This window comes from Streptomyces sp. IBSBF 2435, assembly GCF_036815005.1.
In the GTDB taxonomy this organism is placed as follows: Bacteria; Actinomycetota; Actinomycetes; order Streptomycetales; family Streptomycetaceae; genus Actinacidiphila.
The window spans coordinates 1-46,228 of record NZ_JAJSYW010000084.1 but is presented as its reverse complement, the minus strand read 5'-3'; the positions used below and the strand labels follow the sequence as shown (position 1 = coordinate 46,228).

At 72.6% G+C, this 46,228-nt stretch carries 37 protein-coding genes and 4 pseudogenes; 19 read left to right on the top strand and 22 right to left on the bottom strand.

From position 1 onward, the window contains the following. A partial coding sequence (locus tag V7E46_RS18165) for a patatin-like phospholipase family protein (protein WP_333769379.1) occupies positions 1–828 on the top strand: 828 nt, incomplete at its 5' end. Positions 829–852: 24 nt separating this feature from the next. Here the strand turns inward: V7E46_RS18165 and V7E46_RS18160 are convergent. The 3 genes from V7E46_RS18160 to V7E46_RS18150 form a co-directional block, all read right to left on the bottom strand. Further along, positions 853–1,806: a hypothetical protein gene (locus tag V7E46_RS18160; protein ID WP_333769378.1), complete on the bottom strand. Its 954-nt coding sequence runs from the start codon at positions 1,804–1,806 to the stop codon at positions 853–855. Positions 1,807–1,968: 162 nt separating this feature from the next. Continuing rightward, the gene (locus V7E46_RS18155; RefSeq protein ID WP_333769377.1) at positions 1,969–4,746 is read right to left on the bottom strand and encodes an alpha-L-rhamnosidase-related protein; all 2,778 of its coding nucleotides are present in this window, start codon (positions 4,744–4,746) and stop codon (positions 1,969–1,971) included. 289 nt (positions 4,747–5,035) lie between these two features. After that, a complete protein-coding gene (locus V7E46_RS18150; RefSeq protein ID WP_333769376.1) occupies positions 5,036–5,854 on the bottom strand; it encodes a TMEM175 family protein in 819 nt (272 codons plus the stop codon). 76 nt (positions 5,855–5,930) lie between these two features. On the opposite strand from V7E46_RS18150, the gene V7E46_RS18145 reads away from it, so the two are divergent. Continuing rightward, positions 5,931–6,293 (top strand): DUF1304 domain-containing protein, encoded by a 363-nt coding sequence (locus V7E46_RS18145; RefSeq protein ID WP_329176530.1) that lies wholly within the window; start codon positions 5,931–5,933, stop codon positions 6,291–6,293. Then, positions 6,290–6,856, top strand: a complete 567-nt coding sequence (locus tag V7E46_RS18140) for a TetR/AcrR family transcriptional regulator (RefSeq protein ID WP_333769375.1) — start codon at positions 6,290–6,292, stop codon at positions 6,854–6,856. The genes V7E46_RS18145 and V7E46_RS18140 overlap by 4 nt, the downstream gene beginning before the upstream one ends. A 369-nt stretch (positions 6,857–7,225) precedes the next feature. On the opposite strand, the gene V7E46_RS18135 is transcribed toward V7E46_RS18140, so the two are convergent. Further along, entirely contained in the window at positions 7,226–8,989 is a 1,764-nt protein-coding gene (locus V7E46_RS18135; RefSeq protein WP_333769374.1) for a thiamine pyrophosphate-dependent enzyme, read from the bottom strand. A 169-nt stretch (positions 8,990–9,158) separates the two neighbouring features. After that, entirely contained in the window at positions 9,159–10,742 is a 1,584-nt protein-coding gene (locus tag V7E46_RS18130; RefSeq protein ID WP_333769373.1) for an FMN-binding glutamate synthase family protein, read from the bottom strand. Between the two features lie 130 nt (positions 10,743–10,872). Between V7E46_RS18130 and V7E46_RS18125 the strand changes: the two genes are divergently transcribed. From V7E46_RS18125 to V7E46_RS18115, 3 genes are all read left to right on the top strand, one after another. Then, a complete protein-coding gene (locus V7E46_RS18125; protein WP_333769372.1) occupies positions 10,873–12,405 on the top strand; it encodes an MFS transporter in 1,533 nt (510 codons plus the stop codon). A gap of 211 nt (positions 12,406–12,616) precedes the next feature. Beyond that, the gene (locus V7E46_RS18120; protein ID WP_333769371.1) at positions 12,617–13,252 is read left to right on the top strand and encodes a hemerythrin domain-containing protein; all 636 of its coding nucleotides are present in this window, start codon (positions 12,617–12,619) and stop codon (positions 13,250–13,252) included. Between the two features lie 152 nt (positions 13,253–13,404). Then, positions 13,405–14,541, top strand: coding sequence for a ScyD/ScyE family protein (locus V7E46_RS18115; protein WP_333769370.1), 1,137 nt, complete (start codon positions 13,405–13,407; stop codon positions 14,539–14,541). 62 nt (positions 14,542–14,603) lie between these two features. On the opposite strand, the gene V7E46_RS18110 is transcribed toward V7E46_RS18115, so the two are convergent. Beyond that, complete coding sequence (locus V7E46_RS18110; protein WP_333769369.1) at positions 14,604–15,626, bottom strand: DUF4331 family protein; 1,023 nt, start codon at positions 15,624–15,626, stop codon at positions 14,604–14,606. 223 nt (positions 15,627–15,849) lie between these two features. Between V7E46_RS18110 and V7E46_RS18105 the strand changes: the two are divergent. The 3 genes and pseudogenes from V7E46_RS18105 to V7E46_RS18095 all read left to right on the top strand — a co-directional run. Further along, a pseudogene (locus tag V7E46_RS18105) lies at positions 15,850–16,296 on the top strand (sugar ABC transporter substrate-binding protein); the annotation flags it as partial. Between the two features lie 56 nt (positions 16,297–16,352). Then, positions 16,353–16,921 (top strand): annotated as a pseudogene (locus V7E46_RS18100) (carbohydrate ABC transporter permease). Position 16,922: 1 nt separating this feature from the next. Beyond that, complete coding sequence (locus V7E46_RS18095) at positions 16,923–17,759, top strand: carbohydrate ABC transporter permease (RefSeq protein WP_333769368.1); 837 nt, start codon at positions 16,923–16,925, stop codon at positions 17,757–17,759. Positions 17,760–17,830: 71 nt separating this feature from the next. Here V7E46_RS18095 and V7E46_RS18090 read toward each other — a convergent pair whose 3' ends face one another. The 7 genes and pseudogenes from V7E46_RS18090 to V7E46_RS18060 all read right to left on the bottom strand — a co-directional run bounded on the left by V7E46_RS18090 (position 17,831) and on the right by V7E46_RS18060 (position 25,014). After that, positions 17,831–18,985: a glycoside hydrolase family 3 N-terminal domain-containing protein gene (locus V7E46_RS18090; RefSeq protein WP_333769367.1), complete on the bottom strand. Its 1,155-nt coding sequence runs from the start codon at positions 18,983–18,985 to the stop codon at positions 17,831–17,833. A gap of 122 nt (positions 18,986–19,107) precedes the next feature. Then, on the bottom strand, positions 19,108–19,947 hold the full coding sequence (locus tag V7E46_RS18085) for a lysozyme (protein ID WP_333769366.1): 840 nt from the start codon (positions 19,945–19,947) through the stop codon (positions 19,108–19,110). 103 nt (positions 19,948–20,050) lie between these two features. Beyond that, entirely contained in the window at positions 20,051–20,173 is a 123-nt protein-coding gene (locus tag V7E46_RS18080; RefSeq protein ID WP_333769382.1) for a hypothetical protein, read from the bottom strand. A gap of 136 nt (positions 20,174–20,309) precedes the next feature. Next, positions 20,310–20,432, bottom strand: a pseudogene (locus V7E46_RS33920) (hypothetical protein); the annotation flags it as partial. Then, positions 20,429–22,273 (bottom strand): glycoside hydrolase family 76 protein, encoded by a 1,845-nt coding sequence (locus V7E46_RS18070; protein ID WP_333769365.1) that lies wholly within the window; start codon positions 22,271–22,273, stop codon positions 20,429–20,431. The pseudogene V7E46_RS33920 and the gene V7E46_RS18070, both read right to left, overlap by 4 nt. Before the next feature lie 292 nt (positions 22,274–22,565). After that, positions 22,566–23,813: an MFS transporter gene (locus V7E46_RS18065; RefSeq protein ID WP_333769364.1), complete on the bottom strand. Its 1,248-nt coding sequence runs from the start codon at positions 23,811–23,813 to the stop codon at positions 22,566–22,568. A 394-nt stretch (positions 23,814–24,207) separates the two neighbouring features. Next, complete coding sequence (locus V7E46_RS18060; RefSeq protein WP_333769381.1) at positions 24,208–25,014, bottom strand: SDR family oxidoreductase; 807 nt, start codon at positions 25,012–25,014, stop codon at positions 24,208–24,210. 634 nt (positions 25,015–25,648) lie between these two features. Here V7E46_RS18060 and V7E46_RS18055 point away from each other — a divergent pair. After that, positions 25,649–25,888 (top strand): hypothetical protein, encoded by a 240-nt coding sequence (locus tag V7E46_RS18055; protein WP_329176566.1) that lies wholly within the window; start codon positions 25,649–25,651, stop codon positions 25,886–25,888. 308 nt (positions 25,889–26,196) lie between these two features. Then, positions 26,197–27,723: an arabinofuranosidase catalytic domain-containing protein gene (locus V7E46_RS18050; protein ID WP_333769363.1), complete on the top strand. Its 1,527-nt coding sequence runs from the start codon at positions 26,197–26,199 to the stop codon at positions 27,721–27,723. 243 nt (positions 27,724–27,966) lie between these two features. Here the strand turns inward: V7E46_RS18050 and V7E46_RS18045 are convergent, their stop codons facing one another. Together V7E46_RS18045 and V7E46_RS18040 are read right to left on the bottom strand one after the other, a co-directional pair. After that, positions 27,967–28,878: an aromatic prenyltransferase gene (locus tag V7E46_RS18045; protein ID WP_333769362.1), complete on the bottom strand. Its 912-nt coding sequence runs from the start codon at positions 28,876–28,878 to the stop codon at positions 27,967–27,969. 178 nt (positions 28,879–29,056) lie between these two features. Next, complete coding sequence (locus V7E46_RS18040) at positions 29,057–29,386, bottom strand: hypothetical protein (RefSeq protein WP_333769361.1); 330 nt, start codon at positions 29,384–29,386, stop codon at positions 29,057–29,059. On the opposite strand from V7E46_RS18040, the pseudogene V7E46_RS18035 reads away from it, so the two are divergent. The 3 genes and pseudogenes from V7E46_RS18035 to gap all read left to right on the top strand — a co-directional run. Beyond that, positions 29,352–29,486, top strand: a pseudogene (locus V7E46_RS18035) (hypothetical protein); the annotation flags it as partial. The gene V7E46_RS18040 and the pseudogene V7E46_RS18035 sit on opposite strands and share 35 nt — an antisense overlap. A gap of 263 nt (positions 29,487–29,749) precedes the next feature. Next, positions 29,750–30,706 carry a GlxA family transcriptional regulator gene (locus V7E46_RS18030; protein WP_333769360.1) on the top strand — a complete coding sequence of 319 codons (957 nt, stop codon included), beginning with the start codon at positions 29,750–29,752 and terminating at the stop codon, positions 30,704–30,706. A gap of 104 nt (positions 30,707–30,810) precedes the next feature. After that, positions 30,811–31,806, top strand: coding sequence for a type I glyceraldehyde-3-phosphate dehydrogenase (gene gap / locus V7E46_RS18025; protein ID WP_333769359.1), 996 nt, complete (start codon positions 30,811–30,813; stop codon positions 31,804–31,806). Between the two features lie 52 nt (positions 31,807–31,858). Here the strand turns inward: gap and V7E46_RS18020 are convergent, their stop codons facing one another. From V7E46_RS18020 to V7E46_RS18010, 3 genes are all read right to left on the bottom strand, one after another. Continuing rightward, entirely contained in the window at positions 31,859–32,890 is a 1,032-nt protein-coding gene (locus V7E46_RS18020) for a polysaccharide deacetylase family protein (protein WP_333769358.1), read from the bottom strand. Positions 32,891–33,279: 389 nt separating this feature from the next. After that, positions 33,280–34,188 carry a DUF4232 domain-containing protein gene (locus tag V7E46_RS18015; RefSeq protein ID WP_333769357.1) on the bottom strand — a complete coding sequence of 303 codons (909 nt, stop codon included), beginning with the start codon at positions 34,186–34,188 and terminating at the stop codon, positions 33,280–33,282. Positions 34,189–34,271: 83 nt separating this feature from the next. Next, positions 34,272–37,418, bottom strand: coding sequence for a glycoside hydrolase family 2 TIM barrel-domain containing protein (locus V7E46_RS18010; protein WP_333769356.1), 3,147 nt, complete (start codon positions 37,416–37,418; stop codon positions 34,272–34,274). Between the two features lie 245 nt (positions 37,419–37,663). Here V7E46_RS18010 and V7E46_RS18005 point away from each other — a divergent pair, with 245 nt between their 5' ends. Together V7E46_RS18005 and V7E46_RS18000 are read left to right on the top strand one after the other, a co-directional pair. Next, positions 37,664–38,689 carry an alcohol dehydrogenase gene (locus V7E46_RS18005; protein ID WP_333769355.1) on the top strand — a complete coding sequence of 342 codons (1,026 nt, stop codon included), beginning with the start codon at positions 37,664–37,666 and terminating at the stop codon, positions 38,687–38,689. 188 nt (positions 38,690–38,877) lie between these two features. After that, positions 38,878–40,959 carry a restriction endonuclease gene (locus V7E46_RS18000; RefSeq protein ID WP_333769354.1) on the top strand — a complete coding sequence of 694 codons (2,082 nt, stop codon included), beginning with the start codon at positions 38,878–38,880 and terminating at the stop codon, positions 40,957–40,959. A gap of 27 nt (positions 40,960–40,986) precedes the next feature. On the opposite strand, the gene V7E46_RS17995 is transcribed toward V7E46_RS18000, so the two are convergent. Beyond that, positions 40,987–41,172: a hypothetical protein gene (locus tag V7E46_RS17995; protein WP_333769353.1), complete on the bottom strand. Its 186-nt coding sequence runs from the start codon at positions 41,170–41,172 to the stop codon at positions 40,987–40,989. 135 nt (positions 41,173–41,307) lie between these two features. Then, entirely contained in the window at positions 41,308–42,063 is a 756-nt protein-coding gene (locus tag V7E46_RS17990) for a helix-turn-helix domain-containing protein (protein WP_333769352.1), read from the bottom strand. A 160-nt stretch (positions 42,064–42,223) separates the two neighbouring features. Between V7E46_RS17990 and V7E46_RS17985 the strand changes: the two genes are divergently transcribed. Further along, positions 42,224–42,637 carry a hypothetical protein gene (locus tag V7E46_RS17985; protein ID WP_333769351.1) on the top strand — a complete coding sequence of 138 codons (414 nt, stop codon included), beginning with the start codon at positions 42,224–42,226 and terminating at the stop codon, positions 42,635–42,637. 131 nt (positions 42,638–42,768) lie between these two features. Next, positions 42,769–44,307: a phosphodiester glycosidase family protein gene (locus tag V7E46_RS17980; protein WP_333769380.1), complete on the top strand. Its 1,539-nt coding sequence runs from the start codon at positions 42,769–42,771 to the stop codon at positions 44,305–44,307. Between the two features lie 161 nt (positions 44,308–44,468). Here the strand turns inward: V7E46_RS17980 and V7E46_RS17975 are convergent, their stop codons facing one another. After that, positions 44,469–44,600 (bottom strand): zinc-binding dehydrogenase, encoded by a 132-nt coding sequence (locus tag V7E46_RS17975; protein WP_333769350.1) that lies wholly within the window; start codon positions 44,598–44,600, stop codon positions 44,469–44,471. A gap of 3 nt (positions 44,601–44,603) precedes the next feature. Here V7E46_RS17975 and V7E46_RS17970 point away from each other — a divergent pair, with 3 nt between their 5' ends. Continuing rightward, a complete protein-coding gene (locus V7E46_RS17970) occupies positions 44,604–44,870 on the top strand; it encodes an ArsR/SmtB family transcription factor (RefSeq protein WP_333769349.1) in 267 nt (88 codons plus the stop codon). A gap of 24 nt (positions 44,871–44,894) precedes the next feature. On the opposite strand, the gene V7E46_RS17965 is transcribed toward V7E46_RS17970, so the two are convergent. Beyond that, positions 44,895–45,971: an ATP-grasp domain-containing protein gene (locus V7E46_RS17965; RefSeq protein WP_333769348.1), complete on the bottom strand. Its 1,077-nt coding sequence runs from the start codon at positions 45,969–45,971 to the stop codon at positions 44,895–44,897. Positions 45,972–46,228 lie beyond the last annotated feature (257 nt).

The window sequence follows — 46,228 nt, the reverse complement described above, 5'->3', positions numbered from 1 at the left end:
GCACTGGTACTGGGCGGGGGCGGGGCGGTCGGCGGCGCCTGGACGGCCGGCGTGCTGGCCGGGCTCTCGGAGGCGGGGGTCGATGTCGCGCGGGCCGGCGTCGTCATCGGCACCTCCGCGGGCGCCGTGCTCGGATCCCGGCTGGCCTCCGGCGTCGGCCCGGCCGAGATGTACGAGCGCCAGCTCAGCGGGTCCGACGCGGTGGACATCACGGTGAGCCTGGGCCAGACGGCCCGCTTCCTGTGGGCGGCGCTCGGCTCCCGCAGGCCGCAGCGCTCGATCGAACGCCTCGGCCGGGCGGCGCTGGCGGCACGCACCGGCCCCGAGTCGGAGGTCTTCGACGCGGTCGGCATGCTGCTGGGCAAGGTGCGGGACTGGCCCGGCCGCGATCTGCGGATCGCGGCGGTCGACGCGCGGACCGGCGGGCTCACCGTCTTCGACGCGGACTCGGGACCGACGCTGCTCGAAGCCGTCGCGGCGAGCTGCGCCGTGCCGGTCATCTGGCCGCCGGTGACCGTCGCGGGCCGCCGCTGGATGGACGGCGGCAGCCGGGCGACCACGAACATCGCGCTGGCCGCCGGCCACCGCCGTGTGGTGGCGGTCTCGCCGATCCCCAAGGCGGTCGGTCCGCACCCGAGCGCCGGGCAGGAGGCCGCGGAGCTGGCGGCGGACGGCGTGCGCATCACCGTGCTGACCCCGGACAGCGCCGCCCGCCGCGCGATGGGCCGCAACATGGTGGACGACTCCCGCCGCCCCGCCGCCGCCCGCGCCGGGCACGACCAGGCCGTCGCCCTCGCGGAGTCGGTGGCCGAGGTGTGGCTCGGCTGACGTTCCCCCGGTACGCCGGCCGGATCAGCCGACGGCCTTCCAGTGGTCGTAGACGCTGATCATCTGGTAGCTGCGGGCCGGGCAGTAGAAGGCGCTGTTCGGCTGGTCGTAGTGCGTGTCCGAATTCGCCGGACTCGCACTGGACCAGACGCCGTTGTTGCGCACCGAGATGCTGCTGGACTCGAAGGTGACGCCGGCCATGTCGTCGCAGGAGTACGCCCGGCCCGAGGATCCGACCGTGGAGTACAGCTCCTCGATGTCCCAGCCGTCGGTGCGGCCGGACTTGTTGGTGCCCGACTGGGTGAACAGGGTGTCCCAGCGGGCGGTGGAGTAGTTGTAGAGCGCCGCGGTCCAGGTGTTGGCGGCCGCGGAGGTCCTGATGACGCGCCCGGTGTAGGCGCCGGAGCCGTTCGTGTAGGTGCTCAGGAAGGAGCTGTTGATGGTCACCGAGGCCGCGAAGTTGACGCTCTTGCACCAGTCCCAGGCGGAGACCGATCGGACGGACTTCGTGTAGACGGTGACCAGTTCGACGCAGGAGCCGCCGGGCGGGTACATCGTCGGGGTGTAGATGGTGGTGGCGGTGTCGGCGACCGTGAGCTGGGTGGAGACCGACTGCGTGGCGCAGGAGCCGTCCGCGCCGGACGCCGACTTGAACGAGGTGCCCTGCGCCGGGTGGATGTCCACCCGCGGCTGCCCCACGGCGTCGCCGGCGACGGTGCCGAGCGGGCCCTTGGCGGCGATCCCGTACTGCGCGCGGTGCTGGGCGGTGCGGGAGGCGAGCTGGCGCTGGACCTCCGCCGCGGGCAGGGCCCCGCTGACGGCGAGACCGGAGACGGCGGTCGAGCTGCACAGCGCGGCGGCGGCCCGGGGGCTCGCGGCGGTGTGCGCGGGGCTGGCGGCGGCGGTGCCCAGACCGCCGCCGAGCACCATGGCTGCGGTGGCGGCGAAGACGGCCGCCGTGGACTTCAGGCTTCTCACGCTGATGCGATCCTCTCGGAGGGGGCAGGGGGCCACGCGTCGAGCACTACTGAGCAATCATGGCCATGACAAGGCATCGCAGGCCAAAAGAGAAGCCCTAGGCCGGTTGTTGTCCGTCCTGGAGCCGGAAAAGGCCGGTTCCGCGGTCCCGGGACGAGGAGGTCAGGACGTCGTGTAGCACTTCTTGGCGATGCCCGGCAGCGGGTCGGAGCCGAAGGCGGCGGTGGTGCAGGGGGTGCCCCCGGTGAAGGACCTGTAGAGGTAGTCGCCGCCGGCGCCGAAGGCGACGGTGCGCTGGCCGGCGAAGGAGCAGGTGGCGTTCTCAGCCGCGCAGGTGGCGCCAAAGCCGGTGGGGGCGCCGGTGTAGAGGTAGCAGTTCTTGGCGACCTGGAAGATCGGGTCGACGCCGAGCGTGTCGTTGTCGCAGGTGGTCGAGCCGTTCGAACGGCCCTGCCAGAAGGCTCCGTCGGCGCCGAAGGCGATCGGCTGGACGCCGGTGGCCGCGCAGGCGGCGTGCTCCGCGGCGCACGCCGTCCAGTTGCCCGCGGGGGCGCCGGCCGGGGCGGCGTAGCAGCTCTTCGCCGCGTTGAAGAGCGGGTCGGTGCCGAAGGCGGCATTGGTGCAGGCGACGCTGCCGGTGACGGTCTGGAAGCGGAAGGCCCCGCCCGCGCCGTAGGCCACCTCGCGGGTGCCGCTGACGGCGCAGGTGCCCTTCTCCGCCGCGCAGGACGTGTAGCCCGCGGGGCCGCCGGACGGGGCGAGGTAGCAGGACTTCACGACGTTGTAGGCCGGGTCCGCGCCGCCGTAGGAGCTGCCGGCGCAGGCCGTCGCGCCGCTGACCGTACGGTAGGCGTACGCCCCGGCGCCGTAGGCCATCACCTGGGTCCCCGACGGGGTGCAGGTGCCGCCCTCGGCGGCGCACAGCGTGTAGCCGGCGGGCAGCGCGTTCCCGCTGACCGAGGTCGCGAAGGCGGCGGGCGCGCCGACGTTGACGGCCGAGACGGTACGGCTGCCGGCGGCCACACCGGTGAGGTAGACGTAACTGCCGTCCGTGGAGCCGCCGGTGATGCCCGGCACCGGGTGGAAGGCGCCGCCGCTCCAGACGGACGCGCCGTTGACGGTGATGGCGACGGCGCTGGACCCGTAGGTCGGGACGCCGATCGTCCCGGTGCTGCCGGCCGGGCTCGCCAGGGTCTCGGCGAGGGTGCCGGCCGCCGCGTCGTAGTCCCACGAGCCGGTCACGGTGCCCTGCGGCAGCCTGATGGTGCCCTCGACGTGGGTCAGGTCGCCCGGGTGCGGCGCGAAGGTGTACTGCGCGGTGCCGGTCGGGGCGAGGCCGAGCACGGAGAAGGTGAGGGCCGAGGTCGGGCCGGTGGCCCAGCCGTGCGCCAGGCTCATGTAGGTGCCGCCGTAGTCGAAGGTCCCGTCGCTGCGCAGGCCCTCCCAGAACGTGCTGCCCGTGCCCGTGGGGCTGCCCAGCATGCCGCCCCACTCGCGGCGGATCAGGGCCAGCGCGTTGACGTCGTCACCGGCGGTGAAGTGCGCCTGGACCTCCATCGAGCCGGGGAAGGTGCCGATCGCACCGCCGTCCTTCTCCGGGCTGGCCGCCCCGTGGTCGTTCCACCGGGTGGCCAGGCCGTGGGCGATGGCGGTGTTCTTGGCGGGGCTGTCGGTCAACCCGTACCAGACGGCAAGGGAGTTGCCGTCCTGCGGGTAGAGGGTGCTGGCCGGGTTGTCGCGGTAGAGGCCCACGGCGGCGTTCCACAGCCGCTGGTTGGCCGCCGCCTTGAGGGTGGCCGCCTGCCGCTGCCAGGCGGCGGCGTCCGCGCTGTCGCCCTCCGCGCCCGCCAGGACGGCGCCGCCGGTGAGCGCCTTGTAGAGCAGGGAGTTGGCCTCGATGTTCTCGCCGCCCTGGCCGCCGCGCGCCCAGTCACTGGTGCCGGTGACGTTCAGCAGGCCGTTGCCGTCGATCTTGGCGGTGATGAAACCCATGCCGAGCTTGAACTGGCTCCAGTACGTGTCCAGCCAGGCCTTGTCGTTGGAGTACGTGTAATACGACGCCGTGCCGATGAGCGCCCACGCGTGGTAGGTGTCGGAGCCGTAGAAGTTGAACTGCGGCCCGCCGTACTCCAGCTCACCGCTGCTGCTGTTCTGGTGCTGGTAGAGCGTGGTCAGCGCGTTGCGGCTGGAGGCGATGTCGTCGGTGGAGACGTACTCGGTGGGCAGCGAGACGCCCAGGTCGCCCGACCACACGGAGCGGTCGCGCTTCGCGCCGTCCACAAGCACACTCGACCCCGCGCCGACCAGCCCGTTGTTCTCCCACCCGGTGGACGGCGGCGGCCAGACGCGGCCCTGCGCCGGGTCGATGGTGTCCATCTGCACGGTGTAGGCGCCCGCGTACCAGATCTTGTTGAGCTGGGCGTCGTTTGAGAAGAAGTAGTTGGTGTATGCGCTCGGGTCGGCCATCCCGGCGGCGCCGGTGAAGGCGAGCGAGACGCCGTTGAGGTCCACCCAGCCGGAGGACGACAGGAAGACCGTCAGGTAGCGGAAGCCGCCGCGCAGCTTGTCGGCCGGCATCGTGTACGCGCCGGCGCCGTTGACGGTGGTGGCCAGGGCCCCGTCGGTGCCCGTGCCGGAGAAGGCGGCGCCGCTGCTCAGGTCGCTGGTGGGGCCGACGTAGAGCGACGACTCGGTGAAGGCCAGGCCGACCCGCTGCCCGGCCGCGCCGGCGCCGGCGAATGTCAGGGTGACCAGGCCGCCGACCTCCTTGCCGAAGTCGAGCACCAGGGCGGAGTTGGCGCCGGAGATCCGGGTGGAGGCGCCGGAGAGCACGTTCTGCGGCGACGACACCGAGCCGGCTGTGCTCTGGACCGCGACCGGCGCGAGGGTGCGGGTCGAGGGGGCGAGGATGTACGCGTCCCCGGCGGACCGCCCGGCCATCGCGGCAGGTGAGGCAGGCGCCGCCGGTCCTGCGGCACGGGCGGGGGCGGCGGCACGCGCGGGGCCGGCCGCGTCGGCGGCTCCGGCGGAGAAACCGAAGGCCGCGCACACCGCGGCGACCACAGAAACGATCCAAACGCGGCGCAGCTGGCGTGGGGACGACCGTCGGGGTAACGGGCGGGGAACGTTCATAGCGTCGACACTCCTTGGGGGCGGAGGGCACAGAGGACGTCTGAAACGATTCACTCGACTGGTACTGAGGTGAATGTAGGAGAGGGTGTGACGAGCGTCAAGGGAACGCGCAGCGAAGCCCGGTGGCGACCAGGGCGCCCAGGAGGTCGGGCCGCCACAAGGTCCGGGAGGCCAGGCGTCCCGGGACCCGCGCCGCCGCTCGCGCAGCGGCCGCTGGATCCGCTTGGCCAGCACCGGTCCTGCGATCCACAGTGCCCAGCCGTACATGGCGAAGAAGAAGACCGGGATGGGCAGCCCGAAGCCGAGGATGATGCCGTACGGCTCCTCCCCCTTGCCCGCGGAAAATCGGCCGGTCCCCGCCGACGAGCAGATGACGAGCCGCCAGACGGCGGGCGATCACCACCAGCGCGACGGCTGCCGGCGTCTGGAGAAGGGCGTAGAAGCCGTACCGCAGGGCATGCGGGCTGAGACTGTCGTGGTCCTCGGTGGTGAGCATCTTCGTCGCGAGCGGATTCAGGATGATCATCATCAGCCAGAACATATTGATCATCCGCAGCAGAGTGCCGATACGTTCGGCGGCCCGGAAAATACGGTGGCGGCCGCCTGGCGAAGCGGAGATCGCGACAAGACTGAGCAGCGACTTCCAGAATGCCGAGACGTCGCGGCCGGCGGGCACCGGGAGTTCCAGCGCGAGCAGGGTGATGGCGATCGCGACGACCGCGTCGGAAAAGTGGATCAGCCGGTCGGAGGCGCGTGCTTCGATGGCCGTTTCGTTCTCCAGGTGAATCTCCCTGACGGCGTGGGCGGCGGGGAGCCGCCCGTTCGGGTTTCCCGCCGACAGCGGCCCAGTAGACCACCGCGTACCCCGCCGGGTGCAGCCGAGTTCGCCCGGCGCGGCCCGGACGGCCGTCGGCACACCCTCTGGTTCATGGACAGGTGTCCATGTATGGTGGACACCTGTCCATGACCGCGCAACGAGTGGGGGTACCGCCATGGGGACGGCCGCGAACGTACTGGTGGGCCTGGTGGCCGCGCTGCACGCGTACTTCCTGGTCCTGGAGATGTTCCTGTGGGAGAGGCCGCCGGGCCGCGGACTCTCCGGCTTCGACGCGGACATGGCCCGCGCCACCGCCCCGCTCGCCGCCAACCAGGGCCTCTACAACGGCTTTCTGGCCGCCGGGCTGATATGGGGACTGGCCGCGGCGGACCCGACCGGCTTCCGCGCCCAGGTCTTCTTCCTCGTCTGCGTGCTCGTCGCCGGGCTGTACGGCGGGTTCACCGCCAACCGGCGGATCCTCGCCGCCCAGGCACTGCCCGGCGCCCTGGCGCTCGCCGCCGTGCTGGTGGCCGGATGACCGGCGCGCAGGCCGATCCCCGTACTGCAAGGACCCGGGCCAAGCTGAGCCGCGCGCTGCTGGAGGAGTGCGCCGACCGGCCACTGGCCGAGGTCAGCGTCGCCGCCCTGGTGCGCCGGGCGGGAGTCGGACGCGCCACCTTCTACCTGCACTACGCCGATCTGGAGGCGCTCGGCGTCGACGCGTGCGCCGACATCGTCCGGGAAGCCGTGGACGCCCTGCACGCGTGGCGCGGGACACCCGATCCGGCGGCTCCGCCGCCCGCCCTGCCGGCCTTCTTCGACCGGCTCGCTTCCCACGCCGGCCTCTACCGCGAGCTGTTGAGCCCGGGCGGCAGCGGCCCGCTCGGCCAGGTACTGCACCAGGATCTGCGCGCCCGCAGCCGTACGGAGCGCGCCCTGGCCGGTGCGCCGGAGCCGGACCTGGTCGCCTCGGCCGTGGCCGCGACCTTCGCCGGGGTGCTCGCCGACTGGCTGCACGGCCACATCGAGGCCACCCCCGCCCAGATCGCCCACCGGGTCTGGCGCCTGCTCATCAACCTGCACCGCACCCCCCTGCCCTGACGAGCCGCCCGCCCCGGTTGCCGGGTACGGCGGATCGGAGGGCACCGGGGGTGTCGGTTCGTGCGACATGCCGCTGCGGTGCTCCGGCAGCGGTAGTTCAGCTGCGGCGCAGAAGCATGACGACGGCCACGATCACCAGAATCAGCACGACGGTTCCAAGGCCTATGTACATGTGGGGATTCCTCTTCCATGTCATTGATTTGCGGTACGGCCACTCCGTACCGCGGAGATCCGCCGGGATTTTCCGGCGTTCCTTCCAAGGTCGCTCTTACCCGCCGTGGCGGGATCAAACTGTGAAAACAAAAGCGGGGTGGCATCCCGCATTCGGCGGTGCCCGGCAATTCCCCGGCAGGTGCCTCACCGGGTGGGTCAGTCCTGCGCGCTGTCGTCCCCGCGGCTGCGTACGAGTTCCTTCATCTTGGCCACCGCGAAGCCCCAGCCCTGCTCGACGGTGGGCTTGCCGGGCACGGCCACCTCGTCCGGGTTGGTGAGCACGTCGAGCAGCACGGGCCCCGGGGTCGCGAAGGCGGTCCGCACGGCGTCGTCCAGCTCCGCCGGGTCGGTCACACGGACACCGGTGATGCCCATGGCGGTGGCGATCGCGGCGAAGTCGGGGTTGTCCAGGACGGTGCCGAACTCCGGGAGCCCTGACTGCTCCTGTTCGAGCTTGACCATGCCCAGCCGGCGGTTGTCGAAGACGACGAGCTTGACGGGCAGCGCGTGCGTCTTCAGCGTCATCAGGTCGCCCAGCAGCATGCTCAGGCCGCCGTCGCCGCAGAAGGCCACCACCTGCCGCTCCCGGTCCAGGCACTGGGCGCCCAGCGCCTGGGGCATGGCGTTGGCCATCGAGCCGAGGTTGAACGAGCCCAGCAGCCGGCGCGAGCCGCGCATCTCGACGAAGCGGGACAGCCACACCGTGGCCATACCGGTGTCCGAGGTGAAGACCGCATCCTCGGCGGCGGCCCGGTCCACCGCGGCGGCCAGCGCCTCGGGGCGGATGTCGTGCTGCCGGTTGTCCACCGCGGAACGCAGCCGCCCGACCAGGCCCTTGTCGTGGTCCGGGGCGGCGAGTTTGGCCTGTCCCTCGCGCCAGGAGGCGAAGCGTTCACGGGCCTTGTCCAGGTGACCGCGGTCCCGGGCGCCGCCCGCCCCCGGCGGCTGCGCGGTCAGCCGGGCGAGCAGGTCGCGTACGGTGGCGCCCACGTCACCGACCAGGCCGATCTCCACCGGGATGCGGCGCCCGATGTGCGCGGCCTCGGTGTCCACCTGGATGACGGTGCGGCCCTGCGGATACCAGTCCCGGTAGGGGAAGTCGGTGCCCAGCATCAGCAGCGTGTCGGCGTCCTCCAGGGCCGAGGCCGCCGCGGGGTTGCCGATCAGCCCGGTCTGGCCGACCTGGAAGGGGTTGTCACCCTCCAGGCCCTCCTTGGCCTTCAAGGTGAGCACCATGGGCGCCGCCAGCCGGTCGGCCAGCGCCATGACGTCCTCGCGCGCGGCCCGGGAGCCCTTGCCGACCAGCAGGGTGACGCGGTCGGCCCGGTCCAGCAGCTCGGCGGCCCTGCGGACGGCGTCCTCCTCGGGCCGGGTGGTCGGGGCGGTGAGGGAGAAGCGGGCCGGGCGGTCGGCGCTCACCTCGCGGTCGCCGATGTCGCCGGGCACCGTGAGGACGGCGACGCCCTTGCGCCCCAGGGCGTTGCGCACCGCCGTCTCCAGCAGCAGCGGGAGCTGGTCGGGCGAGGTGATGGTCGCCCGGAAGACCGCGACGTCGTTGAAGAGGGCGTCGTTGTCGACCTCCTGGAAGTAGTCGCTGCCCAGCTCGGTCAGCGGCACCTGCCCCGCGATGGCCAGCACGGGCGTACGGCTCTTGGCCGCGTCGTAGAGCCCGTTGAGCAGGTGCACGGAGCCGGGGCCGACCGTGCCCATGCACACCCCGAGGCGGCCGGTCAGCTGGGACTGGGCGCCGGCGGCGAAGGCCGCGGCCTCCTCGTGCCGGCAGCCCACCCACTCCACGCCCTCGGTGGTACGGATGGCGTCGGTCAGCGGGTTGAGGGCGTCGCCGACGACGCCGAACACCTGGCTGACGCCGAGTTCGCTCAGTGCGTCCACGATGACGCGGGCTACGGTTCGGGCCACGGGGTCCTCCGGATCGGATGGGGGATCGTCGGATGGTGGATCGGATGGCGGGTGTCATGGACCAGGCGGCCGGGACAGCCCGCACCGTCCGGGCGCGCCGGGTCTTCCGGCCCGCCCGGACGGTCCGAGCCGCGCGCCCGCCCTGCCCGTAACGCCCCGCCCGTACCGCTCAGACGGCGAAGCGGTCGGGGTCGGCAGCCGCCCAGTCGGCCGCCCACGACTCGGGGGGCTCGGCCAGCAGCTGGCCGGGGGCCAGCCAGTCGTACAGCTCGTCGTAGGAGCGCACGGTCTGCGGGTCGGTACGCCGTCGCAGCATGTGCGGGCGCAGATCGGCGGGGTCGGTGACGCCCATGGCCGCCATGATCTGCAGGGCGCTGGCCACGGTCGCCTCCTGGAGGCGCCGGACCCGCTCGGTCTTGTCCCCGACGTCCAGGGCGCGGGCCCTGCGGGGGTCCTGGGTGGTGACGCCGGACGGGCAGGTGTTGGTGTGGCAGCGCTGGGCCTGGATACAGCCGACGGCGAACATCATGGCGCGGGCCGCATTGCCGTAGTCGGCGCCCTGGGCCAGCCGCTTGACCAGATCGCTGCCGGTGGCGATCTTGCCGCTGGCGCCGATCCTGACCCGGTCCCGCAGGCCGGCGCCGACCAGCGCGTTGTGCACGGTGATCAGGCCCTCGGTGAGCGGTGTCCCGATGTTGTCGGCGAATTCCAGCGGGGCCGCGCCCGTACCGCCCTCCGCGCCGTCCACGATGATGAAGTCGGGCGCCGTGCCTTCCTCGATCATCGCCTTGCAGACCGCGAGGAACTGGCCCCGCGAGCCCACGCAGAGCTTGAAGCCGGCCGGCTTGCCGCCGGACAGCTCCCGCATCCGGGCGATGAAGCGGACGAGTTCCCGGGGCGTGGAGAACACCCGGTGGTAGGGCGGCGAGACCACGGTCCGCCCCTCGGGAACGCCGCGGACCCCGGCGATCTCCGCGTTGACCTTCGCGCCCGGCAGCACTCCGCCGATACCGGGCTTGGCGCCCTGGGAGAGCTTGAGCGAGACGCACTTCACGTTCGGGTGGGCCGCCTTGTCGGCGAATTTCCCCGGGTCGAAGTCACCGTCCCCGGTACGGCAGCCGAAGTAGCCGGTGCCGACCTCCCAGACCAGGTCGCCGCCCGGCCGCAGGTGGTAGTCGGACATACCGCCCTCGCCGGTGTCGTGCGCGAAGCCGCCGGCCGCGGCGCCGCCGTTGAGGGCGAGGATCGCGTTCGAGGACAGCGAGCCGAAGCTCATCGCCGACACATTGAGCAGCGCCATGTCGTACGGCCGCGTGCAGTCCGGGCCGCCGATCCGCACCCGCGGCGGCTGGTCGGGGACCGGCCGCGGCGCCATCGAGGGCACCAGGAATTCGTGGCCGGCCAGATACACGTCCCGCTCGGTGCCGTACGGCTCCTCCGCGTCGGTGCCCTTGGCCCGCTCGTACACGATGCTGCGCACGTCCCGGTCGAACGGCCGCCCGTCGAAGTTCCGCTCGATGAAGTACTGCTGCAGTTCGGGGCGGATCTTCTCCAGCAGGAAGCGGGCGTGCCCGATGACCGGGTAGTTGCGCAGCACCGAATGCCGCCGCTGCGCCAGGTCCCACACCCCCAGCAGCCCCAGCGCGGCCAGCGGCACCGCCCCGGTCCACCACCACGGCGAGAGTTCCAGCGCGGCGCCCACCGCCGCCACGGCCGCCAGCACCGCCGCGGCGACCCAACCGATTCGTATCACCACCGGCGTCTGTCCCGGCCGGCCGCTTCCATGTCCGGACTGCCGGGTCCGGCCCCGATGTCACATTCGAACCACCGGCCCTGTCATACGAACGAGGCTCGCGTCCGTTCGACGTCACAAGGAGACGATCATGGCAGCACAGAGCGCAGACTCCCCGGCCCGGCCGGACCCGGGGGCCGCCGGGCCGGAGAAGAACCCGAAGCGGTGGTGGGTCCTCGCCGTCATCTGCGTCGCCCAGCTCATGGTGGTCCTCGACGCGACCGTGATGAACCTGGCGCTGCCGTCGGCCCAGGAGGCGCTGGACTTCTCGAACGCCGACCGGCAGTGGGTCGTGACCGCGTACGCGCTGTCCTTCGGCAGCCTGCTGCTCTTCTGCGGGCGGCTGGCCGACTTGATCGGCCACAAGATCACCTTCCTGGTCGGCGTGGTCGGCTTCGCGGGCGCCTCGGCGATCGGCGGCGCCTCGGTCAACTTCACGATGCTGGTGACGGCGCGTGCCGGCCAGGGCGTCTTCGCGGCCCTGCTGGCACCTGCCGCCCTGGCGCTGCTGGCCACGACCTTCACCGACCCCAAGGAGCGCGGCAGGGCCTTCGGCGCCTACGGCGGGGTCGCGGCCAGCGGCGCGGGCCTCGGACTCATCATCGGGGGCGCGCTGACCTCAGGACTGTCCTGGCGCTGGTGCATGTACGTCAACCTGGTCTTCGCCGCCTTCGCGGTGATCGGGGCCGCGCTGCCGATGGGCGGCAAGAAGGCCAGGACGCTGGGCGCCCGGCTGGACATACCCGGCGTGATCGCGGTGTCCAGCGGGATGTTCTGCCTGGTCTACGGCTTCTCCAACGCCGGCACGCACAGCTGGCACGCCACCTCCACCTGGGGCTTCCTGGCCGCCGCCGTCGTCCTGCTGGTCCTCTTCGCCATCTGGCAGACCCGCGCCGAGCGGCCGCTGCTGCCGCCCCGGATCGTGCTCGACCGCAACCGCGGCGGCGCCTACCTGACCATGCTGGTCCTCGGCAGCGGCATGTTCGGCCTGTTCCTCTTCCTCATCTACTACATGCAGACCACCCTGGGGTACTCGGCGATCAAATCGGGCACCGCCCTGCTGCCGATGGTGCTGGCCACCATCGTGGGCTCCGGCGTGGGCAACGTCGTGGTGATGCCCAAGTACGGCCCCCGGTGGCTGGCCTGCACCGGTTTGGCGCTCGGCGCCGGCGGCACGGCCTGGCTGACCCGGATCGGCACGGACTCCCCGTACGCCGGGGCGCTGCTCGGCCCGACGATGGTCATCGGCCTCGGCATAGGCCTCACCTTCGCCTCGACGCTCCAGACCGCCACCGCGCGCGTGGCACCGCAGGAGGCGGGCATCGCCTCCGCCGGCCTCCAGGTCGGCCAGCAGCTCGGCGGTGCGATCGGCACGGCCCTGCTCAACACGATCGCGGCCACCGCCGTCACCGACTACCTGGACGACCACGCGAAGGGCAAGCCGACACCGGCACTGCTCAAGCTCGCCGCGGTCCACGGCTATTCCACGGCCTTCTGGTGGTGCACCGGCATCTTCGTCTTCGGTGTCGTCTTCTGCACCGCGCTGCTGCGCTCCGGCCCGGTGTCCGCGCCCGAAGGCGGCGCCCCCACGCCGTCCCCGCGGGCCGAGGCGGCCCGGGCCTGACGGGCGGGACGCCCCGCGCCCCGTCCGGCGCGGGGTGGGTCCCTCCCCGGTGCGCGGACCGCCCGGCGGCCGGCCGGGGGACCGCCGCCGGTCACACTTTTCCGCCGAGACCTGTCATAAGGCCGGGACCGCAGGTCCGTTCCGCGTGACACGAGTCAGAGGCGAGTTACCACCCGGGTGTCCGGCATCCGGTCAGCGACACAGGAGAGCCATGAGCGGCAACGTCGACTTCACGCTGATGTACGCGATGCACAATGCCCTGCGCCGGGACGTGGCGCACATCGCGCGGATCACCGCCGGCACCGACGACGACCCGCGGCGGATCCTCGGCAACACCGCCGGGTGGGAGCTGTTCAAGCGCGCCCTGCACATCCACCACACCGCCGAGGACGAGGCGCTGTGGCCGCAGATGGCCGTCGCCCTGGCCGACCGGCCCGACGACCTGGCCGTGGTCGAGGCGATGGAGGCCGAGCACGCCGGGATCGACCCGCTGCTGGAGGCGATCGACCTGGCACTGGCCGACCGCGACTGCGGGCCGCAGCGCGTCGGCGACCTGACCGACGCGCTGGCCGGCACGCTGGGCAGGCACCTCACGCACGAGGAGACCGACACGCTGCCGCTGATCGAAACGAGCCTGACGGCGGAGCAGATCCAGAACTTCGGCACCGTCCACGCCGCCAAGGGCGGTCCGGACGGGCCGAGGATCACCCCCTGGATGCTGGACGGCCAGGACGACCGGATCGTCGCGGCCACGCTGGCGGTCCTGCCGCCGCCGCTGCGCACGGTGTACGAGAACCAGTGGCAGCCCGCGTACGCCTCCGTGGACTGGTGGAGCTCCCGGGTCTGACGCTCCGCCGGCGGGCGACGCCCGCCGACCGCCTCTTTTTGCCAGGGCTCAAGGGCCGGCCCCGCGATGGCGCCGCCGGCCCCGTGCGCGCCGGGCCGGAAACGGCCCCCGCGCGGCCGCCGATCGAAAAAGTGTGAGGAGACGAGGCGCAGATGCGACCTCTCAAAACGCGTCGGATAATCGTGGCCGCCGCTGCCGCGGCGGCGTTCGCCAGCCTGAGCGCCGGCCCTTCGGGACCGGTGGCCCAGGCGGCGGACCACCCGGGGGAGCTGGCCGGCGACGCGCCGGTCACCGTCGTGGCGAGCGGCCTGAACGGGCCGCGCGGCCTGGTAAGGGGACCGCACGGCCACCTGCTGGTCGGCGAGGCGGGATCCGTCCCCGCCGTGTGCGACAGCGCCGACCCGGTGACGAAGAACTGCTACGGCCTGACCGGCTCGATCGCGGACGTCTCGTCGGGCACGCCGGTCCGCATCCGCACCGGCCTGGCGTCGCTCCTCAACGGGGCGGAGATGATCGGCCCCGACAGCCTGGCGTACACCGGCGGCCGGCTGTACGCGCTGGAGCCGGCGTCACCGGAATTCGTCCCAGCCGGCCTGCCGGGCCTGACCCCGGCGGTCAGCGCGGTGCTGAAGAAGCAGTACGGAGCGCTGCTGGACGTCACCGGCCGGACCCCCGAGGTCGTCGGCAACCCCGGTGACTACGACTACCGGTGGGCGCCGACGCACGACGCCAACCCCTACGCGCTGGCGGTGAATCCGCGCGGCGGCTTCTACGTGGCGGACGGCGGCACGAACACGCTGGACTCGGTCGACCGGTCCGGCACCGTCCGCGTACTCGCCCCGATCCCCGCCACCCCGGCCGGCTCGAACGCTGTGCCCACCTGCGTCGACATCGGTCCCGACGGCGCTGTCTACGTCGGCGAACTCACCGGCGGCGGCAATTCGGGGACCGCGGCCAACGTGTACCGCTACGCGCCGCGTACCGGCGGGCTCACGGTCTGGCAGAGCGGCTTCAGCGCCATCAACGGCTGCGGCTTCGGCGCCAACGGCGACTTCTACGTGACCGAGTTCGACAAGACCGGCTTCCTGCCCACCGCGGACCCCGTCGGTGACGTCGTCCAGATCGGCAAGGACGGCCGGCGCACCGTTCTCGGCGGGGGCAGGCTGTACGCTCCCGCGGGCTTCCTGGCGGCGCCCGACGGGTCCGTCTACGTGAGCAACTACTCGTCGATGTGGCCGTTCGGCGACACGACGTACGCAGACGCCGGCGAGGTCGTCAGGATCGGCTGAGCCCCGCCGGGCCGTCCGGTGCGGGCCGCCCCCGCACTGGTCGGCCCGGTCAGGGCCGGCGGTCAGACCGGTACGACGAAGGGGAAGTGCTCGGTCCGCTGGTCCTTGGCGACGGCGGGGGTGAGCCCGGAGGGGATGGCCGTGTTGGTGACCAGGGCAAGCATCGCCTCGGGCGCGTTGTCGGCCTGGGTGCGGCCGTTGCGGGCGGCGAAGCCGTAGCTGGCGGGGGTGCCGACCACGTAGGGCAGCACGTCGGGGAACAGCTGGCGCGCCACGGTCCGGCCGTAGCCCACGGGGTCGGTCGACGTCCCGGTGCCCGCGACCACCGCGGCCACCTGGTCGGCGACGACCTGCCCCGCGGAGGCCAGGTCCTCGGAGGGGTGCCGGGTGTTGGCGGGGTTGGAGAAGTCGGTGTCGCCCGGCCAGAAGATCGGCCACATCATCGGGTGCCCCGCGCGGTTGATCTGCCGCCACCCGCCGGCGTCGGTGGCCAGCTTGGTCGCGCACCACACTCCGATACGCGCGCCGGGCCGCAGCGTGGCGTGCGCGTGCGAGACCTCCAGCACGATCGTCTCGACGGAGGTGCCGGCGAAGCTGTTCCGCGCCTCCTGCGGGCGCCAGGCCGACAGGTCCACCGCCGTGCCCTTGGCCACCGCCCCGTTGACGAGGGCCAGCAGGGACAGGTCGATGTAGAAGGGGTCCGCGACCCGCCCGGCCCAGACGCGGGTGCCGCCCCCGCCGGTCGGCTCGCCGGTACGTCCCTCCAGGACCAGGTCGCCCTCGGCGGAGTCCTCGCGCGCCTCGTCGCCGGCCAGGGTGTGCAGCCGCAGGTCCTGGCGCCCGTCCGCGTCGGCCTCGCCGAAGGAGAACCGGTAGGCCAGGGTCTCGAAGCCGGCGCCGTCGAAGTGGACCTTGAACTCGTAGCGCGCTTCCGGGTGGAAGCCCGGCTCGGCGTAGACGCCGGTGATGTTCGAATTGACGTCGATGACGAGGACCGTGCTGTCCTCACCGGAGAAGACGTACAGGTCGTCGATGTACAGCTGACCGTTCTGGGCCGCCAGAGGAGTATCGAGGTGGTGGGACATGGATGGTCCGTTCGTGTCTCGGACGGGGTGTTCCGGGCGGGTGGAGCGGGACGCGGTCCTCCGTGCCGTCCCGCTCCGGCCCCCTGGCGGGCGGCGGGACGGGACACCACGACACTCACTGTGCCCCAGCCGTCACCACATCGCGACATCTCGGACATAACCGGCGGAGAAACCCGTCGGCCGGCGGCGCGCCCGCGGCGGTCCCGGCACCTTCCCCGCCGGCCGGGCGCTGGGCGACGACTTCGGGGTGCTGCCCTTCCCCGCGGACGGCGCCGCGGGCAGGCCCACCGTGCCGGTCGGCGCGTACGGGGCGGCCGTCAACTCCCGCAGCAGGCACCAGGCGGAGGCCAAGGCGTACATCAAGTGGCTGTGGGTCGACAAGACCGACTACCAGGAGGACTTCGCGCTCTCCTACGGCTTCCACATCCCGGCCCGGATCTCGCTGGCGAAGAAGGCGGCCAAGCTGCGGGAGGGCGCGGCGGCCGACGCCGTCTCCTACGCCACCGACCACGGCTACGCCCAGCCGCTGCTGTGGACGCCGGCCGGCCAGACCGCCTACCAGGACGCGCTGAGCCGCATCATCAAGGACGGCGCCAATCCCGACACCGAGCTGAAGGCGGTGGTCCGCACGACCGCTTCCGAGCTGCAGCGGGTGCGGAAGAAGCCGTGAGACACCGCACGCTGTGGTTCTGGGTCTTCGTCGGCCCGTTCGCCGCCGGGCTCGTGATGTTCACGTACGTACCGCTGCTGTGGAGCGTGTACCTGAGCTTCTTCGACGCGCACAACACGGTGTCCCCGCACCGGTTCGTCGGCCTGGACAACTACACGTCGATGCTGCGCGACCGGGCGTTCACCGACAGCCTGGGCACCTTCGGGTGATCGTGACCGTACGGCTGTGGCTGCAGGCCGGCTTCTACATGGTGCTCTTCCTCGCCGGCCTCCAGCGCATCCCGGCCCAGCTGTACGAGGCGGCGGCCGTGGACGGCGCGCGGCCGGGCTGGCAGGTCTTCCGGTACATCACCTTCCCGCAGCTGCGGGCCGCATCGGTGGCGGTGGCGCTGCTGCTGGTCATCAACGCCTTCCGGGCGTTCGACGAGTTCTACAACCTGCTCAGCGACTCGCGCGGCTATCCGCCGTACGCCCGGCCGCCGCTGGTCTACCTCTACAACATCGCGCTGGGCCGCGGGCAGAACCTGGGCGAGGGCAGTGCGGGAGCCGTCATCCTCGCGCTGATCATCGCGGTCGTCACCGTCGTCCAGGCCCGCTGGTTCGGACTCGGCAGGAGGGAGGACTGACATGGAGAAGGCCCTGCTCGGATTCGGGCGCGCGGTGCGGCTGGTGCTGCTCGTCGTGCTCGCGCTGCTCTTCCTGATCCCCTTCTACCTGCTGGTGCGCAACGGCCTGTCCACCGAGCAGGACATCACCTCGCCGGACTGGGCCTTCTTCCCCTCGCACCTGCGGTGGTCCAACGTCGGCGAGCTGTTCGACGACCCCGCGGTGCCGATGGCCCGCTCGCTGCTCAACTCAGGCCTGATCGCGGTCACCACGACCGCCGGCACCGTGCTGCTCGCCTCGCTCGCGGGCTACGGACTGGCGCGCATCCCGTACCGCTACGCGAACCAGGTCTTCTACGCGATCCTCGGCACCCTGATGGTGCCGGCGGCCGTCACCTTCGTGCCGAGCTTCGTGCTGGTCTCCTCGCTCGGCTGGATCTCCACCATGCGCGGACTGATCATCCCGACGATCTTCTCGGCCTTCGCCTGCTTCATCTTCCGGCAGTATTCCCTTGGCTTCCCTGGCGAGTTGGAGGACGCCGCGAAGGTCGACGGGCTGGGCTACTGGCGCACCTACTGGAGGATCGTCGTGCCCAACTCCACGCCGGTCTTCGCGGCCGTCTCCACGATCGTGTTCATCGGCGCCTGGAACTCCTTCCTGTGGCCGCTGGTCATCGGCCAGGACAAGTCGGCGTGGACGGTCCAGGTCGCGCTGTCCACCTTCACCACCGCCCAAGTGGTCAACATCCACGAGCTGTTCGTGGCGGCGGCGGTCTCCATCCTGCCGCTGCTGCTGGTCTTCCTGCTGCTCCAGCGGCACATCGTGGCGGGCATCGAACGCTCCGGCATCGACGACTGAGCCCCCGGCCCGGCGCCGGGACCGGCTCCCGACCGCGCCGCCGGCGCCGGTGCCCGGCATGGCCCGGCGCGCTAGAAGAGCCGGCCGCGCAGGGCGCCGATCCTGCCGAGCGCGGCGTTGGACGCCGCCTGGTCCAGGGTGCCGTTCTGCAGCGCGCCGGCCAGCGCGGAGACGACCGCCTTGCCGTGCGAGACGTCGCCCGAGGCGTCGAGGATGACGTCCATGCCGGCCGCCGCGGCGGTGACCGCGTTCTGCCCGCTGGTCCCCAGGGCGCTCAGCGCGCCCGCCTCGATCGCATCGGTGATGGTCACCCCGGTGAAGCCGAGCCGGCCGCGCAGTTCGCCCTGCACCACGGTCGGCGAGAGCCCCGCGGGGTGCGCGGCGTCCAGGTGGGAGTAGACGGCCCAGGAGACCATCACCAGGTCGACCCCGGCGGCGAGCGCGGCGGCGTACGGGGCTTCGTCGATGGCGCGCAGATCGGCCAGCGAGGTCTTCAGGGTGACAGCCCGCAGGTCGGTGTTCTGCGCGGCGGTCGCGGGTCCCAGACCGGGGAAGTGCTTGGCGGTGGCCGCGACGCCGGTCGCCTGCTGGGCGGTGACGAAGGACCGGCCGCACAGCGAGACCACGGCCGGGTCGGTGCTGTAGGACCGCTGGTACTGGTCCTCGAAGTCGCCGGCCGTGCGGTAGACGTCCAGCACCGGCGCCAGGTTGATGTTCAGGCCGGCGCCGCGCAGCAGATTGCCGGCGCCGGTGCCCGCGGCGGCCGCGGCGGCGGCCGGGTCGGCGGACGCGCCGATCTGCTTCGCGGACAGCACAGGGGCGCCGGGCAGCCGGCGTACCTGGCCGCCCTCCTGGTCGGTCATCAGGAGCAGCGGCGCGGGATTCGGGCTGCGCAGATTCGCCTGCCGCATCAGCTGGACGGCCGAGCCGATCTGGCTGAGGCTGCTGACGTTGTCGCCGAAGATGATGACGCCGGCCGCCTGGCCCGAGCTGATCTGGTCGAGCAGGCTCTGCGGGACGGTCGTTCCCGAGTACGAGAAGACGACCCGCTGCCCGGCCTGCTGCTGCGGGGTCAGCGCGGCGGGCCGGGCGAACGCGGCCGGCGCGGTGTGCGCGGGGCCGGCCCTGTGGCGGTCGCCGAGGCGGCCGGGCAGCCCGGCCGCGGCTATACCGGTGCCGGCCGCCAGGACGCTGCGTCGCGAGGGATGGGGTCCAGAGCCGGCCATGTCGTGCCTCCTGGGGGTTGCTCGGGGCGAGCGGGCTGTACGGGGTCCGGCGGGTGCGCCGCGGCCGGCGTGGCCGCCGCGCACCCCCGGGGAGTGGCCTGTCGTACCGGCTGGAAGCCTGGTCAGCCGTTGGCCAGCGCCTGGACGCGGCTGAAGTCGCCGTTGAAGGCGTCCTGGTCGCCGGGGAAGATGCCGCTGTCGGCGTACTGCCAGATCGTCTGGTAGGGCCAGTTGTAGGGCATGGGGCCGGGGCTGCCGTTGTAGTTGGCGAGCACCAGCGGGTTGGTGGACGAGAAGTCCCCGGTGTTGCCGGTGCACTGGCTCCACCAGCTCGTCGCGGTGTAGATGGTCACCCAGCGGGTGGTCCTGGCGTGGTATTCGTTGCTGAACGACAGGATCCAGTTGACCATCGAGGCGGCGGACAGCCCGTAGCAGGTCGCCCCGTACGGGTTCCACTCGATGTCGAGCATGCCGGGCAGCGTCTTGCCGTCCTTCGACCAGCCTCCGCCGTGCGCGATGAAGTAGTCGGCCTGGGCGGCCCCCGAGGAGGTGTTGGGGGTCGCGAAGTGGTAGGCGCCGCGGATGAGTCCCGCGTTGTACGAGCCGTTGTACTGCTGGGTGAAGTACGGGTTCACGTACGTCGTGGACTCGGTGGCCTTGACGTAGGCGAAGCGGCCGCCGTTCGCGGCGACGGACGCCCAGTTGACGTTGCCCTGGTAGCCGCTGACGTCCAGCCCCGGCGCGCCGGCGACCGCGGGGTTGACGGTACGCCCGCCGCCGGACGCGGGCTGGTGCAGCGCGATCTGGGAGCCGGCCCAGTCCAGTTCGGGGTGGGTGATGAGGTTCTTGGTCGTGGTCGTGGGGGCGGCCGACGCCGGGACCGCGGTCGCGCCCAGGGCGGCGCAGGCCAGCGCCGCAGCGGCGACCAGAACTCGTTTCTTGGCGGGAGCATGCCAACTCACAATGTCCTCCGGGCGGGGAGCGTGATGCGGGTGGGGGGTGCGGGGCTTGCACGCCCAGAGTGGAGGAAACTTTCATCGCACACAAGATGTGTGAAAAAAAGCACTACGCAGTTGGCCGACCGGTCGGATACGGCCCCGCCCCCGCGGGCAGGAAGGCGGCGTCGGCGACGATCATCGCCGCGGAGAACAGCGGCAGCCCCATGAGCACCGCGATACCGAGGTGCACGCCCAGCAGCAAAAAGCGGGAAGGGGGGTCTACGGTACGGGGCGGTGTGCCGGGGCAGCGCGCAGGCGGATGTGCCGCCGGGCATCCGCTGGCGGTTGTCGGCGACCAGGCGGTAGACGCCGCGGGTGATCCAGCGGACGGGCGGCATCCGGAGCAGGGCGCCCGCGCCGGCCCACACCCCGCCCGCGCCCAGCAGCAGTTTCGCGACGGCCTCCGCGCCGCCGTACACGGCACCGGGGCGGCGGCCCGCGCCGGTCAGGGGGCGGCCAGCAGCGCGCTGAGGGCGGACGCCTCGGTGCGCCAGTCGCGGACGTTGGGGTGGGCGGCCGGGTCGGCGCCCGCCCAGCGCTCGCCGAGCCGTACGAGGCTGTCGCGGTCGGTGTTCCACACACTGTCGGCCTGGGTGCGGGCGAAGGCCGCGTACGCGCCGCCGGTGGCGGTGTTCACCTCGTCCAGGTAGCGCATGAAGACACCCTTGAACTGCTTCGCGTTGTCGTCGCAGCTCGCGGTGACCGCGTCGCAGGACTCGGTGAGCACCCCGCCGGAGACCAGGGACGGCGAGCCGACTGCCGCGTCGGTGAGGCGGCGCGCGGTGCTGAGCGCCGCGCTGTCGCCGGTGGCCCGCCAGATCTCGACGGCCGCGCCTACGGACAGGCCCTGGTTGTAGCTCCACACCGTCTGGCCGTTGTTGGCGCAGCCGGCGGTGAGGCCGTCGTTGACCAGGCCGGAGGCGTTGATCAGGCCGCTGTGCTGGAACCAGGTCCACGCCGTGGTCGCCCGGCCGAGCCACAGGGTGTCGCCGGAGATCCGGTTGTGCAGCTCCGCGGTGATCCGCACCCACAGGGCGTTCGTCACCGCGTTCTTGTACGTACGCTCCCGGTCCCACCACACACCGCCGCCGCACGAGCCGGTGTCCCACAGGCCGTTCACGTAACCGCCGATGGTCACCGCCTCGTTGAGGTACTTGGCGTCGTGTGTGAGGTCGTAGGCGTCGAGCCAGGCCAGTGCCCACCACTCGGCGTCGTCCGTGGCGCGGCTGATGAAGTCGCCGTCGATGGGGTCGGAGCTGCGGGCCCCGGCGGGGAAGGCGGCCTTGTCCACCTGGAAGGTGCGGTCGACGATCCAGGCGTAGCGGGTGTCGCCGGTCTTGCGCATGTAGTCCACGACCGTGGCGAGCGCCACCGCGGAATTCCACCAGCTCGACGGCCAGTAGGCGGTGTTCGGGTCGTAGGAGTACATCAGCGCGTCGGCCGCGGCGGCGGTGCGGCTGGTGGCCGGCCGGGCCCAGGCCGTGCAGCTGCCGTTCTGGCCCTCCACCGCCCGGCCGCAGGCGCGCACGGCGCCGCCGTACAACCTGCCCTGCGGGTCGGAGGTGTTGAACCTCGCGGTGCGGGTGCCGGTCGCGCCCGACGGCACGCCGGTCCGGCCGAGCGAGGAGCCGTCGGGCCAGCTCGCGCCGCTGTTCCACGAGCGGTCGAGCCACACCTCGTCGCCCGCCTTCCCGGCGGCCACCGTCGCCCAGGCCATCCCGGAATTGTCCGTGTGCAGCGCGATGGTGCGGCCGTTGAGGGTGGCGGCCCCGACCGGCTGGGTGTCCCCCGCCGCCGTCCCGCCGCCGTCACAGGCGGTCGCGCACACGCCGGTCCTGGCCCAGGAGGTGCAGGCCACGCCCTGGGCGTCGCCGCAGGCCCGCAGCAGCCCGCGGCGGTGCCCGGCGGGGTCGTAGAGGTTGTACATCAGGGTGCGGGTGCCGGTCCACGAGGCGGGCACGGCGGCCTTGCCCAGCAGCCCGTCCCAGGTGGCGCCGCCGTCCCAGGACCGGTCCAGCCACACGGAGTCGTTCAGCACGGCGCTGTCGATACTGGCCCAGGCCATCCCGTCGGCGTCGTCGACATGCAGCTGGAGCAGCCGTCCGTTGACGGTCACGGCCGGCACGGGGAAGGTCTCCTGGGCCGCCTGGGACGGATCGAGGGTGTCGCAGCGGACGGCGCACACGGCCGTCGCGGCGGCGGGCGCCCCGGCGGCGGCCGACGCGGCGGTCCGCCCGGTCATCGCCACGACGAGCGCGAGCAGGACGCACCATAAAGCGGTTCTCCGCACCGGGTTCTCCCTCCAGGGGTGGTACCCGCCGGCCGTTCCCGCCGCAGCCCGAACCACCGCGTGCGGCTTCCCACGTTGCAAACGGGGAGGGGGATCTGCCGTGATACCCGTCCGGACTGTCATGTCCAGACCACATTAGAAGCGAGCCCCGCCCTACTGACAAGGGGTGCGGCAACCCCCGCCCCGCATTGGCCGGTTCGCCCCGCCCCTCTACAACGATGCACAGCCGCCCTCGCCCGCCGCGCTGTCCACCACCCCGGTCACCCCGGGGCGCGTCCCGGCCTCGGGCCCCTCATCGGCGAGGGGCGTCCCTGTCGGGCGCGGTCGGGGGGCGGGGCAGGGGGATGCGGGCAGCGCCGGTGGTGGCGAAGGGGGAATATCTCGGGACCCAGCGCAGCAGCGCGCCCGCCGCCGCGACGCCCACGGCGCCCATGACCGAGATGCCGGCCGCGAGGCTGCCCAGCGAGGCGGCGGCCGACACCACCAGGGGGCCGCCCGCGCTGCCGGAGTCCGCGCACAGCCGCCATACGCCCAGGAACTGCGAGCGGATGCCGGGCGGCGCGACGTCCGCGCCGAGCGTCATCAGGATGCCGCTGCCGATCCCGTTGCCGAAGCCGATGAGCATCGCGACCACGGTCAGCTCGGTGAGGGTGTGGGTCAGCGGCAGGACGGCCTGGGCGCCGCCCAGCACCAGCATCGAGGGCACCGCGATCCACAGCCGGCCCGCGCGGTCCATGACCCGGCCCGAGGGGTAGAAGGTCAGCGTGTCGATCAGCCCGGCGATGCCGAAGACGACGCTGGTGGAGGACGGGCTCTGGCCCAGGTGCTCGGCCCACAGCGGCAGGACGGTCTGCCGGGTCGCCCGGACCGAGCCGACCAGCATGACGGCAAGGCCCAGGGTGAGGAAGACCTTCCGGTGGTCGCGCAGCACCGCCCGTACGGGGACGGGCTTCCTGCCGCCGCGGGCGGCGGGTTCCACCACGTCGGGCACCGTGAGCAGGACCAGCACGGTCACCGCCGTGCACAGCAGTGCCAGCCAGTAGATGTCGCGCACCGGGCGGCCGGTCAGCACCGCCGCGCCGAGGAAGGGCCCGACGAAGGCGCCCACCCGCGACATGCCGCCGAGTGTCGACATCGCCCGGGCCCGCAGCGGGGCGGGAACGGCCTCGGTGAGATAGGACTGCCTGGCCAGGATGATGACCGCGTTGGACGCCCCGGTGAGGGTGACCGCCAGGGCCAGCTGCCAGAAGCTGCGGGCCAGCGCGCACCCGCTCAGCGTCACCGCGGTCACGCCCGACGCGACGAGCATCGCCTTGCGGTCGCCGAGCCGCGCCGCCAGCGCCCCGGCGGGCACGTCGCCGAGGATCTGCCCGACCCCCACCAGCGCGAGCACCAGCCCCGCGCCGCCGACGCCCGCCCCGAGCGCGCGCCCGCTGAGCGCCAGTACGGGCGCGAGCGCGCCCATGCCCGTCTCGAAGACCAGCACGGGCAGGAACACCGCGGGTATCAGGCTTCGCAAGGACACCGGTTGCGCGTTCATGTGCTGCTGCCCACTTTCGTGCCGACGGCGTCCCGACCAGGGCCGACCAGCACCGACCACGGCCGGCCTGAGACCGGCCCGCACCGGCCGGTGCCGCCCTGAAACCGACCGGGGCCGGCGCGCCTGGGGTCGGCCGCGGCCCATGGTTCATTCAACAACAGCCCGCGGCGCGCACCGCCGGCCCGGTGCGGCTCAGGCCTTCGCCGGGGCCGCGGACGAGGGGGCCCGCCGGCGTCGGACACCGGGAAGGCCCGCTCCCGCCGCGAGCCGGAGGCGAAGACGATCGACCAGCTCACGACCGGTGAGCGCCGCATGGCGCGGGCGGCGAAGAGCCGGCGAATCCGCCGCCGACGATCACCACCCGGCGGGGCGCGGCACGCTCCTCCATCGGCGCTCAGCCTCCCGTGGCGAAGCCGGGGAAGAGCGTCATCCCGCCGTCGACGTAGAGCGTGGTGCCGACGACGTAGTCGAGGAGGTCGGAGGCCACGGCGACGACGGCGTTGGCGATGTCGTCCGGGTCGCCGACCCGGCCGTACGGGATCAGTTTGAGCAGTTCCGCCTCGGCCTGCGGGGTGTTCCAGGCGGACGTGTTGATGGGGGTGCGGATCGCGCCGGGGGCGACCGCGTTCACCCGGATGCGGTGCGGGGCCAGTTCCTGGGCGAGGGTCTGCATCAGCATGCCCACACCGCCCTTGGATGAGGCGTAGTTGACGTGGCCCGCCCACGGGATGATCTGGTGGACCGAACTCATGCAGATGATCTTCCCGGCCGCCCGGGAGACCTCGGGGACGACGCCGCGCCGCATGAATTCCTTGGCGGCCTCGCGCGCGCACAGGAACTGCCCGGTGAGGTTGACGTCGATGACCTTCTGCCACTGGGCGAGCGTCATCCCGGTGAGGGGGGAGTCGCACTGAAGGCCGGCGTTGGAGACCATGATGTCGACGGTGCCCAGCTCCCGGACCGCCCGGGCGACCATCTCGACGACCTGGTCCTCGTCGGAGACGTCGGCCTCGTGGGCGTAGGCGCGGACCCCGAAGCCCCTGATCCGCTCCACGACCTCGCCGGCGTCGTCCGGGCCGGCCACGTAGTTGACCACGACATCCGCCCCGGCCCGGCCGAGGGCGACCGCGGTCGCCATGCCGATACCCGAGTTGGCCCCGGTCACCACGGCTTTCTGTCCCTTGAGAAGGTCCGCGGGCATCGCCGCGCGGTCCTCGTCGGCACGTGCTGCCACCACGATCTCTCCTTACGGCGCGATGCCTGTCGAGTCGTCGTATGCCCGGCACCCCGACGAAAGCACCCCGGGCGGCGCGGCGGCGGAAGCGGCGCGCCGGGCGGCCGGGTTTGCGCCGGGCGCGTCACCCGGGCGGGCCAAAGCCCCGCCGGACCGTCGCGGAGCCGCTCCGGGACCACGAGCAGCTGATGCTCATGCCGCTGATCGGCCGGGGGCTACAGAAGCGAGGTCGGCCTGTCCGGGAACCACGCCTCCGCGGACGAGTCATGGAGCCGGCCCCCGGGGAAGCGCGTTGCACGGCGACCGGTCGATTCGGTCCGCGGCGACGGGCAGCCGTCCGGCGGATGAATGGCGCCGGGGTCTGGGACGCCTCCTCGCAGCACAGCCCCTGTTGCGGTCCGGCAGGGGGCGCACGGCGTTCCCCTCCGTAGCGCACTGGCCACGGGTGATCCCACTCGCCCCAGGGCCACCAATTGGTCTGGACCTATTGAAGCGCCGGGCGCACCCGGGCAAGCTTGCTGCTGCGCGCGCACCCCTGCACCACACCCCCTGGCCACCCGGCAGGCGCTTCGGCCTGCCACGGAAAGGAGTTGTGATCCACATGCGCAAGAAGGTCATGGCCCGCGCGGCCACTGTCGCCGCCGCCGCGATCCTCGGTCTCGGCGTCGCCACCACGGCGGCGCAGGCGTCCCCGCCGCCCGGCAGCGGATGGATGTTCATGGGGTACTTCCCGACGTACGACAGCTGTGTCGCCCAGGCGCACGTCGACGCACCCGCACACGGCCCGGCCTACATCTGCGAGTACGGCACGAACAACCTGTACCTGCTGTGGATGCACTGACCCGCACGGACCACGTGCACGCGTGACGCACCGGGCGCGATCCGCCCGCAGTGAGCAGGCCCGCGCCACCCGGCGTTCTCCGACCGGGCGGCGCGGGCCCACGCGTTTTCCACGCCGGAAACCCGGCGGTGGCCGGAACTCCGCCGAAAACAACAGATCTAGACATCCCTGAGGAGACAGTAAAAATAAAAGCAACAAATATTGACGCAATCGACCAGCGCGCGTAACTTCCGTCGCAGCCGTCGCGCAGTGCTCAACCGTGCTGCGCCAGCGGCGAGTTCGCTCCCTCCCCCCATCCAGGAGCACACATGCGCAGATCGAGATCCGCCGCCGCGCGCGCCCCCCACGGCCCCGCGGCAGGACCGGCTCTTCCCCCCTCCCCGCTCCGGCGCTACCGCCGGGCCCTGCTCTCCGCCGTCGCGACCCTCGGGCTGCTGCTCGGCGCCTTCCTGAGCCTGCCCGGCTCGGCGCAGGCCGCCGGCACCCTGCCCTGCGACATCTACGCCGGGGCCGGCACCTCGTGCGTGGCCGCGCACAGCACGACGCGCGCCCTGTTCTCCGCGTACAACGGCCCGCTCTACCAGGTCACCCGCGCCTCGGACGGCGGGACCACCGACATCGGCCTGCTGAGCGCCGGCGGTTACGCGAACGCCGCGCAGCAGGACAGCTTCTGCGCGGACACCACCTGTCGTATCACCAAGGTCTACGACCAGACGTCCCGCCACAACGACCTCTTCCCGGGGCCGGCCGGCACCGCCGGCATGGGCGCGGACCGGGGCGCGGACGCCGCCGAGCTGTCGGTCACGGCCGGCGGCCACAAGGTCTACGGCATCTGGGTCTCGCCGGGCGTCGGCTACCGCTCGCACGGCGCCGCCTCCGGCACCGCCGTCAACGGGCAGCCCGAGGGCGCCTACATGGTGGCCAGCGGCACCCACGTCGGCTCCGCGTGCTGCTTCGACTACGGCAACGCCGAGTCCACCCCCGCCGACACCGGCAACGGCCACATGGACGCCGTCAGCATCGCCACCACCTGCTACTTCGCCCCCTGCAACGGCACCGGCCCCTGGATCGAGGCCGACATGGAGAACGGCATGTTCCAGGGGAACAACGGCTCCAACACCGCGAACGCCGGCAACAAGAGCGCCTTCGTCACGGCCGTGCTCAAGAACAACGGCCAGACGACGTACGCCCTCAAGGGCGGCAATTCGCAGTCCGGCGCGCTGACCACCTGGTGGAACGGAGCACTGCCGACCAGGGGCGGCTACACGCCGATGCACCAGGAGGGCGGCATCATCCTGGGCACCGGCGGCGACAACAGCAACTGGAACATGGGCACGTTCTTCGAGGGCGTCATGGTCGCCGGCTATCCGACCGACGCCGCCGAGAACGCGGTCCAGGCCAACGTCGTCTCGGTCGGCTACTCCGGCGAGACCAACGTGCCCAACGGCGCCCAGGGGCAGATCACCGGGCCCGGCAACCAGTGCGTCGACGTCGCGGCGGACGACACCGGGGTCAACGGAGCTGCCGTCCAGCTGTGGAACTGCCAGTCCTACGCCGAGGACCAGTTCTGGGCCCACCACACCAACGGTTCGCTGAGCACCATCGGCCGCTGCCTGGACATCGTCGGCAACGGCACCGCCAACGGCGCCAAGGTCGAACTGTGGGACTGCAACGGCGTCGGCGGCCAGGTGTTCAACCAGCGCTCCGACGGGTCGCTGTTCAACCCCCAGTCCGGCCGCTGCCTCGACTCGCCCAGCGGCGCCACCGCCAACGGCACCCGGCTGCAGATCTGGGACTGCAACGGCACCGCGGCCCAGAAGTTCACCCTGCACTGAGGCCGGCCAGGGGCGCGTGGCCCTCGGCGCCCCTGCGCGAGAACCACCTGAACACGCGTGGGCGGGGGGGCCGGGGGGGGCCCCGCCCCCCCCCCAGCCGTCTCCTATAAAAAAATAAAAGCACAANCCCCCCCCCCCCCCCCCCCCCCCCCCCCCCCCCCCCCCCCCCCCCCCCCCCCCCCCCCCCACGTTCGGGCCGAATCAGCCGCTCAGACGCCCGTCGGCTCCGTTGGCGAAGTCGGCTCAGTTGTCCTCGTACTCGCGCCACAGCCGCACGACATCGGGCTGGGCACGGTAGAACGACAGGAGCTTGTAATACTCGCCGCTCGGCGCGGAGGCGACGTAGCAGATGAACCTGCGCGGCACGCCTTCGTCGACGGACGGGGCGTTCTTGGCGAGCTGCTCGATCTTGGGCTCAAGACGGCCGCCGGTCAGGCCGAACGGGTCCAGCGTCATGGCGCTGAAGCAGATCCGCTGGATGTCCGGCGAATCCCACTTCGTGGTGACGTAGAAGCCGCCCGCCTCCTGGGCGAGCTTCACCAGCTGCTCGCTCGGCTCGGGCATGTTGATGTCACGGAGGATCGCCGCGATGTTCTTCGGCTCCGACAGATATCCGTCGGGCGTCTTGAAGTAGAGGTTGACCGTTTTGTTCTCGTAGTCCATCCCGGTCAGAGCCAGCTGGCCGTACACACCGTGGCGGCGGAAGAACTCGGCGTTCCCGGCGACGCTGGTCGGCAGGGACGGGATGTCGGCCACCGTCGCCAGCGACTGCAGGTCGTCCGGCGGGAAGAACTGGAAGGTCTTCGTGAAGCCGCCGATGACCCCGAAGTCGACGCCGTAGTTGTCAATGGGGCACCGGCCGGCGATGTCCGCGCTCAGCGAGGCGACGGGGTGGTCCGTCCGCGGGGTGAGGCCGTTCGACACGGCGATGCCGTACGGGTCGGCCTCCTTCGGGATCATCGTGAAGCGGCAGCTGAAGTCGTCGCCGCGACGCGCGCTGGTCTCCACCCGGAAAGCGATGGCGGAATGCGGGATCAGGTCCTCGTACGCCGTCAGGACGGGCCAGACCGTGTCACGCGAGCTGACCACGTCCAGCCGCCGAGCTGCTTCCTCGATGACCGAGTAGAGATCTTCCAGCCCAGATGTGCCGGACATGCGTCCTCCAAATTCGGGTGAAGCAAGATCACCGAAAGTCCATTCGATGTCACTGTTCGTGTCCGCTTCCTGATGCTCTGTGCACCCGAGCATTGGCTGCCGGCCTTGGCGCGCACTGTTGGACGACTTGGCGCCGACTTGGCGCGGACGGTTCGCCCCGTTGACACGCGCGGGACGGTCAGCCGAGCGCGCCGCGGACCGTCTCGCGCAGCCGGCGCTGCGCCGGGTCGGCCCCGACCCGCAGCGCGGCCTGCTGGCGCTCATGTGCGCCTGCGTCGTCCTCGTCGTCGGGATGGTCGCGGCGATCAATCTCGCCGTGCCGATGCTCGCCGCGAGCGCACTGCACCCGTCCGCGTCGGCGCTGGTCTGGATCGTCGACACCTACGTCGTCGTCTTCGCCTGCCTGGTGATGCCCGGCGGGCGACCGGTTCGGGCGCAAGGGCGTCCTGCTGGCCGGCCTGGCGCTCTGCGCGGTGGGCGCGGCGGTGTCGGCGGCGGCACCCGGCACGGCCCTGCTGCTCGCCGGCCGGGTGGTCACGGGGGTCGGCGCCGCGGCCGTCCTGCCCTACACGCTCGCCGTCCTGCTGCACGCCGTGCCCGCGCAGCGCAAGGGCGCGACTATCGCGGCCTGGGCGTCGATGACCGGCATCGGCGGGGTCGTCGGCCACCGATGCCGCACCGCGGGTGATCGGCGTGACCGTCCTCGTGGTCGGCGCCCTCGTCGTCCTCCAGTCCCTGCTCTGCCGCCGCGGCCCGGCGGTGAGCTGACGCCCCCGGGGTGTCCGGCGGGCGGCTTCCGCGGTGCCGGCACCGCAGCCGGCCGGCCGGGCGCCGACCGCGCGGGCCGTACGGGGGCGTTTACGCTGGTCCCGTGCCCGCCTCCCGCCTGCATCGCGTCGCCGTACTCGTACTCGAAGGCGCGAAGCCGCTCGACGTCGGCATTCCGGCGCAGGTCTTCACGACCCGCGCGAGCATGCCGTACGAGGTGCGGGTGTGCGGGGCCGCGCCCGGGCTGGTGGCCGGCGGCGACGGGCTGTCCTACCACGTCGCCCACGGGCTCGACGCGCTCGCGTGGGCCGACATCGTCTTCATCCCCGGCTACCGTTTCCCGGACCGCGAGGACCCGCCGCGGCCCGTGCTCGACGCGCTGGTCGCCGCCCTCGACCGGGGCGCGCGGCTCGCCGCCATCTCGACCGGCGCCTTCGCGCTCGCCGCCACAGGACTGCTCGACGGCAAGCGCGCCACCACCCACTGGCACTACACGCGCAGGCTCGCCGCCAAGCACCCGCTCGTCCGGGTGGACGAGAACGTGCTGTTCGTCGACGAGGGCAGCGTCCTGACCTCGGCGGGCGCCGCCTCCGGCATCGACCTGTGCCTGCACATCCTGCGCGGCGACCTCGGGATGGCCGCGTCGAACCACGCGGCCCGGCGGCTGGTCGCGGCGCCCTACCGCAGCGGCGGCCAGGCCCAGTACGTGCCGCGCAGCGTGCCGGAACCGCTCGGCGAGCGCTTCGCCGCCACCCGCGAATGGGCGCTGCACCGGCTCGGCGAGCCGCTCACCCTGGAGGTGCTCGCCCGGCACGCGGCGGTGTCGCCGCGCACGTTCTCGCGGCGCTTCGCCGAGGACACCGGGTACACGCCGATGCAGTGGGTCATGCGGGCCCGTATCGATGTGGCCCGTGAGCTGCTGGAGCGCTCCGGGCGCAGCGTCGAGCGGATCGCCGCCGACGTCGGCCTCGGCACCGGCGCGAATCTGCGGCTGCACTTCCAGCACATCCTCGGCACCACCCCGAGCGAGTACCGGCGCACCTTCACCAGGGGCGAGTAGCGCCCGGGGCTGTGGCGCGATCCTTTCGAACCATGGCGCTCACGCCGCCGCCACCGGCGGCCGCCGCGAGCGAACCTGGGTGGCGAAACCGAAAGGACACACTCATGACTCGTATCGCCATCAACGGATTCGGCCGCATCGGACGCAATGTGCTGCGCGTGCTGCTGGAGCGCGACAGCGACCTGGAGGTCGTCGCCGTCAACGACCTCACCGAGCCGGCCACGCTCGCGCGGCTGCTCGCCTACGACACGACGGCCGGCCGGCTCGGCCGCCCGGTGAGCGTCGACGGGGACACCCTCGTCGTGGACGGCCGCCGCATCAAGGTCCTCGCCGAGCGCGAGCCCGCTCAGCTGCCGTGGGCGGAACTCGGCGTCGACATCGCGCTGGAGTCGACCGGCCGCTTCACCTCGGCTGCCGCCGCCCGCGCCCACCTCACAGCTGGTGCGAAGAAGGTGCTGGTCAGCGCGCCCTCGGACGGTGCGGACGCCACGCTCGCTTTCGGGGTCAACACCGGAGCCTACGACCCGGCCGCGCACACGATCGTCTCGAACGCCTCCTGCACGACGAACGCGCTCGCGCCGCTGGCCGCGGTCCTGGACGACCTCGCCGGCATCGAGCACGGCTTCATGACGACCGTGCACGCGTACACGCAGGAGCAGAACCTCCAGGACGGTCCGCACCGCGACCCCCGCCGCGCCCGCGCCGCCGGCGTCAACATCGTGCCGACCACGACGGGCGCCGCCAAGGCGATCGGCCTGGTGCTGCCGAACCTCGACGGCAAGCTGTCCGGCGACTCCATCCGGGTGCCGATCCCGGTCGGCTCGATCGTCGAGCTGAACACGACCGTCGCCCGCGACGTGACGCGCGATGACGTGCTCGCCGCCTACCGCGCCGCCGCTGGGGGCCCGCTCGCCGGCATCCTCGAATACTCCGAGGACCCGCTCGTGTCGTCCGACATCACGGGCAACCCCGCCTCGGCGGTCTTCGACTCGGCGCTGACCCGCGTCGACGGGCGGCACGTCAAGGTCGTGGCCTGGTACGACAACGAGTGGGGCTTCTCGAACCGCGTCATCGACACCCTGCAACTCCTCGCCGGCTGACCGCTTTCACGGCGCGGCAGCCCGGGGCCGCCGCGCCGGCCGTGCGGAGTCGCTAGCTCGCGGTGCAGGAGAAGGACGGCCAGGTCGTGGAGCCGTTCTTCTGGACCGTCAGGCCCCAGTTGTTGCCGCTGCCGTTGGGCTTGGCGACCAACTGCTGGGCGGTGGGGTAATTGGCGGTGATGTTCCAGGTCGACATGACCTTCTCGGGGGACGGCACGTTGACCGTCACGGTCCAGGTGCTGGAGCCGGAGACCGCGACGTTCAGGTTGTAGCGGTCGCTCCACTGCGTACCCGCGGTCACGGTCGCGGTGCAACTCCCGCCGCCGCCACCGCCCGTGGTGCCACCGGTGCCGCCGCCGACCGTCGCGCCGCCGCTGGTTCCACCGCCGTCGGGGGCCACCGCGCGGCCGGTCTGCGGAGAGATCATGCCGGCGCACAGGCCGCGGCTCGCCAGGCCCTGGGCGATGCGCGGGATCGCGGTGAGCGTGTTGGCGGGCCACTCGTGCATCAGGATGATCTGGCCGTTCTGGAGCTGGGCGTTGGCCGCGACGATCGCGTCGACGCTCGCGCCGTTCCAGTCCTGCGAGTCGATGTCCCAGATCACCTGCGTCAGGCCGTACTTGGCCTCGACCCCTTGCAGCGTGGCGTTGGTCTCGCCGTACGGCGGCCGGAAGAGCTTCGGGGTGCCGCCGCCCGCGCTGGAGATGGCCTGCTGGGTCCTGGACACCTCCGAGTCGATCTGCGCCTGGCTCTCCTGGATCAGGTGCGGGTGGGTGTAGCTGTGGTTGCCCACCCACATCCCGGCGTTGACCTCGGCCTGGACCTGCGCCGGGTACGAGGCCGCGTACTGGCCCTCGTTGAAGACCGTGGCCCGCAGCCCGTTCTGCTTGAGCGTGTTGAGCAGGGCGGGTGTGTGGTCGTTGGAGGGGCCGTCGTCGAAGGTGAGTCCGACGTAGCCGTTGCAGGTGGCCGCGTGCGAAGTGGGGGCGTTGACGGTGAAGGTCAGCGTGGTCGCGACGGCCATCGCCGCGACGGCGAGTCCCGTGACGAGGGTGCGTGCCGACAGTTTTCGTGGAGTGCGCATGGGGGGTGGGTCCTCCTCGTGAAGTCTGGGGGGAGCGAGGCGGCGCGCCACGGCCCGGCGGTGCTGCGGGGGCCGGGAGGTGACGGCGTCAGTTTTGATCTGGCCTCACCGACTGTCAACACTTTCGGCAGGAATCACGAAAGCTGCGTTCCATCCGATCGCCGCGAGGACGGCAATTGAGCAGCTCATGGGCCACGCCCTGGCGCTCAACAGGGATCAGTTCACCGGAGCACTGCCTTTCTGAGACGAACCATGGACTGGGATCGCCGAAACTTTCGTAACGCTTCCGGGAGTTCGGAGCACGCCGAGCCCCGCCCGGGCGGGCGCCGCGGCGCCCCCCCGGGAGCGGGAGGGGGCGCCGCACCGGCTGGGCTGTGGGACGGACGGGGTCACGGCGACGGCTTGCTCTTCTGCCACGGGCCGACGGCCAGTTTCCCCGTGGTGCCGAGGTCGAGTTCCGGCGTGATCATCACCGGCTGGGCGCCGCCCTTCGCGGTCACCCTGACGTACGGGACGTCCACCGAGGAGCCGCTCTGGACGGTGTTGCGCCACATCAGGCCGGACGTCGCGCTCTCGCCGGGCCGGAGGGTCAGCGGGCGCGGCGGGACGTCGAAGCCGGCGCTGGTGGAGATGCCGCCGCTGCCGTGCAGGACGGTGACACCGGTGACGGGTTCGTGCCGCTGGTCGAGGAGTTGGACCTGTGGGAAGCCGTTGACGCGGTAGGCGTGGTCCGAGCAGTTCTCCAGGTGCAGGCCCACCACGCGCAGGCCCATGGCGGCGTCGCCCTGGTCGGCGGTGACGCGCACACCGGAGGGCGGGCACGGCCCTGACACGACGGGCGCCTCGTCGGCCGGCACGCTTCTGACCTGGTCGATCCGCACCCGGACGCCGCCGCGCTCGCGCGACATCGGGTCCCCCAGCGTCGTGCTGCTCCGTACGGTTCTGCCAGGACCGACACCCGCCACGATCGCCTTCGGGTATGTCAGCGCCGCCCCCGAGGCGGACACCAGCTCGAACCTGATCGTGTACGTGAGCGCTTCGGCCTCGTGGTTGGCGACCTGGAAGCGGAGCGGGAAGGTGTCGGAGGCCGTGGCCGGGCCGCAGCCGAGCAGGCCCCCGGCGGGTGCGGTGATCTCGACACCCTCGGTCGCCAGGTCCGCGCTGCCGCCGGGAGCACCGGCGCCGCAAGCGCCGGGAGCGGTGTTCCCGCCGGGCCGCGAGCCGGAGGCTTCCGTTCCGCAGGCCGTGAGCAGCAGGGCGCCGGCCAGCACGGCGGAGATGGCGGGAAGGGTGCGCATCGGACCACCCCACCAGAACGGGGGCCGTTTCCCCTGTGACGGAGGCCACACTTCCCGTCACAGGGGCGTCACAGACGGCCGGGCTAGGCGGGGCCGACCGTCAGGGTGGTGATGCGCTGGGCGCCGTTGTCGGCGCCGGGGTACGCGCTGGTCAGGTCGAGGCGGAGCTGCGCGGTGTGCAGCCGGGTGAAGGTGATCACGGTGGGCGCGTCGGACGCGGTCGCCCAGGTGACCGCCTGGTTGCGGGCGGGGACGAAGCGGTCGCCGTCCCAGTAGGAGACGGTGACGGTGGCGGGCAGGGAGTGGGTGGCGTCGACGGTGAAGGAGACGGCGACGGACTCGACGGCGCGGGACGCCCCCCACGCGAGGGAGACCCAGTCGGCGGGACGTGCGCCGCTGAAGGCGGGCAGCAGGGCGGTGGCGGTCTTGCGGAAGCCGTTGGACCAGCCGGTCGCCGGGTTGCCGTCGAGCATGGCGGCCGGGAGCGTGGTGAGCGCCCCGGAGTAGCTGGCGTCGGCCAGCGGGTAGACGGGGGCGGCCGGCGCGTGGCCGGGGACGAGCCGCGCGGGCGGGGTGGTCGCGGGGTCGGACGCGCGGGTCGTCCGTACCTGGGCGGTGGACTTGTGCAGGCCGGCCGCGGTGGCGGTCACGGTGAGGCGGCCGGCGGAGGTGCCGGCGCGGACGATGGCCAGCGCCTTGCCGTGGAAGGCGGTACGGGTGCTGGCCTGGTAGCGCTCGGCGCTCTCCTGGCGGCCGTTGTCGACGCCGGCCAGAGAGCCGCCGTCGACCTTGAAGGTGATCAGGTGGTCGGCGCCGGGCACGACGGTGCCGCGCGCGTCGATCACCTCGGCGGTGACGTAGACCAGTGAACGCCCGTCGGCGGGCAGCGTGTCGCGGTCGGGCAGCAGGCGCACGGTGTGCGGTTCGCCTGCGGTGCGCAGCACATCCGTGGCGACGGTCCGCCCGCCCCGCTTGGCGACGGCCTTCAGCTCGCCGGGCGCGAAGGGCACCCGCCAGGTGAGGTGCAGCTTGCCCGCGCTGCCGTTGGGGCTGGTGTAACTGCCCGGGTAGGGACCGCCGGTGACCGTGCGGTCGTCGCCGGTGGCCTCGGTGGTCTCCAGGTACGTCCGCCCGTCGGTGGTCCTCTTGGTGTCGAAGCGGCGCACACCCAGGGACCGGCCGCCCAGGAACAGCTCGACGGTGTCGACATTGGAGTACGCCCAGACCTCCACGATCTCGCCGGGCTTGTGGTCGGTCCAGTCCATGGGGACGAGGTGGACCATGGGTTCCGTCGTCCACTGGCTGCGGAAGAGGTGGTACATGTCCTTGGGGAAGCCGGCCGTGTCGACCGCGCCGAAGAAGGACGTCTTGACCGGGAAGACGCTGTAGGGCGTGGGCTCGCCGATGTAGTCCGTGCCGGACCACAGGAACTGGCCGGCGAAGAAGCGCCGGTCGCGGTCCTTCTTCAGGCCGTACTCGCCGCTGATCGTCCAGGAGGCGAGGTTGTTGTCGAAACTGGAGGCGTCGCGCTTGCCCGGGGTGTAGTTCTCGCCGGTGTTGAGGTGCTCCGGCTCCTGGTAGGCGCCGCGCGTGGAGGTCTCCGAGGACGATTCGGATTCGAAGAGGAACAGGTGCGGGTAGCGGGCGTGCAGCGCGTCCACGGACGCGGCGGTGTTGTAGTTCAGGCCGAGGCCGTCGAGCTTGGCAAGCATCAGGTCCGCCGCGGACCCGGCCGCGGGCAGGCCGCGGTATTTGTCGGAGCCGATGACGACAGGCCGGCTCGGGTCGTGGGCGCGGACGGTGTCGATGAGGCCCTGGGCCATGTCCAGGCCCGCGGTGCTGGTGGAGTCGGGGATCTCGTTGCCGATCGACCACATGATGACGGCGGGCGAGTTGCGGGCCGCGACGACCATCTCGGCGATGTCGGCGGCGCTGTTGGCGTCGAAGAAGCGGTGGTAGTCGTACGTGGTCTTGCCGGTGTGCCAGCAGTCGAAGGCCTCGACCATCATCACGATGCCCAACTGCTCGCAGACCCGGATCATTTCGGGCGACGGCGGGTTGTGCGAGGTTCTGAAGGCGTTGACGCCCATGGACTTCATGATGGTCATCTGCCGCAGCAGCGCGTCGGGGTTGACCGCCGAGCCCAGGGCGCCCTGGTCGTGGTGGAGGTCGACGCCCTGGAGTTTGGCGTACTCGCCGTTGACCGTCAGCCCCCGGTCGGGGTCGATGGCGACGTAGCGGAAGCCGAAGGTGGTGGGGAAGCTGTCCACGGTCCTGCCGTCGACCAGCACCTCGGCGTCCAGCTCGTAGAGGTGCGGCGAGTCCTGGGACCAGAGCCTGGGCCGGGTCACGGGGATGTCCAGCGTCACCGTCCCCTGTCCGGTGGCGGGCAGATGGAGCGGTGCGCTCGCCTTGGCCACCTGGCGCCCGTCGGGGTCGCGGACGGTGGCGACGACAGTGGCCTTGCGGCCTGCGCCGGTCTCGTCGACGGCGCTGATCTCGGCCCGTACGGTGGCGCGCCCGCCGCGGATGGTGTCGGCGAGGCCGGGCGTGGTCACATATGTGCCCCAACGGGCCAGGTGCACGGGGTCGGTGACGACAAGCCGGGCGTTGCGGTAGATCCCGCTGCCCGAATACCAGCGGCTGCTGGGCAGCTGGTTGCGCACCTGCACGGCGATCACATTGCGGGTGCGGCCGTCGGTGTGCAGGAGGTCGGTGAGGTCGAAGGCGAAGCCGGTGTAGCCGTAGGGGTGGTTGCCGACCTGCGTGCCGTTGCAGTAGACGACCGAGTCCATGTAGACGCCGTCGAACTCGATCGACACCCGGCGGCCCGACGTCGAGCGCGGCAGCGTGAACGAGGTGCGGTACCAGCCCAGGCCGCCGGGCAGGAAGCCGGTGCCCCCCGAGGTGCCCGAGTCGGTGGTGGGCGTCTGCTCGATGCTCCAGTCGTGCGGGATCGCCACCGTCCGCCACCGGGAGTCGTCGTAGCCGGGGGCCGCCGCGTCGGCGTAGGCACCGGTCGGGTCGGTGATGCCCGCCGGGTTGACGAGCGCGAAGCGCCACCCGTCACCGAGGTCGATGGTTCGCCCGGATGTGGAAGTGTGTGCGGGGCCGGGGACCCCGCCGCCGTGGGCGGGCGAACCGGACGACGCGCGGGCGGGGCCGGGCAGGGACGGCACCGCCGCTCCCGCGGCTCCGGTGACCAGGATGGTTCTACGTTTGACCGACACTGCGACCACTCCTCGTTGAGGGCATACGCGACGGGGCGTCGACGGCGCACGCGTGCATCACAATTGATCAGCACCGAACAGAATCCACCAATGCCACACGGATTCTCGCAGGACGGGACCCGTGTCGGTCAAGAGCCGTGCCGTACCACTCGCCCAGCTGCGCACCGCCCGCCGCCGCGCATGGACGGACAAGGCGTGTTCTGATGGTGCAGAAGACCGTTCCTAGCGGCATTGGGGAGGTCCAGATGTCCATCTACCGCGTTGCAGAGGTGGCCACCGCCGGCGGGTCCCTGGAGATCGCCGAGCGCGAGCTGCGCGAGCCGGGTCCCGGCCACGCACGGATCACCGTCGAAGCATGCGGGGTCTGCCACAGCGACTCCGGCTTCATCGAGGGCGCCTTCCCCGGCCTCAGCTTCCCGCTGGTCGCCGGGCACGAGATCGCCGGACGCCTCGACGCGCTGGGCGAGGGAGTGGCCGAGCGCGGCTTCCAGGTCGGCGACCGGGTGGGGGTGGGCTGGTTCGGCGGCAGCTGCGGCCACTGCAAACCCTGCCGGCAGGGCGACTTCATCGTGTGCGAGAACCTGAAGGTCCCCGGCTGGGCCTACGACGGCGGCTTCGCCGAGTCGGTGATCGCCCCCGGGGACGCGCTGGCCCGGATCCCCGACGCGCTGTCGGCGGCGGACGCGGGACCGCTGGGCTGCGCGGGCGTGACCACCTACAACGGGCTGCGGCGCAGCAAGGCGGTCCCGGGCGACCTGGTCGCGGTGCTGGGCATCGGCGGCCTCGGCCACCTCGGGGTGCAGTACGCGGCCGCGATGGGCTTCGAGACGGTGGCCGTCGCCCGCGGCGCCGACAAGGCCGACTTCGCCAAGCAGCTCGGCGCGCACCACTACATCGACAGCACAGGCGGCACCCCGGTCGCCGACGCCCTCCAGGCGCTGGGCGGCGCCGACGTCGTCCTGGCCACCGTCGGCAGCTCCGCCGCCATCACCTCCACCGTGGACGGGCTCGCCCGGCGCGGCGAGCTGGTGGCCATCGGCGCGGCCGGGGAGCCGATGGGCATCAGCCCGCTGCAACTGCTGCTCCAGGGCAAGGTCGTGCGCGGCCACCCGTCCGGCACGTCGCAGGACGTCGAGGACACGATGAATTTCAGCGTGCTGCACGGCATCCGCCCCGTCACCGAGGTGGTGCCGCTGGCCGAGGCGGACCAGGCGTACCGGCGGATGCTCGCCGGCGCCGCCCGCTTCCGGATGGTGCTCACGGCGGGATGACCGCCGGGTTCCCGGGGGGGGGGGGGGGGGGGGGCCCCCCCCCCCCCCCCCCCCCCCGCGGGCTGCCCGGGGTGTGCCAAGTGGATGGGCGGGGCTGCGACTTCGCCGTAGAGTCGGACTGGTGTGCTGCCGGTCGCCCGGCGCGTGGTTCCGGGACGGCACGTCCCCCGGGGGAGGGCAAACACCGCATGACTCGTCGCTCCAACAGCGGTCCGATCGGCGTCTGGGCCGAGATGCAGCGGCAGCAGCAGCGGCAGCAGGAGGCCCAGCTCCGGGCGCGCGCCCAGCAGCAGCGGGAGCAGGAGCGCCAGCAGCGGGCGTACGAGCGGGACATGGCGCGCCAGGACCGCGAGCGGCAGGCCGCGTACCGCCGGCACCAGGAGGCGGACGCCCAGCGGCGTACCGAGGAGCTGGACGCCAGGGTCGAGGCGCTGAGCGGGCTGCTGGCCGCCGGGAGCCGGGCACCGGCGTTCGGTACGGCCGCGCTCGGCCGCTCCGAACGGCTCCAGCCGTTCGACCCGGGACCGCTCGCCCGGCCGGTGGCGATGCCCGACCCGCGTCGCTACCAGGCCGAGGGCGGCTGGGGCCGCGCGAACCGCAGGGCGCAGCAGGATGCGCAGACGCGTTACGCCCGGGACCTGGCCGCCGCGCAGTCGGCCGAGGCCGAGCGGCAGCGCCGACTGGCCGGCTACCGGCAGCAGTACGACCGCTGGGCGGCCGGCGAGCTGGCGGACGTCCGGCGGCACAATGCCGGGGTCGCGCACCTGGTGGCCGGCCTGCGCACCGGGGACCAGGACGCGGTGGTGGAGTATTTCTCGGCCGCCCTCTACGCCTCCACGGCCTGGCCCGAGGGACTGCCGCGCCAGGCGTCCGCCGCGTACGACCCGGGCGCCCGCCAACTGGTGCTGAACTGGGAGCTGCCGAGGTACGAGGTCGTCCCTGAGACGAAGTCGGTGCGCTACATGCCGACCGCCGACCGGTACAAGGAGACCGCCCGCCCGGCCACCCAGCGCCGGGCGCTCTACCGCGACCTGCTCGCCCAGTGCGTGCTGCTGGCGCTGCGCGAGCTGTTCGCGGCCGACGAATCCGGCGCGCTGGAGTCGGTCGAGCTGAACGGCTTCGTGGACGACCACGACCCCGCGACCGGCCGGGAGGCGCAGATCTTCCTGGCCGCCGTGACGACGACCCGCGGTGCCTTCGCCGCGCTGGACCTGGAGCGGCTCAGCGCGGTGGACTGCCTGGTCGACGGCTTCCACGGCCGGCTCTCCGCCCGCCCCGAACTGCTCACCGCCGTACGGCCCGGCCGGCTCCCCGACGACGTGGGCGGCGCGCCGACCGCGGGCCCGGTCCCGCTCGGGGACGAGGAGCCCGACCTGCACGCCATGGACCCGATCGCCTTCGAGGCGCTGGTCGCCGAGCTGTTCCGGGCCATGGGCATGCAGGCGGTGACCACCCAGCGCTCCAACGACGGCGGCGTCGACGTGGACGCCTTCGACCCGGCCCCCATACGCGGCGGCACGATCATCGTGCAGGTCAAGCGCTACCGCCACACCGTGCCGCCGACCGCGGTGCGCGACCTCTACGGCACCGTCCAGCACGCGGGCGCCAACAAGGGCGTCCTGGTCACCACATCGCGCTTCGGGCCCAGCTCCCACACCTTCGCGCACGGCAAGCCGCTGGAACTGGTCTCCGGCGAGCAGCTGGTCGAGCTGCTGCACCACCACGGCCTGCGCGGCCGGCTCGGCTCCGCGAACCCGCCACCCGCCCCCGCGCCGGAGCCCGCTCCCGACCACAACGTGCTGGGCGTTTCCTGGTCGGGCGAGGTCGCCCTCGATGTCTGCGCGCTGGTCTGCCAGGGCGGCACGGTGCTCAGCGACGACCACTTCGTCTTCTACAACAACCCCCGCACCCCGGACGGCGCCGTCGCCGCGGTCCCGCCCAGCGCCCCCGACAAGGCGGCGCTGCGGGTGGCCTTCGACGCGCTCCCGGGTCACGCCGACCGCCTCGTCCTGGCCACCGCGATCGACCCCACCGTCAATCCGGACGCCGACCTGGCCGGCTTCACCCGGGCCGGCATCCGCCTGCTGGACGCCTCGGCGGCCGAACTCGGCCGCCTGGAGGTCTCGGACGGCCGCGCCGGCGAGACCGCCCTCGTCCTCGGCTCCTTCCGCCGCCGCGCGGGCGGCGACTGGGACTTCGTCATGGGCGGCAAGGGCTACGAGGGCGGCCTTGAGGCGCTGATCCGCGACTACGGCATCGACGTCTCCTAGACCGTCCCGACCCGGCCCCCGCGGGCATCACCAGCCGTCGTGCGGGGCGCCGGGCACCAGGTCGGCGATCACGCCGATCCTGGCTCGGTACGGCGAAGCCGGTGTCGCGGGTTCGCGGCCGGCGCTGGTCTTCACCTTCCGGGCTCCCGCCGGTGACGCCTGGAACCGCAGGTCGCTGCCGCTGCGGGTGGCCATCGAGCTCGAAACGGGCACGGCGGAGATGCTGCGCTGACCGCAGGACGGAAAAACCCCGGGCAATGCGCCCGGGGATTTTCGGGGCCCGCGGAAATTCCCGCCGGAGAACCAGCCGCGAACGGACGGTCCGGCCGCCGGCCGGACCGTCCGGCGCTACGGGCGGTGGTTGTACGCGTCCAGGGTGGCCTTGTTGGTGGAGGCGTCCTGGAATATCAAGTCCCACGGGCCGGTGTTGACGTCCATCTCGGTGCCGAAGCCGACCCATTTCCCGGTCAGGCGGCGCCCGGTCGGCTCGGCGAGCAGCTGGATGGCGCCGTGGTAGCGGGCGCCCCGGTAGTGGCCGTCCTCGGCCGTCTGCTCCACCCAGGTGCCCGTGACGACGTTCCCGTCGACGGTCAGGTCCATGGTCAGCGGCGAGTCCGAGGAGCCGGGCAGACTGCGTATGGTCAGCCTGCCCGCGTGCTGGAGGATCACCACGTAGTGCAGGCCGGTGAAGACCTGCCGGCCGCGGCTGGAGGAGACGTACTCGTAGCGCGAGAGCCACACGCCGGAGTAATTGCCGCGCGGCACCGGTTGGGCGGTCGGCGTGCCGCGGGTCGTTCCTATGCCGGTCGACGAGTCGCCGAGATCGAGACCGCCTCTGCCGTCGTCCGAGACGCGTGCCTGGGGCACGGCGGGGATGAAGCCCAGCGTCTCTATGGGCAGGCCGGTGACGGTTTCCAGGGCGCGCGCGTAGGCGGGCCGGGGGGAGACGGACGTCCCCGCCTCCCAGCGCTGCACGAGGCGCTTGGAGGCGTCGTTGGGCTCCCCCGCGCGCCGCCCCGCTTCCCGCAGGGCCCGGGCGAAGTCGTCCTGGGACATGAGCAGGCCCATCCGGGTCGCTCGTAAGGCGCTGTTAGGTGTCGTCATGGCATCACGCTAGCCCGCCAGGCGGCGCCATTGACACCGAAATGACGCCTCGTAAGGCGTCCTTGTGACACCGGTAATGACATCGCACGCGGCGACGTCGCACCGTCACTCTGTGAGTGTGACCGATGCAGCACGCAGAGCGACGACACTGGAGCCGCGCATGAGCAACGAAGAAGCCGCCTGTCCTGGGCCGGACGGCACCGCCCCTGTTCCCGGGCCGGGGGCGAAAGGGCCGATCGTCCTGCGGCTTCTTCCCTGGACCGGCGAGGGCGGAAGACCCTGCTACCTGCGCACGGACGGTGTGGACCACACGTACATGACGCGGCTGGCGGACAACTTCGAGTCCGTACAGCTCGCGATGGGGCTGGACCTGCTCGACCACGTGGACAAGGCGCTGGAGGAGGGCGATCTGCGGGAAACCGAACTCCGCCGCATAGTCACGTGGTTGACGGAGGCGCTGCGGGACGCGGTCCATGTGGCGGAGTGCCGGGGTGAGCGGCTGGCGCTGCCCCCGGCCGAGGACGCGGCGTCCCGCGCGGCGGACGCCGTCATCGACCGGGAGATCATCCGGTGACCGCCGCCGGCGGGACCGGTGATCGCGCGCCGTGCTCCGACCGGCCGTCACATCCGGTGCTGTTGGGGTGAAAAGGGCCGGGTGGCGACAGGAGTTCACCCGGAGGTCCACTCCAGGGCCGGCCGGAAGGCCTGGCGTCGTCCGGCATCGGCAGCGGCTCGGTCCTGGTCAGGGGCGGTACGGCGGTGGACTTCCCACCGAATGCGGGCAATGACGCGGCCAAGCCGCGCACCGCCGTCGGCCGGCCGGCCGGCGGGCACCGGCTGCTTTTGGTGGCGGTGGACGGGTCGGCGAACTTCTCCGCGGGACTCGGCTTCGACGACATGGCGAAGCTGATGGCGCGGCTCGGCGCGTACGAGGCGTTCGTGCTGGACGGCGGCGGCTCGACCGAGATCGTCGCCCGACGCCCCGGCGACACCGGGGCCGGCGTCGTCAACACGCCCTCGGACGGCGCCGAACGGCCGGTGCCCAACGGCGTCGGGCTCTTCGGCCGCCGGGGCTCCGGGCAGCTGCGCGGGCTCGACGTACGCCCGCGGGCCGACCGGGTGATCCCGGGCCTCACCGTGGACGTCGCCGTGGCCGGCTACGACGAGGCCTGGGGCCCGGCGGCGACCGGCGGCCACCAGGTCGGATGGACTGCGGAGCCCGGTTCGCTCGGCAAGGTCAGCGGCGGGGTCTTCCGCGCCGGGCGGCCCGGCGCCGGGGTGCTGCGGGCGCACGCGGGTGCGGGCGGCGGTGAGCACGGACTGCGGGTGCTCGGGGATCTGGACCGGTTGGCCTTCACCGAGCGGACGGTCACCATCGAGCCGGGCGCCACGGTGGCGGTCGGGCTCGCCGGTTACGACGCGGACGGCTTCGGCGCCCCGGTGGCGCCGCGTGACGCGGCGCTCGACTACGACCGTGCCGTGATCACCGTGGCGGCCGGCCCGGACGGCGGCTTCGCCGTCACCGGCGCCGCAGGCGCGGGCGGCACATCGGCGACCCTCACCGCGACGGTCCAGGGCGTGACCGCGCGGCTGCCGGTGTCGGCGGGCCTGGTCGATGTGCCGCTGGCCGACTTCGAGCCGGGCGAGGCCTGGACGGCGCTGGCCGCCCGGGGTACGGCGTCGGTCGCGGTGGTCGCCGCCGCCGACCGGCCGGGCGCCGCCGCGGACAACCACGCGCTGCGGCTCGGCTACGACTTCACCGGGCAGACCAGCACCTCGGCCGCGTACGCGGTGGCGGGCCCCGGGCCGATCACGCTGCCCGCGGGCACCAGGAAGCTCGCGCTGTGGGTCAACGGCGACGGCCGCAACCACTGGCTGCGCGCGATGCTCTCCTCGCAGGGCACCACCAATGTGCCGTTCACCTTCGCCAGCCCCTGTCGACTGGACAGGCTGGCGCCGGGTCGTCGGCGACCTCCCGGCCGGCTTCTCCGACCCGGTCACACTGGCGCGGCTCGACATCGCGGAGACCGCGCAGACCAACAAGAACGCCGGGCAGCTGGACTTCGACGGCCTCACCGGCCAAGTCGGGCAGCGGCCGGACCTCGCCGAGCCGCCGCGGCCCGACCCGTACGTGGTCGGGCAGGGCGGTCTGCCGGACCGCCGCTGGACCTTAGCCGCGGCCGGGTCACCCTCACGGTGGCCGCGGGCGGCCTGGCCGCCTCGGCGCAGGTCGCACTCGGCTGAGCGGACGCCGTCCCGGCACGGCCGGTCGGGGCGGGCCTCACGGCCCGTCCCGGCCCGGCTGGAGGGCGGCCCGGGCCGCGTCGACGACGGCGCCGCCTGGAGGCCGGCGCCGGTGACGCGTTGACGCGCGGGACCGCGACATGGGCGCGCGGCCCCGCGCGTCAGCGCGGGACAGTCAGTACGATCTTGCCGATCTGCTCGCCGGACTCCAGGTAGCGGTGCGGCTCGACGACCGCGTCCGGGCCGAAGGTGCGGGACACGACCGGGCGGAAGTACGGGCGGTCACGCTGCAACAGGTGCCGGACGCGCTCGTCGACCCGGTGCGGCGCGGCATCGTCACGCAGCTGGCCGACGCCACCGCCGACATCACGTGCGGCGCCTTCGACCTGCCGGTGAGCAGGTCCACGGCCACGCACCACTTCCGGGTCCTGCGCGAGGCCGGGCTGATCCGGCAGCACTACGTGGGCACGTCCCGGATGAACACCCTGCGGCGGGCCGAGGTCGACGCCGTCTTCCCCGGCCTGCTCGACGCCCTGATCAGCGCGGACCGCGTCAGAGCCTGACATCCGTCACGTGGTGCGCCGCCGTCATCCCGTGGCCGTCGCCGGCGCCTCCCCGAGGAAGGGCGCGGCGGGGACGGCGGTCGGGCGGTGCGCGGCCAGGCCGCCGTCGAGCCCGGTGAGGGCGGGGGGCGGCGCGTCGACCTGGGTGGCCGACTCGGTGACCGCGATACGGGCGCCGAGCCGCGGCTCGGCCAGTACGCCGGTGTCGCCGCGCAGCAGCAGGCGGACCGCGGCCCAGGGGAGGTTCACACCGGTGAAGGCGGTCTGGAAGATGCCCGCGGAAGCCCGCGGGTTGGCTTCGAGCAGCACCGGCCGGCCGGCGCGGTGCCGCAGTTGCACGTTGGACAGATACGCGAGCCCGAAGTGCTGGACCAGCCGGCGGGCGATCGCGGTCATCCCGGGGTCGTCCAGCAGCAGCCGGTAGCGGCCCTCCTTGGACCGCGCTATCGCGGCCAACGGCCGCCCGCCGGGGGCCGACAGGCAGTCGACGCTCACCTCGGGCCCCTCCAGATAGGGCATCACGAGGAATTCCGGCACCGCCTCGCCCTCGTCCGCGGCCCGCGCCAGCGCGTCCGCCACCGCGCCCACCGACGCCAGCGGCACCGGCGGCACCAGCAGGTCCCTGATCCGCAGCGGCCCGTCGTCCAGGATGCGGAAGCCGAACGCCGAATACTCGCCCGCGGGTTTGAAGCACACCCGCTCGCCGTCCGCCGACAACTCCGCGACCGCCGCGCGGAATTCCGCCGCGTCCCGCACCGAACGCCACGGCGGCACCGGCACGCCGGCCGCCCGCGCGGCCTCGTACGTACGGGTCTTGCTGGTCAGCACCTCTATCGCGGCGGGCGGCGAGCACATCAACCGCGTTCCGCCCGCGGCGAATTCGTCACTCCGGCCGGCGAGTGCCGCCAGCCGCCTGGGCGGTAGGAGCACGTCGATGCGGTGCCTGCGGCAGAAGTCCAGGGCGAAGGCGGCGTATTCGTCGTCCCCGACGTAACGCGGTTCGACCTCGGCCACCTCGCACGCGGCCAGCGCCGGCGCGTCCCGGTCCACGTTCGACCCGTATATGTGGACGCCGACGGCGTCCGGGTTGTCGCGCAGCATCCGCATCACCTGCGTCGAAGCGACGCCCGCGCTGCTGAGCCATATCCGTAGCGCTATCGCGAAGCTCCTTAGGACGCCAGACGGTGGGCAGTGCTGCGGATCGTAGCTCCGCGGCATGACGGCGGTGTTTCACGCCGTTCGCCGAACGTCCCGCGCTGCCGCGGCGGGGCGGCCCTCGTGGGGGTACTGGCCCGTCGAGGAAGGGCGGGGGGGGGGGGGGGGGGGGGGGGGGGGGGGGGCGGGGGGGGGGGGGGGGG

What these genes read in the sequence shown, in the direction of transcription:
- V7E46_RS18005 (WP_333769355.1), top strand. Translation starts at nt 37,664, where the DNA reads ATGTCCATCTACCGCGTTGCAGAGGTGGCCACCGCCGGCGGGTCCCTG.
- V7E46_RS17985 (WP_333769351.1), top strand. Translation starts at nt 42,224, where the DNA reads ATGAGCAACGAAGAAGCCGCCTGTCCTGGGCCGGACGGCACCGCCCCT.
- V7E46_RS18055 (WP_329176566.1), top strand. Translation starts at nt 25,649, where the DNA reads ATGCGCAAGAAGGTCATGGCCCGCGCGGCCACTGTCGCCGCCGCCGCG.
- V7E46_RS18110 (WP_333769369.1), bottom strand. Translation starts at nt 15,626, where the DNA reads ATGTCCCACCACCTCGATACTCCTCTGGCGGCCCAGAACGGTCAGCTG.
- V7E46_RS17990 (WP_333769352.1), bottom strand. Translation starts at nt 42,063, where the DNA reads ATGACGACACCTAACAGCGCCTTACGAGCGACCCGGATGGGCCTGCTC.
- V7E46_RS18155 (WP_333769377.1), bottom strand. Translation starts at nt 4,746, where the DNA reads ATGGCCGGGCGGTCCGCCGGGGACGCGTACATCCTCGCCCCCTCGACC.
- V7E46_RS18060 (WP_333769381.1), bottom strand. Translation starts at nt 25,014, where the DNA reads ATGCCCGCGGACCTTCTCAAGGGACAGAAAGCCGTGGTGACCGGGGCC.
- V7E46_RS18015 (WP_333769357.1), bottom strand. Translation starts at nt 34,188, where the DNA reads ATGCGCACCCTTCCCGCCATCTCCGCCGTGCTGGCCGGCGCCCTGCTG.
- V7E46_RS18125 (WP_333769372.1), top strand. Translation starts at nt 10,873, where the DNA reads ATGGCAGCACAGAGCGCAGACTCCCCGGCCCGGCCGGACCCGGGGGCC.
- V7E46_RS18065 (WP_333769364.1), bottom strand. Translation starts at nt 23,813, where the DNA reads ATGAACGCGCAACCGGTGTCCTTGCGAAGCCTGATACCCGCGGTGTTC.
- V7E46_RS17965 (WP_333769348.1), bottom strand. Translation starts at nt 45,971, where the DNA reads ATGCTGCGCGACAACCCGGACGCCGTCGGCGTCCACATATACGGGTCG.
- V7E46_RS18120 (WP_333769371.1), top strand. Translation starts at nt 12,617, where the DNA reads ATGAGCGGCAACGTCGACTTCACGCTGATGTACGCGATGCACAATGCC.
- V7E46_RS18140 (WP_333769375.1), top strand. Translation starts at nt 6,290, where the DNA reads ATGACCGGCGCGCAGGCCGATCCCCGTACTGCAAGGACCCGGGCCAAG.
- gap (WP_333769359.1), top strand. Translation starts at nt 30,811, where the DNA reads ATGACTCGTATCGCCATCAACGGATTCGGCCGCATCGGACGCAATGTG.
- V7E46_RS18045 (WP_333769362.1), bottom strand. Translation starts at nt 28,878, where the DNA reads ATGTCCGGCACATCTGGGCTGGAAGATCTCTACTCGGTCATCGAGGAA.
- V7E46_RS18090 (WP_333769367.1), bottom strand. Translation starts at nt 18,985, where the DNA reads ATGGCCGGCTCTGGACCCCATCCCTCGCGACGCAGCGTCCTGGCGGCC.
- V7E46_RS18145 (WP_329176530.1), top strand. Translation starts at nt 5,931, where the DNA reads ATGGGGACGGCCGCGAACGTACTGGTGGGCCTGGTGGCCGCGCTGCAC.
- V7E46_RS18095 (WP_333769368.1), top strand. Translation starts at nt 16,923, where the DNA reads ATGGAGAAGGCCCTGCTCGGATTCGGGCGCGCGGTGCGGCTGGTGCTG.
- V7E46_RS18115 (WP_333769370.1), top strand. Translation starts at nt 13,405, where the DNA reads ATGCGACCTCTCAAAACGCGTCGGATAATCGTGGCCGCCGCTGCCGCG.
- V7E46_RS18020 (WP_333769358.1), bottom strand. Translation starts at nt 32,890, where the DNA reads ATGCGCACTCCACGAAAACTGTCGGCACGCACCCTCGTCACGGGACTC.
- V7E46_RS18000 (WP_333769354.1), top strand. Translation starts at nt 38,878, where the DNA reads ATGACTCGTCGCTCCAACAGCGGTCCGATCGGCGTCTGGGCCGAGATG.
- V7E46_RS18050 (WP_333769363.1), top strand. Translation starts at nt 26,197, where the DNA reads ATGCGCAGATCGAGATCCGCCGCCGCGCGCGCCCCCCACGGCCCCGCG.